53 protein-coding genes (2 of these 53 cut by a window edge) are annotated in these 57,671 nt (G+C 57.2%); 18 read left to right on the top strand and 35 right to left on the bottom strand.

Translation table 11 applies throughout. The features are described 5' to 3' along the window. Together ACUTSU_RS14445 and brnQ are read left to right on the top strand one after the other, a co-directional pair. Positions 1-73 carry the final stretch of a hypothetical protein gene (locus ACUTSU_RS14445; protein WP_445652022.1) on the top strand. The gene continues 233 nt to the left of window position 1, outside the view, so 73 of the gene's 306 nt are visible here — the last part of the coding sequence; its start codon lies off the left edge, out of view; its stop codon occupies positions 71-73. 97 nt (positions 74-170) lie between these two features. Next, on the top strand, positions 171-1,490 hold the full coding sequence (brnQ, locus tag ACUTSU_RS14440) for a branched-chain amino acid transport system II carrier protein (RefSeq protein WP_445654311.1): 1,320 nt from the start codon (positions 171-173) through the stop codon (positions 1,488-1,490). A gap of 97 nt (positions 1,491-1,587) precedes the next feature. On the opposite strand, the gene tkt is transcribed toward brnQ, so the two are convergent. After that, positions 1,588-3,582, bottom strand: a complete 1,995-nt coding sequence (tkt, locus tag ACUTSU_RS14435; RefSeq protein WP_445654310.1) for a transketolase — start codon at positions 3,580-3,582, stop codon at positions 1,588-1,590. Between the two features lie 238 nt (positions 3,583-3,820). On the opposite strand from tkt, the gene ACUTSU_RS14430 reads away from it, so the two are divergent. Continuing rightward, the gene (locus ACUTSU_RS14430) at positions 3,821-4,573 is read left to right on the top strand and encodes a M48 family metallopeptidase (protein ID WP_445651808.1); all 753 of its coding nucleotides are present in this window, start codon (positions 3,821-3,823) and stop codon (positions 4,571-4,573) included. A gap of 77 nt (positions 4,574-4,650) precedes the next feature. Here ACUTSU_RS14430 and ACUTSU_RS14425 read toward each other — a convergent pair whose 3' ends face one another. From ACUTSU_RS14425 to ACUTSU_RS14360, 14 genes are all read right to left on the bottom strand, one after another. After that, entirely contained in the window at positions 4,651-6,291 is a 1,641-nt protein-coding gene (locus tag ACUTSU_RS14425) for a thiamine pyrophosphate-binding protein (protein WP_445654318.1), read from the bottom strand. Between the two features lie 50 nt (positions 6,292-6,341). Continuing rightward, complete coding sequence (locus ACUTSU_RS14420) at positions 6,342-7,811, bottom strand: aldehyde dehydrogenase (protein ID WP_445651807.1); 1,470 nt, start codon at positions 7,809-7,811, stop codon at positions 6,342-6,344. Positions 7,812-7,826: 15 nt separating this feature from the next. Continuing rightward, on the bottom strand, positions 7,827-8,621 hold the full coding sequence (locus ACUTSU_RS14415; RefSeq protein WP_445651806.1) for an aspartate dehydrogenase: 795 nt from the start codon (positions 8,619-8,621) through the stop codon (positions 7,827-7,829). Between the two features lie 17 nt (positions 8,622-8,638). After that, entirely contained in the window at positions 8,639-9,433 is a 795-nt protein-coding gene (locus ACUTSU_RS14410) for an SDR family oxidoreductase (protein ID WP_174354642.1), read from the bottom strand. After that, positions 9,430-10,248, bottom strand: coding sequence for an alpha/beta fold hydrolase (locus ACUTSU_RS14405; protein WP_445651805.1), 819 nt, complete (start codon positions 10,246-10,248; stop codon positions 9,430-9,432). The genes ACUTSU_RS14410 and ACUTSU_RS14405 overlap by 4 nt, the downstream gene beginning before the upstream one ends. After that, complete coding sequence (locus tag ACUTSU_RS14400; protein ID WP_085119009.1) at positions 10,248-10,772, bottom strand: cupin domain-containing protein; 525 nt, start codon at positions 10,770-10,772, stop codon at positions 10,248-10,250. Before ACUTSU_RS14400 ends, ACUTSU_RS14405 begins: the two co-directional genes overlap by 1 nt. 30 nt (positions 10,773-10,802) lie before the next feature. Next, the gene (locus ACUTSU_RS14395) at positions 10,803-12,065 is read right to left on the bottom strand and encodes an MFS transporter (protein ID WP_445651804.1); all 1,263 of its coding nucleotides are present in this window, start codon (positions 12,063-12,065) and stop codon (positions 10,803-10,805) included. A 141-nt stretch (positions 12,066-12,206) separates the two neighbouring features. Then, positions 12,207-13,418: an NAD(P)/FAD-dependent oxidoreductase gene (locus ACUTSU_RS14390; RefSeq protein ID WP_445651803.1), complete on the bottom strand. Its 1,212-nt coding sequence runs from the start codon at positions 13,416-13,418 to the stop codon at positions 12,207-12,209. Continuing rightward, a complete protein-coding gene (locus ACUTSU_RS14385; RefSeq protein WP_445651802.1) occupies positions 13,415-14,356 on the bottom strand; it encodes a VOC family protein in 942 nt (313 codons plus the stop codon). The genes ACUTSU_RS14390 and ACUTSU_RS14385 overlap by 4 nt, the downstream gene beginning before the upstream one ends. A gap of 161 nt (positions 14,357-14,517) precedes the next feature. Then, on the bottom strand, positions 14,518-15,312 hold the full coding sequence (locus ACUTSU_RS14380) for an IclR family transcriptional regulator (RefSeq protein WP_318427363.1): 795 nt from the start codon (positions 15,310-15,312) through the stop codon (positions 14,518-14,520). 215 nt (positions 15,313-15,527) lie between these two features. Next, a complete protein-coding gene (locus ACUTSU_RS14375) occupies positions 15,528-16,283 on the bottom strand; it encodes an SDR family oxidoreductase (protein ID WP_445651801.1) in 756 nt (251 codons plus the stop codon). Beyond that, entirely contained in the window at positions 16,280-17,323 is a 1,044-nt protein-coding gene (locus ACUTSU_RS14370) for a Rieske 2Fe-2S domain-containing protein (protein WP_445651800.1), read from the bottom strand. Before ACUTSU_RS14370 ends, ACUTSU_RS14375 begins: the two co-directional genes overlap by 4 nt. 20 nt (positions 17,324-17,343) lie before the next feature. Beyond that, positions 17,344-17,652, bottom strand: a complete 309-nt coding sequence (locus ACUTSU_RS14365) for a recombinase-like helix-turn-helix domain-containing protein (protein ID WP_261277269.1) — start codon at positions 17,650-17,652, stop codon at positions 17,344-17,346. A gap of 2 nt (positions 17,653-17,654) precedes the next feature. Continuing rightward, a complete protein-coding gene (locus tag ACUTSU_RS14360) occupies positions 17,655-17,972 on the bottom strand; it encodes a non-heme iron oxygenase ferredoxin subunit (RefSeq protein ID WP_012146671.1) in 318 nt (105 codons plus the stop codon). Positions 17,973-18,366: 394 nt separating this feature from the next. Here ACUTSU_RS14360 and ACUTSU_RS14355 point away from each other — a divergent pair, with 394 nt between their 5' ends. After that, complete coding sequence (locus ACUTSU_RS14355; RefSeq protein WP_445651799.1) at positions 18,367-19,614, top strand: MFS transporter; 1,248 nt, start codon at positions 18,367-18,369, stop codon at positions 19,612-19,614. A 50-nt stretch (positions 19,615-19,664) separates the two neighbouring features. Here the strand turns inward: ACUTSU_RS14355 and rluF are convergent, their stop codons facing one another. The 3 genes from rluF to speA form a co-directional block, all read right to left on the bottom strand. Beyond that, positions 19,665-20,525 (bottom strand): 23S rRNA pseudouridine(2604) synthase RluF, encoded by an 861-nt coding sequence (gene rluF, locus ACUTSU_RS14350; protein WP_445651798.1) that lies wholly within the window; start codon positions 20,523-20,525, stop codon positions 19,665-19,667. A gap of 283 nt (positions 20,526-20,808) precedes the next feature. Beyond that, on the bottom strand, positions 20,809-21,729 hold the full coding sequence (speB, locus tag ACUTSU_RS14345; protein ID WP_445651797.1) for an agmatinase: 921 nt from the start codon (positions 21,727-21,729) through the stop codon (positions 20,809-20,811). Positions 21,730-22,059: 330 nt separating this feature from the next. Continuing rightward, positions 22,060-24,036, bottom strand: coding sequence for a biosynthetic arginine decarboxylase (gene speA, locus ACUTSU_RS14340; RefSeq protein ID WP_445651796.1), 1,977 nt, complete (start codon positions 24,034-24,036; stop codon positions 22,060-22,062). Between the two features lie 895 nt (positions 24,037-24,931). Here speA and metK point away from each other — a divergent pair. Further along, entirely contained in the window at positions 24,932-26,086 is a 1,155-nt protein-coding gene (metK, locus tag ACUTSU_RS14335) for a methionine adenosyltransferase (RefSeq protein ID WP_174354629.1), read from the top strand. 127 nt (positions 26,087-26,213) lie between these two features. Here the strand turns inward: metK and ACUTSU_RS14330 are convergent, their stop codons facing one another. The 7 genes from ACUTSU_RS14330 to hrpB form a co-directional block, all read right to left on the bottom strand. Continuing rightward, positions 26,214-26,366 (bottom strand): Hok/Gef family protein, encoded by a 153-nt coding sequence (locus ACUTSU_RS14330; protein WP_445651795.1) that lies wholly within the window; start codon positions 26,364-26,366, stop codon positions 26,214-26,216. Positions 26,367-26,681: 315 nt separating this feature from the next. Further along, positions 26,682-28,670, bottom strand: a complete 1,989-nt coding sequence (gene fhuB / locus ACUTSU_RS14325; RefSeq protein WP_445651794.1) for a Fe(3+)-hydroxamate ABC transporter permease FhuB — start codon at positions 28,668-28,670, stop codon at positions 26,682-26,684. Beyond that, positions 28,667-29,575, bottom strand: coding sequence for a Fe(3+)-hydroxamate ABC transporter substrate-binding protein FhuD (gene fhuD, locus ACUTSU_RS14320; protein ID WP_445651793.1), 909 nt, complete (start codon positions 29,573-29,575; stop codon positions 28,667-28,669). Before fhuD ends, fhuB begins: the two co-directional genes overlap by 4 nt. Next, positions 29,575-30,372, bottom strand: coding sequence for a Fe3+-hydroxamate ABC transporter ATP-binding protein FhuC (fhuC, locus tag ACUTSU_RS14315; RefSeq protein ID WP_445651792.1), 798 nt, complete (start codon positions 30,370-30,372; stop codon positions 29,575-29,577). The genes fhuD and fhuC overlap by 1 nt, the downstream gene beginning before the upstream one ends. A gap of 47 nt (positions 30,373-30,419) precedes the next feature. Then, positions 30,420-32,609 carry a ferrichrome porin FhuA gene (gene fhuA / locus ACUTSU_RS14310; protein WP_445654309.1) on the bottom strand — a complete coding sequence of 730 codons (2,190 nt, stop codon included), beginning with the start codon at positions 32,607-32,609 and terminating at the stop codon, positions 30,420-30,422. 255 nt (positions 32,610-32,864) lie between these two features. After that, on the bottom strand, positions 32,865-35,378 hold the full coding sequence (mrcB, locus tag ACUTSU_RS14305; RefSeq protein WP_445654308.1) for a bifunctional glycosyl transferase/transpeptidase: 2,514 nt from the start codon (positions 35,376-35,378) through the stop codon (positions 32,865-32,867). A 221-nt stretch (positions 35,379-35,599) separates the two neighbouring features. Continuing rightward, a complete protein-coding gene (gene hrpB, locus ACUTSU_RS14300; protein WP_445654307.1) occupies positions 35,600-38,038 on the bottom strand; it encodes an ATP-dependent helicase HrpB in 2,439 nt (812 codons plus the stop codon). Between the two features lie 79 nt (positions 38,039-38,117). On the opposite strand from hrpB, the gene thpR reads away from it, so the two are divergent. The 6 genes from thpR (at position 38,118) to folK (ending at position 43,098) form a co-directional block, all read left to right on the top strand. Further along, the gene (gene thpR, locus ACUTSU_RS14295; protein WP_445654306.1) at positions 38,118-38,660 is read left to right on the top strand and encodes an RNA 2',3'-cyclic phosphodiesterase; all 543 of its coding nucleotides are present in this window, start codon (positions 38,118-38,120) and stop codon (positions 38,658-38,660) included. Continuing rightward, a complete protein-coding gene (sfsA, locus tag ACUTSU_RS14290; RefSeq protein WP_261092541.1) occupies positions 38,657-39,364 on the top strand; it encodes a DNA/RNA nuclease SfsA in 708 nt (235 codons plus the stop codon). The genes thpR and sfsA overlap by 4 nt, the downstream gene beginning before the upstream one ends. Positions 39,365-39,547: 183 nt before the next feature. Then, positions 39,548-40,003, top strand: coding sequence for an RNA polymerase-binding protein DksA (gene dksA, locus ACUTSU_RS14285; RefSeq protein ID WP_012146687.1), 456 nt, complete (start codon positions 39,548-39,550; stop codon positions 40,001-40,003). Positions 40,004-40,074: 71 nt separating this feature from the next. Beyond that, complete coding sequence (gene gluQRS / locus ACUTSU_RS14280) at positions 40,075-40,986, top strand: tRNA glutamyl-Q(34) synthetase GluQRS (RefSeq protein ID WP_445651787.1); 912 nt, start codon at positions 40,075-40,077, stop codon at positions 40,984-40,986. 61 nt (positions 40,987-41,047) lie between these two features. Continuing rightward, the gene (gene pcnB, locus ACUTSU_RS14275; protein ID WP_445651876.1) at positions 41,048-42,598 is read left to right on the top strand and encodes a polynucleotide adenylyltransferase PcnB; all 1,551 of its coding nucleotides are present in this window, start codon (positions 41,048-41,050) and stop codon (positions 42,596-42,598) included. Continuing rightward, the gene (folK, locus tag ACUTSU_RS14270; protein WP_261110744.1) at positions 42,598-43,098 is read left to right on the top strand and encodes a 2-amino-4-hydroxy-6-hydroxymethyldihydropteridine diphosphokinase; all 501 of its coding nucleotides are present in this window, start codon (positions 42,598-42,600) and stop codon (positions 43,096-43,098) included. The genes pcnB and folK overlap by 1 nt, the downstream gene beginning before the upstream one ends. Before the next feature lie 13 nt (positions 43,099-43,111). Here the strand turns inward: folK and qseC are convergent, their stop codons facing one another. Both qseC and qseB read right to left on the bottom strand, forming a co-directional pair. Beyond that, positions 43,112-44,482 carry a quorum sensing histidine kinase QseC gene (gene qseC / locus ACUTSU_RS14265; RefSeq protein ID WP_445654305.1) on the bottom strand — a complete coding sequence of 457 codons (1,371 nt, stop codon included), beginning with the start codon at positions 44,480-44,482 and terminating at the stop codon, positions 43,112-43,114. Further along, on the bottom strand, positions 44,479-45,141 hold the full coding sequence (gene qseB / locus ACUTSU_RS14260) for a quorum sensing response regulator transcription factor QseB (RefSeq protein ID WP_445651785.1): 663 nt from the start codon (positions 45,139-45,141) through the stop codon (positions 44,479-44,481). The genes qseC and qseB overlap by 4 nt, the downstream gene beginning before the upstream one ends. Before the next feature lie 169 nt (positions 45,142-45,310). On the opposite strand from qseB, the gene panB reads away from it, so the two are divergent. The 3 genes from panB (at position 45,311) to panD (ending at position 47,489) form a co-directional block, all read left to right on the top strand. Beyond that, a complete protein-coding gene (panB, locus tag ACUTSU_RS14255; protein ID WP_445651784.1) occupies positions 45,311-46,105 on the top strand; it encodes a 3-methyl-2-oxobutanoate hydroxymethyltransferase in 795 nt (264 codons plus the stop codon). 24 nt (positions 46,106-46,129) lie between these two features. Further along, a complete protein-coding gene (gene panC / locus ACUTSU_RS14250; protein WP_445651783.1) occupies positions 46,130-46,984 on the top strand; it encodes a pantoate--beta-alanine ligase in 855 nt (284 codons plus the stop codon). A 124-nt stretch (positions 46,985-47,108) separates the two neighbouring features. Further along, positions 47,109-47,489: an aspartate 1-decarboxylase gene (gene panD, locus ACUTSU_RS14245; protein ID WP_012146695.1), complete on the top strand. Its 381-nt coding sequence runs from the start codon at positions 47,109-47,111 to the stop codon at positions 47,487-47,489. Positions 47,490-47,528: 39 nt separating this feature from the next. On the opposite strand, the gene ACUTSU_RS14240 is transcribed toward panD, so the two are convergent. From ACUTSU_RS14240 to ACUTSU_RS14230, 3 genes are all read right to left on the bottom strand, one after another. Then, entirely contained in the window at positions 47,529-48,809 is a 1,281-nt protein-coding gene (locus ACUTSU_RS14240) for a polysaccharide deacetylase family protein (RefSeq protein ID WP_445651782.1), read from the bottom strand. 167 nt (positions 48,810-48,976) lie between these two features. Beyond that, on the bottom strand, positions 48,977-49,747 hold the full coding sequence (locus ACUTSU_RS14235) for an ABC transporter permease (RefSeq protein ID WP_012146697.1): 771 nt from the start codon (positions 49,745-49,747) through the stop codon (positions 48,977-48,979). Continuing rightward, positions 49,744-50,667, bottom strand: coding sequence for an ABC transporter ATP-binding protein (locus ACUTSU_RS14230; RefSeq protein WP_012146698.1), 924 nt, complete (start codon positions 50,665-50,667; stop codon positions 49,744-49,746). The genes ACUTSU_RS14235 and ACUTSU_RS14230 overlap by 4 nt, the downstream gene beginning before the upstream one ends. A gap of 236 nt (positions 50,668-50,903) precedes the next feature. Between ACUTSU_RS14230 and can the strand changes: the two genes are divergently transcribed. Continuing rightward, the gene (gene can, locus ACUTSU_RS14225; protein ID WP_261092549.1) at positions 50,904-51,560 is read left to right on the top strand and encodes a carbonate dehydratase; all 657 of its coding nucleotides are present in this window, start codon (positions 50,904-50,906) and stop codon (positions 51,558-51,560) included. 37 nt (positions 51,561-51,597) lie between these two features. Here the strand turns inward: can and hpt are convergent, their stop codons facing one another. The 4 genes from hpt to cueO form a co-directional block, all read right to left on the bottom strand. Beyond that, the gene (gene hpt, locus ACUTSU_RS14220; protein ID WP_012146700.1) at positions 51,598-52,134 is read right to left on the bottom strand and encodes a hypoxanthine phosphoribosyltransferase; all 537 of its coding nucleotides are present in this window, start codon (positions 52,132-52,134) and stop codon (positions 51,598-51,600) included. A 136-nt stretch (positions 52,135-52,270) separates the two neighbouring features. Beyond that, positions 52,271-52,534: a type II toxin-antitoxin system RelE/ParE family toxin gene (locus ACUTSU_RS14215; protein ID WP_445651781.1), complete on the bottom strand. Its 264-nt coding sequence runs from the start codon at positions 52,532-52,534 to the stop codon at positions 52,271-52,273. Next, positions 52,534-52,725: a type II toxin-antitoxin system RelB family antitoxin gene (relB, locus tag ACUTSU_RS14210; protein ID WP_445651875.1), complete on the bottom strand. Its 192-nt coding sequence runs from the start codon at positions 52,723-52,725 to the stop codon at positions 52,534-52,536. Before relB ends, ACUTSU_RS14215 begins: the two co-directional genes overlap by 1 nt. Before the next feature lie 108 nt (positions 52,726-52,833). Next, positions 52,834-54,525: a multicopper oxidase CueO gene (cueO, locus tag ACUTSU_RS14205; protein WP_445654304.1), complete on the bottom strand. Its 1,692-nt coding sequence runs from the start codon at positions 54,523-54,525 to the stop codon at positions 52,834-52,836. A 221-nt stretch (positions 54,526-54,746) separates the two neighbouring features. Here cueO and ACUTSU_RS14200 point away from each other — a divergent pair, with 221 nt between their 5' ends. The 3 genes from ACUTSU_RS14200 (at position 54,747) to speD (ending at position 57,015) form a co-directional block, all read left to right on the top strand. Beyond that, positions 54,747-55,094 (top strand): YacC family pilotin-like protein, encoded by a 348-nt coding sequence (locus ACUTSU_RS14200; protein WP_445651874.1) that lies wholly within the window; start codon positions 54,747-54,749, stop codon positions 55,092-55,094. Positions 55,095-55,204: 110 nt separating this feature from the next. Continuing rightward, complete coding sequence (gene speE / locus ACUTSU_RS14195) at positions 55,205-56,065, top strand: polyamine aminopropyltransferase (RefSeq protein WP_445651779.1); 861 nt, start codon at positions 55,205-55,207, stop codon at positions 56,063-56,065. A gap of 155 nt (positions 56,066-56,220) precedes the next feature. Continuing rightward, positions 56,221-57,015 carry an adenosylmethionine decarboxylase gene (gene speD, locus ACUTSU_RS14190; protein WP_445651778.1) on the top strand — a complete coding sequence of 265 codons (795 nt, stop codon included), beginning with the start codon at positions 56,221-56,223 and terminating at the stop codon, positions 57,013-57,015. 56 nt (positions 57,016-57,071) lie between these two features. Here speD and ACUTSU_RS14185 read toward each other — a convergent pair whose 3' ends face one another. Then, on the bottom strand, positions 57,072-57,671 hold the 3' portion of the coding sequence (locus ACUTSU_RS14185) for a DeoR/GlpR family DNA-binding transcription regulator (RefSeq protein WP_445651777.1). It continues 159 nt past the right edge of the window; only the last 600 of its 759 coding nucleotides appear in the window; its start codon lies off the right edge, out of view — the gene reads right to left on this strand; the stop codon is at positions 57,072-57,074.

Below are 57,671 nucleotides of genomic sequence, written 5' to 3'. Positions count from 1 at the left end.
TCCACACCAGAATAAGCAGCACTGTATTAATCAAGTTTTTATCGCCGAATTATTATATCCTGCCCGGCGATAGTTTTGCGGGCGCCCTCAGCCCCGCACGCCTGCCCTCTGCAGTTCTCCATCCGCAGCCAGGTCGTTTATTTCATGAATACAGGCAGTACCATACCGTTATGACCAAGAATTTATCCCCGAAAGACATTATCGCCCTAGGTTTTATGACCTTCGCCTTATTTGTGGGGGCCGGCAATATCATTTTCCCGCCGATGGTGGGCCTGCAGTCCGGCGAACACCTGTGGCTGGCCGCGCTGGGCTTTATGATCACCGCCGTCGCCCTCCCTGTGATCGCCGTGATTGCGCTGGCGCGTGTCGGCGGCAGCATCAGCCTGTTGACCGGCCCGATCGGCCGCCGGGCTGGCCTGCTACTGGCGACTCTCTGCTATCTAGCTCTCGGGCCGCTGTTCGCCACGCCTCGCACCGCAAACGTCTCTTTCACGTTGGGCATCGCCCCTTTTACCGGTGACGGCGCCCTGCCGCAGTTAATCTACAGCCTGTTGTTCTTCGCTCTGGCTATGATTATCTCGCTGTATCCCGGACGCCTGCTCGATAACGTCGGCCATATTCTGGCACCACTGAAAATCATCGCGCTGGCCGCATTGGGCATCGCCGCGCTGATGTGGCCGGCCGGTGCACCGATCCCGGCCATTGGCCGGTACCAGGACGCCGCGTTTTCCACTGGCTTCGTTCAGGGCTATCTGACCATGGACACGCTGTCGGCACTGATGTTCGGTTCGATTATTGTTACCGCCGCACGTTCGCGTGGTGTCTACGATCGGGGGCTGCTGATGCGCTATACCCTGTGGGCCAGTCTGATTGCTGGCATCGGACTGACGCTGGTTTATATCTGCATGTTCAAACTGGGCGCGGGCAGCGGCAGCCTGGTTTCCAGAGAACAGGATGGCGCGGCGATCCTGCGCGCTTACGTGCAGTACACCTTTGGCGATCTGGGCAGCCTGTTTATGGCCCTGTTGATGTTTATCGCCTGTCTGGTCACCGCAGTAGGCATGACCTGCGCCTGTGCGGATTTCTTCTCCCGCCATGTGCCACTGTCTTACCGTACGCTGGTGGTGATTCTGGCCGTATTCGCTATGCTGGTCTCCAACCTCGGACTGGCGAATTTGATTCGCCTGTCGATCCCGGTGCTGACCGCGATTTACCCTCCCTGCATCGCGCTGGTTCTTCTCAGCTTCAGCCAAAGCCGCTGGCGCAGCGCCGAAGGCGTTTTCATGCCGGTGGTCGCCACCAGCCTGCTGTTTGGCGTGATCGACGGCATAAAAGCCTCCAGCTTCAGCAGCCTGCTGCCGGCCTGGTTTGAACAGCTGCCGCTGGCGGATCAGGGGCTGATATGGCTGCTGCCCACGCTGTTGGTGCTGCTACTGGCAGCGTTCGGCGATCGATTCCGCACCCCGCGCCGTGTCGAAACGATGTCCTGATATAAAAAAACCCGGCATCGTTACAATGCCGGGTTGATAAGTGCAATATATTTAATATTGCCTGAATGGCCGTCACCCTCTCCAGAGGGAGAGCGAACTATTTCAGCAGTGCCTGCGCCTTGGCCACCACGTTCTCCACGGTGAAACCAAACTCCTTGAACAGCTGCTCTGCCGGGGCAGATTCACCAAAGGTGGTCATACCCACGATGGCGCCGTTCAGGCCGACATACTTGTACCAGTAGTCCGCGATACCCGCTTCTACCGCCACACGGGCACTCACCGCTGCCGGCAGCACGGATTCACGGTACGCCGCATCCTGCTTGTCGAACGCGTCGGTGGACGGCATGGAGACCACGCGCACCTTACGGCCGGCCGCAGTCAGCTGGTCTGCCGCTTCCACGGTGATACCCACTTCCGAACCGGTGGCAATCAGGATCACGTCCGGTGTCCCGGCGCAGTCCTTCAGCACATAACCGCCACGGTAGACGTTGGCCAATTGCTCTGCGGTACGCGGCTGCTGGGTCAGGTTCTGACGCGAGAAAATCAGCGTGGTCGGGCCGTCGTTGCGCTCGATGCCGTACTGCCAGGCTACCGCTGATTCCACCTGGTCACACGGACGCCAGGTACTCATGTTCGGGGTCACGCGCAGGCTGGCCATCTGCTCAACCGGCTGGTGCGTCGGGCCGTCTTCGCCCAGACCGATGGAGTCATGGGTGTAAACGAACAGGTTGCGGATTTTCATCAGCGCCGCCATGCGCACCGCGTTACGGGCGTATTCCACGAACATCAGGAAGGTCGCCGAGTACGGCAGGAAGCCGCCGTGCAGCGCGATACCGTTGGTGATGGCGGTCATGCCGAACTCGCGCACGCCGTAGTGGATGTAGTTACCCGCCAGGTCTTCGTTGAGTGGCTTGGAGCCGGACCACATGGTCAGGTTGCTTGGCGCCAGGTCAGCGGAGCCGCCGAGGAATTCCGGCAGCACCTTGCCGAAGGCTTCCAGCGCGTTCTGCGAGGCCTTGCGGCTGGCGATGTTGGCCGGGTTGGCCTGCAACTGCTCGACGAAGGCTTTGGCGTCGGCTTTCCAGTTGGCCGGCAGTTCACCGTTCACACGGCGTTTGAACTCGGCAGCCAGCTCCGGGAAGGCCTTGGCGTAGGCGGCGAACTTGTCGTTCCAGGCCGCTTCTTTGGCCTTGCCGATTTCTTTGGCATCCCACTGGGCATAGATATCCTGCGGGATGTCGAAGGCGGCGTATTTCCAGCCCAGGGCTTCGCGAGTGGCGGCCACTTCGGCGGCGCCCAGCGCTGCACCGTGCACATCGTGGGTACCGGCCTTGTTCGGGGAGCCGAAACCAATCACGGTTTTGCACATCAGCAGGGACGGCTTGTCGGTGACCTTGCGGGCTTCTTCAATGGCGGCCTTGATGGCATCCGGGTTGTGGCCGTCAACGTGACGCACCACGTGCCAGCCGTAGGCTTCAAAGCGCTCGGCGGTGTTGTCGGTGAACCAGCCTTCGACGTGACCGTCGATGGAGATGCCGTTGTCATCGTAGAACGCAGTCAGTTTGCCGAGTTTGAGGGTACCGGCCAGCGAACAGACTTCGTGGGAGATACCTTCCATCATGCAGCCGTCGCCCATAAAGGCGTAGGTGTGGTGGTCGACGATGTCATGACCCGGGCGGTTGAACTGCGCGCCCAGGGTGCGTTCGGCAATGGCGAAACCGACGGCGTTGGCGATGCCCTGACCCAGTGGGCCGGTGGTGGTTTCCACGCCTGGGGTGTAGCCGTATTCCGGGTGGCCTGGGGTTTTGGAATGCAGCTGGCGGAAGTTTTCCAGCTCGCTCATCGGCAGGTCGTAGCCGGTGAGGTGCAACAGGCTGTAAATCAGCATGGAGCCATGGCCGTTGGAGAGGACGAAGCGGTCACGGTCAGCCCAGTGCGGGTTGGTCGGGTTGTGGTTCAGGTAGTCACGCCACAGGACTTCGGCGATGTCCGCCATGCCCATAGGTGCACCCGGGTGGCCGGAATTTGCTTTTTGTACGGCGTCCATGCTGAGTGCGCGGATGGCGTTGGCAAGCTCTTTACGAGAGGACATGTTTTACTCCAGGTCGGATTAAAAAATCAGTCAAGTTTTCTATTTTCTCAGACTCAGCATTAAAACGGCAATCCCTAATGCCAAATGAGAGCGAGTTCACAACTTATTAGCACAATTGGTCGGTTTTTCGGAATAACACTATTTTCCTGATTGCCAGCGTACACTAGTCTCAGGCAGCAAGATTACCCTAAATTAAAATGGCACTCCCCCCTTGTTACTATCACAGGAAGATGGCGTTATGAAAATCCGTACCTCTTTGATTGCATTAAGCATTGCCACCTTGGTAAGCGGCTGTCAAAACCTGAATACCGATACCCTGATACAGTCTGGCGCACAGGCGTTTCAGGCAGCGACGTTGAGCAATAACGACGTAAGAACCCTGAGTGATAAATCCTGCGCAGAGATGGACAGCAAGGCACAAATCGCGCCGGCTGACAGCACCTATACCAAACGTTTGAACAAAATCGCCGCGGCGCTGGGCGATAATATCAACGGCACACCGGCCAACTACAAGGTTTACGTCACCAAGGACGTGAATGCCTGGGCGATGGCCAACGGCTGTATCCGCGTTTACAGCGGCCTGATGGACATGATGACCGACAATGAAGTGGAAGGCGTGTTGGGCCATGAAATGGGCCACGTGGCGCTGGGCCATACGCGTAAAGCCATGCAGGTGGCTTACGGCACCGTGGCGTTGCGTACCGCAGCGGCCTCGACCGGTGGCATCATAGGTTCGCTGTCACAGTCGCAACTGGCGGACATGGGCGAGAAACTGGTGAATGCCCAGTTCTCGCAAAAGCAGGAAAGCGAAGCGGATGACTACTCGTTCGATCTGCTGAAGCAACGCGGTATCGATCCGAACGGCCTGGTCACCAGCTTTGAAAAACTGGCCAAAATGGAAGCCGGCCGTCAAAGCAGCATGTTCGACGACCACCCGGCCTCCGAAGCGCGTGCGCAGCACATTCGCGACCGCATCGCGGCGGGCAAATAACCCTTATTGCCTTACAGAGCAACGGCACCCCAAAGTGGGTTTCCCACTGATTAAGGTGCCGTTCAATCCGTCACGGCTCAGTACAGGGTCTTTTGCGGCGGTCCGGCGAAGGTTAGCGGCCCGATGCTGTTCATGTCCACTTCCACCACCGACGGCCCCGGATAGTTAATCGCCTCCGCCAAGACGCCACTGAACTGCGCCGCCTTGTCGACCTTCCAGGCTTTCAGCCCCATAGCTTCGGCCACCAAGGTGAACGCCGGGGTGTGCAGTTCGTTATAGTACTGACGGCCGGCAAAGTATTTATCCTGAATGCCGCGCATCACACCGTAGCCACCGTCGTTCATAATCAGCAAAGTAATATTGGCCTGCTCCTGTGCCATGGTCGCCAGCTCGCCCAAGCCTAACGCCAACCCGCCATCGCCCACCAGCCCGACCACCTTGCGCTGCGGGTTAACGATCGCGGTACCAATCGCCATCGGCAAGCCCATGCCAATCGCCCCGGCCAGCGAGTGAATGTTACACAGCGGCGAAATCGCGCGGAACAAACGGCTGCCCCAAACGCTGCCGGAGACGGTGATATCACGTACCAGCAGCCCATCCTGCGGCAGCGCGGCGGCAATGGCGTCGTTTAATTTGGCATATTCCCCCGACTGCTCACGCAGCGCGCTTTCCGCCTGCTGCACCGCACTTGCGATTTCGCTATCCCACTCGGCATTGACCTTCTCACCTGGATTCAGGCGGGCAGCCAATGCGTTAAGCAAGGCACCACAGTCGCCATTAATTTGTTCATCTGCCAAATAGTTACGGTTGGCCGCCGCCGGATCAATATCAATCTGCACCAATGGGCGTGGCAGCGGCAGCGTCCAGGTACGGGTTTCATTGCTGCGCAGGCGTGAACCGGCCACCAACGTCAGATCGCACTGCGTCAGGATAGCCTCAATGCTTGGCGAATTATGGAACGCACGCAGGCTGCGCGGATGGTTATCAGGCAGAATGCCTCGCCCGTGGGTGCTGGAGATCACCACCACACCGGCATCCGCCAGTTTGCGCACCGCCTCACCGCAGGCCAGCGCACCGCCACCCAACCATAACAACGGACGTTTGGCCTGTTTCAACCGCTGATATAGCCGTTCAACCGCGTCGTTACTGGCTGGCGGCAGCGGCGCAGGCATCACTGGCTGGCTCAGCACCGCACTGGAAACCAGGCTGCTTTGAATATCGATCGGGATCTCTACCGCCACCGGGCCGCAAGGCACCGTCTGCGCGTCGAGAATGGCCCGCTGGATCACGGCCACCGCCTGTTCCGCAGAGTTAACCCGATACGCGCGTTTGGAGCAAGCGCGCAGGAAACCCAATTGATCGCGGGTTTCATGAATGAACCCGGCGTCGGCATCCAGATAGGCTTTTTCCACCTGACCGGTAATGTGCAGCAGCGGCGTGTTGGCGTTCATCGCCTCGATCATTGCGCCGACCGCATTGCCGGCGCCCGCACCGGTACTGGTCAAGGCCACGCCCAGACCGGAGAAACGGCCGTGGGCATCGGCCATGGTTACGGCCCCGGCCTCACCACGCGCCGGCACAAAGCGAATGTTGCCGCGCTGCCCGACCGCATCGGCAATCGGCAGATTATGAATCGAAATGATGCCGTACATCGCCGACACCTCGTACTGTTCCAGAGTCCGGGCTATCGCCTCGCCAACCGTTATTTTCTCGCTCATCATCAGCCTTCTTATATGTTCGTTGTAGGGGTATGCACCGTCGCTCAAAACTAATCGCTCCAGCGATTCGCCTGATGGCTAAGCGCCAGATACAGACTTTTTTGCTGCATGTAGGCTTTGATGCCGTGCAGGCCCTTTTCGCGGCCCAGACCGCTCTCTTTAAAACCGCCGAAAGGCGTCGAAATAGAGAATGTTTTGTAGGTATTGATCCACACCGTGCCGGTTTCCAATTGCTCCGCCAGCGCCATAGCCCGTGGGAAATCACGGCTCCAGATGCCAGCCGCCAGCCCGTATACCGAATCATTGGCCTGTTCAATCAACTGCCGCTCGTCGTCGAACGGCAGCGCCACCAGCACCGGGCCAAAAATCTCTTCCTGACAGGCGCGGGCGCTATTGCTCAACCCTTCAATAATCGTCGGCAGGTAATAACTGCCACCGGCCAGTTGCGGATCGGCCGGGGCTTCACCGCCAATCACTATCCGCCCTCCTTCCTGCTGCGCCAGCGCCACGTAATCCGCCACGCTTTGGCGGTGCTTTTGGTTAATCAGCGGGCCGAGATGCACACCCGGCGTCAGTGGATTACCCACCCGCAGCCCGGCCGCCAGTTCACTCAGGCGCGCCAGCAGTGGTTGATACAACGAACGGTGCACAAACAGCCGCGAACCGGCGATGCAGGCCTGGCCGGCGGAGCTGAAAATGCCATAACAGATGCCACGCGCCGCCTGTTCCAAATCCGCATCTTCCAGCACGATGGTCGGTGACTTGCCGCCCAGTTCCAGCGAGGTCGGGATCAGCTTTTCGGCGGCAATATGCGCCAAGTGGCGACCGGTATTGGTGCCGCCGGTAAAGGAGATCTTTTTGACCAACGGGTGGCGGGCCAGCGCTTCGCCAATCACCGAGCCTTTACCCGGCAGCACGCTGAGCAGCCCGGCAGGCAGCCCTGCCTGTTCAAACAGCTCCGCCAGCTTTAGCGCCATCAGCGGTGTGGCTTCGGCCGGTTTGAGGATCACCGCGTTGCCCGCCGCCAGCGCCGGGGCCACCTTTTGCATTTCACTGGCAATCGGCGAGTTCCACGGCGTAATCGCCGCGATCACCCCCAGCGGTTGGTACTGGCTCAGCGTCATCACCTCGGCGCTGCGCTGGGTCGGCAGTTCGCCCTCCAGCACCTCGCAGGCGGCAGCAAAGTAGCGGGCCGTCGCCGCCGCACTGGCCACCAGCCCACGAGTTTCCGCCAGCGGTTTACCATTGTCGCGGGTCTGCAACTGCGCCAATTCTTCCTGCTGCGCCATAATCAGATTACTGACGCGGTACAAAATATTGGCACGCTGATGCGGCACCAGCCCACGCCACTCGGGCGTGCGCCAGGCGCGTTCCGCCGCGGCTACCGCATCATTGACGTCTTCAACACTGGCGGCACGCAACTGCGCATTGACGCTGCCATCGGCCGGAAACACTGAGGTCATCTCGTCGCCACGCCCTTCGCACCAGCGCCCAGCTACAAAAATCTTTAACTTTTCCATGCTCGCTCCTGCCGTTCAGGCAATAAAGCCACCGTCGACCAGACGGCGGCAGGCTTGTACCGCGCTCAGCGCCGCCAGGGTTGATGTTTTGGGATTGCTCGCCAGCGGGTTGCCGCTCAGTTCAATCTGAAACTCACCGAAATTGCCGCACACCTGCAGCCGGTGGGTGTTGCGCCGGGTGGCCGGATCGACCAGCAGCCGCACCCGGGTGGCGTCCATCCCCAAGCCGTTGAGCGCGATGGTCGCAGCCACGTTGGCATTGGCCGGGAACAGCCTTGCCGCCTCACGCGCCGAGCCTTCAAAGAACACCTGTGCCTCGCTCACGGCATCAAGATCAATCAATTGCTCTGCCATGCTGCCGCGCCAGCTCGCCGGGCTTTTACAGGCCTGATAGGTGACGCTGTCCAGCCCGCCTTCACGCGCCGACGCCAGTCCATCCATCCCTGCTACCGCTCCGGACAGGACGATCAACTGGCCCTGATACTGGCGGCAGGCCTGCTGTAACCGCTGTTGCAGCGCCGCATCCGCCAGAGCACCGGTGGAGATCACCGCCAATGGCCAGCCACGCGTCACCACGGCTTCACCAAATTCCGCCACCGCCTGCTGGCTGGCACACTCCAGCACCAGGTCCGGTTGCTCCGTACACTGATCCGGATGGGTTAGCGCCTGCACCTGCCCCCCAAAAGTACTGTCGATTGCCGCATGATGAGCCGCACGCGCCAGGATCCAGCCCACGCTCACCCCTTCCGGCAGGCGGGAAAGCACTTCTCTGGCCATTGCGCCGTAGCCAATCATCATGATCTTCTTCATCTGTTCGGCCTCTGCGGTTATAGATGGCGGTTAAAACCACCGGAGACGTCGAGCGCCGCCCCGGTAGTAAAGGATGCCAGGGGGGAAGCCAGGAACAACAGCGCCCGCGCCGGCTCCTGTGGCTTACCGAGGCGTTTCATTGGGATGCCGCGACGTTCGGCAATCGCCGCCGTCCACTGCTCCCAGCTTTGATCTTTATCGCTGCGCTCGTCGAAACGGCGTCGCCACTGGCCGGATTCCACCATGCCCAGCAGGATCGAGTTGACGCGAATGCCCTTGTCCACCAGCTCTTTCGACAGCGTCAGCGTCATGTTGAGCAGTGCGGCGCGCGCCGCCGAGGTGGCGATCATGTGCTCTTCCGGCTGCAAAGCCAGCAGTGAGTTCACGCAGGTAATTGAAGCGATATCCGAACGCTCCAGCGCTGGTAAAAAAGCCTGCACCGGGTTGATCACGCCGAACAGTTTTAGCTCCGCCTCATGCAGCCAGGCCGCACGCGGGGTGTGCTCAAAATGCGCCACAAATCCCTGACCGGCGTTGTTGATCAACAGATCCACCCCGCCGAAGTGCGCCGTGACCTGAGCGGCAAACTGCGTTACCTGCGCCTCGTCCAGCACGTCGCAGCACAACGCCAGGATCTGCGCCTGTGGAAACTCATTACGCAGGCTGGCTTCGGCACCGGCCAGTTTGTCCGGGTTGCGACCGCAAAAGGCCACTTTCGCCCCTTCCGCCAACAGCAGGCGCAGGGTCTCAAAACCGATGCCCGACGAACCGCCGGTGACCACTGCGACCCGTTGCTCAAGCTGAAAATTCATGGTTGGATTGCTCCCGTAAAGTCCTGCAGAAAACGGTTAAATTGCTCCGGTGCATCGAGATAGCTGGCGTGCCCTGCGCCCTCAATCAGCCGCAGAGGCCCGTCCTGCTGTTGCGCCAGTATTGCCGCCGCTTCCGGCGGTGTGATCCGGTCGCAGTCGCCACACCACACCTGTAGCGGGCCACGATAGCGCGCCAGATGGCGGCCGATATCGTCGTTGGCCAGCATCCAGGCGGCACTGAGAAAACCTTCCGGATCCAGCTGCTGCATGCCATTGCGTACCCAGGCGATATCCTGCGGATCCGCGCCATCACGCAGCAACGCAGCCGCCCGCTGTTCGCCGTAGCCCTGCGGCCCCAGCTTTTCAATCATCTGTTTGCGCTGGCCGTAAACCTGCTGACGTTTTTCTTCCGGCGAAGTGGCATAACCCTGAGCCGGATCCGCCAGCACCAGCCCGCATAGCCCGTCGGGATGTTCAGCAGCATAGGCGCTGCCGATCAACGCACCGAGCGAATGGCCGACAATTAGCGGTTGCTCCAGCCCAAGTTCTGCCACCAGCGCCGCCAGCGCAGCTGCGTAAGCGGTGGCGGCCGGCGGGTTCACCATCAGCGGCAGACTGCCACCGTAGCCCGGAGCATCCCAGGCCAGCAGGCGGTGACCGTCGATCAGGTCAGGATCGTTAAACTGCTTGACCCACGAGGCCGAACCGGAGCTGATGCCGTGCAGCAACACCACCGGGCGGCCGTGCCCCGCTTCGCGCCAGCTCAGGGTGAAATCCCCGCAGCGCGCCTGCTGACGTTGCACCAGGCCGTTCATCAGTTGCGTTTCACTTTGGATAAAGGGTGATCTGCCGGGTAGGTCGGCGTTTCCGGTTTGGCGGTACCGAGCATCACGCACATCAACGCCTCTTCCTCACCGTGGTTGAACAACCCACGATAAACACCGGCCGGAACCGAGATCAGATCGCGCTCTTTCAGCTTGGTTTCGTAGTACTCCGTGCCATCCTGGATCATCAGCGTGATGCTGCCCTTGAGCATAAAGAACACCTCTTCCACATCGTCATGCAGATGCAGCGGGCCTTCGCATTTCGACGGCAGCACCATGGTGGAAAAGGTAAAGTTGCCCGCTGGAATGGTATTGGTGTCGTTCACCACCCCGGTGGCACCGGTGCCGATATAACGCATCTGCGCACGGCGGTATTTCGGGTCGTAGTCCGCCTGGAATTTCAACGCATTCCAGTCATATTTACGGCCTTCAAAGCGGGCGATACGTGATTCCACCCAATTCTCTATCGACTGATCCTGCGGCTTGACGGCAGCTTGTTTCTCAACCTGAGACATGTTGGTACTCCTCTGTGAATCAATGGGATATCAATATTTCTTCAGCAACGGCAGCAGAATGATGCAGCCGGTAAAGGCCATCACCACCAGGAACAGCAAGCCGTTATCCATGTTGCCGGTGGCGGCGATCAGCGCCCCCATCAGCACCGGTGCCAGCGCACCGGCAAAATTGCCCAATCCGTTAAAAATACCGCCGGCTGTGGCGCTAACCTTGCTGCTGGTGGCCTTCGCCAGCAGGGCAAAGATGTTCGGCGCACCGGCTCCCCACATAAAGGTGCTGAAAGCCATGGCGGCGATCACGCTGTAGGTCCCCTGCATATGCAGCACCGCGGCCAAGCCCAGCCCGGCACCGCACAGCGAGATAAAGCAGGCCAGCGCACGACGATCCAGTTTGTCCGACAGCCAGGCTCCGAGCACTTCGCCGAGCAGCATGGCGATAAACGGCAGCGATGACAGGTACCCGGCGTGTTCCAGGTGAATGCCTTTGCCCTTGATCAGGTAGCTGGGCAGCCAGCCGTTCATGCCCCACAAGTAGGTCAGGAAAGCGATATTGAACAGGCAGATCATCCAGAAATGCGGGTTACGCAGCAGTTCGCGGCGATGCTGTTTGCGTTCGGTGACCGCCGGGGGGGATACGGTAGCGGCAGCCGGGCGCGACACGTTCAGATGACGCATGCCGAACAGCACCAACAACATCACCGGCAACGTCAGGAAAGCCATAAAGAAGAAGGTGGCCTGCCAGTCAAAGGTGTTGAGGATATACAGCGTGACCGGGAAGCCGAGCGCCGCCCCCAGCGGGGTGCCGAGTAGCCACAGCATGGTGGCACGCGCCTGCAGCCGCTGCGGAAAGGCCTGGCGAATAATGGCGTAGGCCATCGGCAGCAGTGGGCCTTCGGCAATGCCGAGTAAAATGCGCAGCGTCATCATGGTGTGATACGAACGGGCCAGGCCCATCAGCACCATCAATACGCCCCACACCACCATCATGCCGATCAGCACTTTTACCGGGTTCAGCCGGTCACCAATGCCGCTGAGCAGCATCGAAGAAATACCGTACGAGAACAAAAATGCACTCATCAGCAAGCCCAGTCGCGCCGGGTCAAAACTGATGCCCAGCGCCTGCTGGAATTCGCTATCGGAAAACAGGGCCGCGATGCTGATCTTGTCGAAAAAGGCCAACAGTACGCAGGCAAACAGCGCTATCGGCACCGACCAGCGCACCCGCTGCTGCGGATTTTCGGCAACGGCTTCCCCCACCCGTCCAGCGCGGGCGTCAATTTCTTGCGTAGTCATGAAACGCTCCCGATTCCCCCTTCGTGTTTCACGCTACAGCGTTGTTGGCTATGGGCATTCACCCCAGTCACTTACTTGAGTAAGCTCCCGGAATTCATGCCCTTGCCGCCTAGCCGTAACATGAAACTCATTGGGGAGTTATTATTTCAACGCCATCAAAGAAAACTCTGCGTCCGCCAACTGCTGCGGCTCCAACACGCGCCCACTGGCCAGCCAGCGCTTGCCCAGCTTGATGGTGCGTGCATCGTTAAACGCCACCATCTGCACCAACTGCCGGTCGGCATTCAGTGTGAAGAACACCTGTGACTGCGGCGTGCGCCGCACTACGTGATGCACGCCGCCGGTCGGTATGCCGAGGATCTGAATATTGGCGTCGTATTGATCCGACCAAAGCCAGGCCACGTCATCGTAAGGTGAGGCGAAGGCATCCAGCATCGCGCAGGCGGTGCTGATCGCCTGATTCTGCGCATAGGCCCAGGATTGCAGGCACAGCCCCAGAGTCGGGTGGCGCGCTACGTCGCCGGCGGCGAAGATCGCCGGGTGGCTGGTGCGCCCCTGGCCATCAACCACGATACCGGCGTCAACCTTCAGCCCGGCGCTATGCGCCAGTTCCAGATTCAACTCCACGCCGATCCCCACCACCACCAGATCAAATTCCTGAGGCTCGCTGCTGTCGCTGCCGATCCAGGCGCTGCCGTAACGATCTTCCAGTTGGATGTCACCGCAGCCGCAATGCACCGTTACGCCCTGCTGCTGATGCAGTTCGAGCAACGCCTGGGAAACGTCCGCACCGACGCTGCGCATACACAATGCAGGCTGGCGCTCAAACACCGTTACCTCAGCCCCGAGGCGCCGTGCCGAAGCAGCGATCTCCAGGCCGATCCAACCGCCGCCGACGATGGCCAAATTACGACAACCCTGTAACGCCTGGCGCAGTCGGCTTGCATCGTCCCAGGAGCGCAGCGTCATAACGCGCGGATGACTGGCCCAACGGGCGTCCGGCAGACGCGGTCGCCCACCAGTGGCGATCAGCAGTTGCTCAAATTGCAGCTGTCGGCCGTCGCTGAGAGTGACCATTTGTTTTTGTGCATCAATAGTTTCGGCACGCAGTGGGCGGCACCAGTTGATATTCAACCCGGCCACCACCTGCTCACTGAACAGTCGGCTGAGCGGCGCATTGCCGTCCAGTAACGCCGCCTTGGAAAGTGGCGGACGTTCATAAAAGTCATAGGGCTCGTCGCTAACCACCGTCAGCTTGCCGGTGTAGCCGCGGTCACGCAGCGTTTTCGCTGCCCAGCCCCCGGCCTGGCCGCCGCCGATGATCAGGATGCCCGCCGCTTCTGGCTGGCTCATAACGCCTCCGGCTTTTTATGCTGGCGACGTGTATCGTGGTCAATACCGCCTTCCACGGCCCACTCGGTGAACGACACCAGTGAGTGCTCCAGCTCGCGTGGCTGCCAGTTTTCGGTCAGGTAATCGTCGTTGGTGTAGTACTCAAACGCCCCGCCGGTCGGGCTGTTGACGTACCAGAAATAGGCCGAGGAAATCGGGTGGCGGCCAGGGCCGATAAAGGTACTCCAGTTCTCTTTGTTCATGGCGATCCCGCCGCCGATCACCTCGTGGATGTCGCGTACGGTAAAGGCCACGTGATTCAGGCCGCGCGGACGATTAGGCAGTTTCAGCAAGAACAGGTTGTGGTGGCCACCGCGCACCTGAGTACGCAGGAATACCGCACGGTCGATATAGCGGTCCGATACCTGGAACCCCAGCACTTCACGGTAGAAGCGCTCGGTCGCGGCCAGATCCTCGACGAAAAACACCACGTGACCGATATTGATTGGCTGCGCCTGGGCATACACCGGGCTTGGCTGATCGATACGACGCACGTCGCCCCACTGGTTGATCGGCGATACCGGTAAATCAACTTCCCGCTGCTGACTAACGCTAAAACGCACCGTCATACCGTTCGGATCAAGGCACTCAAGTTCTTCCCCGACCTGGCGGAAACCCGGCATCTGCGCCAGCAATGGCTGCAACGCCGCCAATTCGGCTGGGCTGCCAACGCCCCAGGTCATGCGACGCAGGGTCGAACCGCCCTCAAAGGCCGCTGGTAATGCTTCGCTCTGCAACGGATGCAGCACCACGCGCGCCCCGCTCAGGGTAGTGAATTCCCGCGGGGTTTCGCCCCAATGCTGTTGTGCCGTCTGCAGGCCGAAGTCCTGCATGAATTTTTCGCAGGTTGGCAGATCTTCGACGCCAAATTCCAGTTTTTCGATTCCGATTACGCTCATTAATTGTGCCTCACGTTCTCGCTGAATGCGTTTTTCAGGCATGATCGAACCCCGACCCATGATTGCCATGAGTCTTATCCCTGCCTGGGTCATTGGTAGGGGACGGCTCTATTCGTCCCGATTAATGCGGACGCAGCTTGCGGCGCCCCTTTGAAAATCAGTTAACCGACGTTAGCCTGTGGCGGTGCGCCCAGGAAGCCGGAGATTTTCACCGCGGCGTCCCGCACCTCCATGCGTAACCGCTCGCGATCCGCTTTTGGGATCTCATCGGACGGCACCATAATGCTGATCACGGCCTCCACCCGCTGCTCGCGGTTGAAGATCGGGTAGACGATGGAAGAGATGCCGTGGCGGAAAAACGACTCGCCGATCACATAGCCGCGCGCCTTGTCCTGCTGCACCATCTGCCACAGCGTTTCGCGATCCGCCGGGGTGCCTGGGCCATTCCCCGGCAGTTGTTCCTGCGGATACAGCAGTTCGAACTCTTCGCGGGTGGCGCTGGTCAGCAACATACGGCCCAGCGAAGTTTGGTGTACCGGCAGACGGGTGCCGACGCTGACCTGGTTGATTTGCGAACCGGCGGCGCTGACACGGGCGATGTAGATCACATCGCGTCCATCACGAATCGCCAGATGACTGCTGCACTGACTGCGATCGCGCAGCTGTTCTATTACCGGCTGACCGGCCTGCGCCACATCCAGCGAGGCAATATATTCAAAGCCCAGGCGCAACACCTTGATGCCCAGAGAAAAAGTGTTGGTGCGTGGATTGCGCTCCAGAAAACCCAGATGCTCCAGCGTTTGCACCACGCGATAGGCGGTAGCTTTTGGCATATCGACCAGGCGATGTAATTGGGCAAAGGTCATTTCCTTGTGCTGCTCGCCAAACGCCAGCAACAGTTGCAATCCGCGATCCAGTCCTGGGATCAGATATTTACACCCTTGGTCGTCTGCCATGTCCGTTTCCTTATAGGGTCATGCCTTAAATAATTGGAGCTGTATCACAACAAAGCCACGGCTTTGTTGAACGGCGCTTGCGCTGGCCCCAACGGGGCGAGGCTTTGCCGAGTAACGCGACAAGCGAGTAATTCCCGATGAGCTTACATTAAGTAAGTGATTCGGGTGCGCAAACGCAGTCAACACAGATACAGCTTCAAGTATGACAGGCATAATTAGTTAAAGACGAAACCGCCGTTAACCGGCAACAGCTGACCGGTCACGAAGTTCGCCAGCGGTGACAGCAGGTAAAGCACCGTACCGTTGACGTCGTCAGGATGCTGCGCCCCGGCCAATGCCCGGCCCTGCTCGTACAGTTGATGACGCTCGGCAGGCACGTATTCCGTGGCCTCCACTCGTGTCAGGCCCGGTGCGATGGCATTAACGCAAATCCCCTGTGGGCCCAGCTCACGCGCCATCGAGCGGGTCATCGAGATAATCGCCCCTTTGCTGGCCACATAGGCCATTAAGCGCGGGGCGCCCCACAGCGCGGTATCCGAAGCCACGTTAACGATCTTGGCATGCGGGGTTTGTGCCAGCAGCGGAACCGCTGCCTGACTCACCAGCCAGGTGCCGCGCACGTTGACCTGCATCACCCGATCCCACAGATCGATATCGTATTCCATCATGGTTTTGCCACCGACGCCGGTAGCCAACGCCGCGTTGTTCACCAAGCCGTCAACGGCCCCGCCTTCAGCAATGGCATTAAACGCGGCGCTGATCGAGGCAGGATCGGTCAGATCGATCACCTGGCTTTCGACCAAAGCACCTTGCTCGCGCAGGCCGGCGGCGGCGTCCGCCAGTTCATCCGCCAGAATATCGCACATCACTATTTTGGCACCGGCGGCGGCAATAGCGGCGGCGAAACTACGCCCCAGCCCGCGTGCAGCGCCGGTCACCACAATACGTTTCCCCGTCAACAGGCCGTTCACTGCGCCGCCTCCAGTTCACTGAGCCGCGCCAGCTGTTTCTGCGCCTCTTTTTGCATCATCCGGCGCAGGCGAGATAGCCCGACATCATGCTGATACAGATATTCACGGCCACGCGCGTTCGGTGCCATGTTTTCCAGTACGATGCGATCCTGCTCCAGGACGTCCCAGTGCAAGGATTCCAGGCGATTGCGGTACATAAAGCGCCACATATCACGCTGCCAGTCTTTCACCTTACGGATCCGCCAGAAGAACACCCGGCAATGATCCTTGTCTTCCGGTACTACCATGCCGATGATCCAGAAGTGGCCGCCCGGTCCAAAGCGCTTTTTGTACGGAATCGACAGGCGCATCCAGTAAGCTCCGCTGCTGCCGAACTCTACCCAGTCAAAGTTCACGCCGATCTGGCCATTCTTCTTAAAGATGAAACCGCTGTCGGTCGGCTCCAGCGCCATGTCCGCCTTGCGATCCCCTTCCGCCATTGAGTGCGACGAGGAATGCAGGTAGGTACCGTGCATCGGGTCCATTACGTTTTCCAACGCGTACTGGTAATTACACTCCCAACTGGCGGTGCACAGGAAATTGCTGTAGGCGGCTTCGTCCGCCAGCTCCTGCGGGAAGGTCAGTTCGGCCGGTTCTTCATCTGCGGTCACGCCAAAATAGAGGAACACCGCGCCGTAGGCCTCTTTGGCCGGATAAGAACGCAGACATTTTTGCCCCACCAGCGGGCAACGATCGACCGCAGGCACGTCTTTAACCGTACCGTCACCGCCTACTTCAACGCCGTGATACCAGCAGGCGATACGATCGCCCAGGTTCCAGCCCATGGAAAGCCGCGCTCCGCGATGCGGACAACGATCTTCCAGCGCGTGGATCGCACCTTCACCGTCGCGCCACACCACGATCTGCTGTTCCAGACGCGTAATGCCGACCGGATTATTGCCAATTTCCCAACTGGCCAGCACCGGATACCACATGCCGCGCAGCCCCTGATCGAGATAGTCCTGTAAGGCTTGTGCGGAGGATGTTGTGTTTGCTGTCATTGTCTTCTCCCGGGTGTGGATCAGAAACCGTTAACGTGAAGGAATTCGCGGAACGCCGTCTCATTCCACGGCTGGCCGTTACGATCGAACAGGCGACGCTGATTAAGCGCGCTGACGATCTGCCCCAGCTCTTCCGCGCCCTGATCGAAGATCTCTTCCAACGCCGTTACCAGCGCAGTTTCAAAACCGTCCGGCACCCGGGCACGGTTCTGCCAGATGACGTTTTGGAATTGCCCTGGTTGGTGAATTTGACCGTTGCCGCCTTCGCGCGCCGGGATCACCTGTTGGGTGTCCGGCAGCCAGGGATTGAAATCGGTGATGTGCTGCATGATTACTCCTCCGCAATAAAGGTGATTTGGATTTGATTGTCGATCACCCGGGTGGCATAGGTTTGCAGATCGCGGCCGCCTGGCTCACGCAGGCACTGGCCGGTCCGCACGTCGAACAATGCTTCGTGCAACGGACACTCGACCTTACCGTCATCAACAAACCCCTGGCTGAGCAAGGCATAAGCATGTGGGCAAACGTCTTCCAGCGCGTAATAGTTGCCGTCGATCAGATACACCCCGACCTCTTTCCCTTCCACGTTGGCGGAGAAAGGAAAATCTTCTTTCACCTGAGACACTTCACACACTTTCTTCCAGCTCATTGTTTCTGTCCCCTATCTGATTGTTTCATATATGAAACTCAGTTTCTTATTTAATACGCTCACTATAAGTCTGGTGAAACTTTCGTCAAGAGAGCAAAGCGGCAATTGTTAATGGAAAGTTGTTTAAAAATGACAAATGCGGGGAGGATCACGAAAAAATGCACCGATATGAAAAACTGATGAACATTGTGCTTTTCATCACAAATTCATGGCTAAAAACAGGTTGATCTGGCTGACGTAATAAGAGTAAAAGTTCTCTCTCACTGAAAAATCACCCTTTTAAATAACAATAATTTTACATTCAGATGACTTAAACCTGCTTTTCAGCACTGTGAAATCAGCAGGTTAGTTCTCTGCTGCCTGAATTCGTTAACCACCCGCCAAAGGAACGCAGATGGAGCGTATTGTGCAACAACGTCAACGCTGGTTTGGGGTCATGGCCCTGCTGTTTTTGATCGTCATCGCCTATGCCGATCGGGTCAATATCGCGGTGATGCTGGTTAACCCCGACTTCCTGCAACACTTCCAGCTCGAGGATAACCGCGCGCATCAGGGTATGTTGATGACGGTGTTTTTACTCGGCTACGGGCTTTCCGCCATGCTGCTGACGCCGTTCCTGGAAACGCTGATGGGTTATCGCCGTGCGCTAACGCTGAGCATTGTGCTGTGGGCGTTGCTCACCGCCGCCTCGCCGCTGGCGGGGTCGCTGCTGCTGTTATTTGCGGTGCGCGCATTGTTGGGTGTCAGTGAGGGGCCGTTGTTCTCGCTGAAAACCATGTATATCGGCGATCACTTCGCCGCTGATGAACGCGGCAAGCCCAATGCGGTCAGCACTCTGGGCGTTTCGCTGGGACTGGTGATTGGCTTTCCGCTGGTGAGCTTTCTGATGGCACACTTCGGCTGGGCGGTCTCTTTCTATCTGCTTGCACTGATCAACCTACTGCTGGGGCTGGCTTTGGTACGGCTGTTTATCCACCCCGCCGCATTGCCGTCGCGCGCCGTTGATCCAAGACCGATCCTGCAACGCGTCTGGGATACTTTTGCCCTCGCCTGGCGCACCCCGATGCTCGGCTGGATCATGCTTATCGAGATCGCTACCCTCAGCTACCTGTGGGGATCCAGCTCCTGGCTACCGGCCTACCTGACCGACGAGAAAGGTTTTTCCATCAAACAGATGGGGTGGATGGCCTCCTTGCCGTTTATCGTCAGCATTGCCTCTAAATATCTCGGCGGCGTACTGCTCGATCGCATCCGCCCTTATCAGGCTCCACTGATTTTCGCCTTTGGCGGTGCAGCGACGGCGCTGTGCATCTATGGCGTGATGCATAGCGAACAGATCGGCTGGATAGTCTTTTTCCTGCTGGCGGCCAATGCCTGTTGGGGCGCTCAGGGAGCCGCGATCCCGACACTGTTGCAACATTATGCGCAGCCACAGGCAGTCGGCAGCGCCTATGGGCTGATTAACGGCATCGGAAATATGTTCTCGGCGTTTGTACCTATGATTATGGGCATGGTGATGGCCAGCCAGGGCAAGGTGTCTGCGGGATTTACGGTGCTGATCCTGTCACAGGGGGTGACATTATTGGCAGGTGGCGTGTTGTTCAGCAAATTGCTGGTGACGCGTGAGGCAAAGCGGGCGTAAAAGGGTCGGGGCAGATAATGCGCCCCGACTCATATTCATGTTACTGCGGCTCAACGCCCTTTCTTTTTACGGCCAGGCTGAGCGAAGCGCTTACGTGCAGGAGCAGCTCCGCCAGACTTTTCGGCACTTTTCGACGTTCTGCCAGGCTTTTTCACCGCCGGTTTGGCTTTTTTCGCCGGCTTGGCTTCTGAGGAAGAGCCTTCGATCGATTTAAACAGCTCGACCAACTCATCATCGGTTAAGTCGCGCCATTCACCCGGTGGTAACCCAGTCATGCTCACATTCATAATGCGAGTACGTTCCAGCTTGGTCACCTCATAACCGAAATGCTCGCACATGCGGCGGATCTGGCGGTTAAGCCCCTGCACCAGCACGATGCGAAACACAAAGGGTGCTTCTTTCTTCACCTTGCACTTTTTGGTCACCGTACCCAGCATCGGCACGCCGGCCCCTAGGCCACGAATGAAGTCGTCGGTTACCGGTTTGTTGACCGTGACCAGATACTCTTTCTCGTGATCGTTGCCCGCCCGCAGGATCTTGTTCACCAGATCGCCGTGGTTGGTAAGGAAGATCAGGCCCTGCGAATCTTTATCCAGTCGCCCGATCGGGAAGATACGGGTGCTGTGATTCACGAAATCGACAATATTGTCTTTCTCGCCTTCTTCCGTAGTGCTGACAATACCGACTGGCTTGTTCAACGCAATAAAGATCAGATTGTCTTCATTGCGCGGCTCAATCAGCTGACCGTTGACCTTGACGACGTCGCCTGGAAACACCTGATCGCCAAGCGTCACGCGCTTGCCATTGATAAAAACATTGCCTTGTTCGATGTAACGATCGGCATCGCGGCGCGAGCAGATACCGCTCTCGCTTATATATTTGTTGAGACGTGTGGAAGGTTTGGTCAGCATATTTTCTCCATACCCGTCGTCTTTCAAGCCACAGCGTTGTTACCTGCTTACAAGACCCATCCCTGGGCCTTGCCCCTTCGGGGCCGCTGATCGCGCGTTCAAATCTGTTCCCGACAGATTTGTCACCCACCCCAGTCACTTACAAAAGTAAGCTCCTGGGGATGAGCGAGCTGGGTGCCTAGCTGTGACTTGAAATCCATAGGGTATATAGATACCGGTTATGTGTATTTTTCTATGGTACCGTGCTTACAGCCCATAACCGCCTGTTAATACTATTAGGAACTTATTTGGTTTTTTTGGCTGCCTGCAGATACAGCATCTCCAGGCCCAGGGTCGCCGCGGCCAGCGCGGTGATCTCAGACTGGTCATAGGCCGGGGCCACTTCCACCACGTCCATGCCGACGATGTTCAGCGACTGCATGCCACGTACCAGTTTCAGCGCACGATCGGAGGTCAGGCCGCCGATCACCGGCGTGCCGGTGCCCGGGGCGAACGCCGGATCCAGACAGTCGATATCGAAGGTCAGGTAGACCGGCATATCGCCGACGATCTGCTTGATCTGGGTCAGCAGATCGTCCGCGCTGCGATCGTTAACCTGCGCAGCATCCAATACAGTGAAGCCGTTGTCGTGATCGTATTCGGTACGAATACCGATCTGCACCGAGTGCTTTGGATCGATCAGGCCTTCGTTCGGCGCATGGAAGAACATGGTGCCGTGGTCGTATTGGCTGCCGTTAGCGTAGGTGTCGGTATGGGCATCGAAGTGCACCAGCGCCATTTTGCCGAAATGTTTGGCGTGCGCGCGCAGCAGCGGCAAGGTAACAAAGTGGTCACCGCCGAATGAGAGCATGCGCTTGCCGGCCGCCAGCAGTTTTTCCGCGTGCGCCTGCAGGTTGTCGCTCATGCTCTGAGCGTCGCCAAAGTTGAACACAATATCACCGCAGTCGACCACGTTCAGATGATCGCGCAGGTCAAAGTTCCACGGCCAGCGGTTGCCTTCCCAGGCCAGGTTGGTAGAAACCTGACGGATCGCCGCAGGGCCATGACGGCCACCGGCGCGGCCGGAGGTTGCCATGTCAAATGGAATGCCGGTGATGACCCACTCTGCATCGCTGTCGTAAGGCATAAAGTTCAGCGGAAAGCGCAGGAAACCAAAGGCGTTGGACACTAAAGAATTATCGGGCTGATGGCCTAAGGTACTCATAGTAAACCCTCATATTTCAACGTTTCGCCTGTTGAAAAATCACACAGGCGTTGGCAAAAAAAAATCCCTCCCGCGTCGTTAGCCCGACGAGAAAGGGATCCATTCGAAATCTGTTTCAGTACTGCTGATGCAGCAGATTATCGCCGCATTTCGTTCGCGCTTCAAGAGCGCGCATCATCATATCGGCTGCTCGTCGTTAGCCAGTATATACCCTGAATCCTACCGTCGTGTGACCGTTGCCCATACGGGTGCCTGACACTGTGATTTGGCATCAAGGTATAAAAAAGGCCGGACATCCGTTGGATGCCCGGCCTTTCAGAAGCGCTCTACTTATTCATCTTCTAAATAAGTATAACCGTATAAACCGGCCTCAAACTCTTCCAGGAACTGCGCCTGCAGTCCGCTGTCCAGATCGGTTTCTTTCACCTGATCGCGGAATTTGGCCAGCAGCGCGGTAGGATCGAGCTGCACGTATTCCAGCATGTCAGCAACGGTATCGCCTTCATCGGACAACTCAGTTTCTACCGAGCCGTCAGGGAAGACAAACACGTCAACCGAGGCGGTATCACCGAACAGGTTGTGCATGTTGCCCAGAATTTCCTGATAGGCACCGACCATAAAGAAGCCCAGCGCCGGCGGGTTTTCCGGATCGTACGGTGGCATTGGCATGGTGGTCGCCACGCCGTCACCGTCGATGTAGTGATCGATGGTGCCGTCAGAATCACAGGTGATGTCCAGCAGCACTGCGCGGCCTTCCGGCGGCTTGTCCAACCCTTCCAGCGGCAGCACCGGGAACAGCTGATCGATACCCCAGGCGTCCGGCATTGACTGGAACAGCGAGAAGTTGACGTAGAACTTGTCCGCCATACGCTCTTGCAATTCGTCGATGATAGGACGGTGGGCGCGATTGCTTGGATCCAACTGCTGCTGGATTTTATTGCAGATGTTCAGGTACAGCTGCTCGGCCCAGGCGCGTTTGGTCAGATCCAGCATGCCGTGAGCGTACTGAGTGTGAACGTCATGCAGGTCCATCTGGCTGTCGTGCAGCCATTCGCGCAGCGAGCGACGGTTTTCCGGCTCGTTCAATTCCTGCCAGGTTTCCCACATGCTTTCCAACGCGCGCGGCGCGTCTTCTGCCGGCGGCAATGGCTCACTGAATTCATTGCGCTCAACGCCGATCACGTTAGAGACCAGAACCGTATGGTGCGCGGTAACCGCACGGCCGGATTCGGTGATCACCGTTGGGTGCGGCAAACCGTGTTCATTACAGGCGTCGCCGATACCCCAGATCACGTTATTGGCGTATTCGTTCAGGCCATAGTTCACCGAGCAGTCAGACTGCGAACGGGTGCCTTCATAATCCACGCCCAGACCGCCGCCCACGTCGAAGCACTGGATGTTAACGCCCAGTTTGTGCAGTTCAACGTAGAAACGCGCAGACTCGCGCACGCCGGTAGCGATATCGCGGATATTGGCCAATTGCGACCCCAGGTGGAAGTGCAGCAGTTGCAGGCTGTCGAGACGACCCGCTTCGCGCAGGGTTTCCACCAGCTTCAGCACCTGAATGGCTGCCAGACCGAACTTGGATTTTTCGCCACCGCTCGACTGCCATTTACCGGAACCTTGTGACGCCAGACGCGCACGCACGCCTAAACGCGGTACCACGTTCAGACGTTCGGCTTCTTCCAGCACCATGTTGATCTCGGACATCTTCTCGATCACCAGGTACACCTTGTGCCCCAGTTTTTCGCCGATCAGCGCCAGACGGATGTATTCGCGGTCTTTATAACCATTACAGACGATCACCGAACGGGTCATGCCGGCATGTGCCAGCACCGCCATCAACTCGGCTTTGGAGCCGGCTTCCAGCCCCAGCGGTTCGCCGGAATTGACCAGCGATTCAATCACGCGGCGATGTTGGTTTACTTTGATTGGGTAAACCAGGAAATAACCGCCTTCATAACCGAAAGATTCACGCGCGCGTTTGAACGCGGCATTGATCGAACGCAGGCGATGCTGCAGGATCTGCGGGAAACAGAACAGCGCCGGTAAACGCAAGCCATCTTTTTGGCGTTGTTTTACCAAATTGGCCAGGTCGACACGTGCCTGCGGGACGTCCGGATCCGGGCACACGCTGATGTGGCCCAGTTCATTGACGTCATAATAGTTGTTGCCCCAGTAGGCGACGTTATAAGTGCGCAGCATCTTGCTGGCATCACGGTCATTCATAGCAACCTCCTGTATGGAGCGCAAAGATATAGATTCGCCCGTTGCTGACGGACGGTGAATCAATAGATCATCAGACATTACTCGCCTCACATCCCGTACTGACGATACAGTCAGCCACTATCGCAGCTACAACCCGCGAGAACAACCCAACAAACCGCCCTTGCGACAGCGAATAAAACTGCCGTTCGCGGTCAACGATCGGTTTATTACTCATATAATTGTAAGACACCCTGTTCAAACCTCGTGAATCGGGTCAAGAAACATCCCACAGGAAGGCTGCAGGCTACCCTTGTTCAGTTCTTCAGACGACCGTTAACCGGCCCGAGAATCCTGAGTAGCGCCCAGGTGTTTATCACACCTGAAAGGTGGTGTAGTGACAAGGCGGGAGATAGCAGAAGAATAGGCGCCAGAACGGGACTGCTGCTCTGAGCCGACAATCGGTAGACAACGGATCATTAATCCAACCACCTCCACGCACGCCGCCCACAATGAACGACCGAGCCTCTATTAATAGTGTAAGAACGTGACCGTTCTATGAAGCGGCGACGCCAAAAGCGGCGTCTGCGGCTGACCATCCGGCCACTAACGGGAGCGTCACAGAAATTTACAACTTCTTGCCCCACGCTGTGCATCAAATGAGCCGCGCGCGCAGTTTATACCGATAACACGGGGAAAATGCAAAATGAAAATTTGCCGGAAACTGTTTCAAGCGATGAAAATGGCGTCTCCGGCTTTGCGCAAAAGAGCGAAATGGCAAAAAAATACTGGCAATCCGGCCAAGGCCTGACCTAAAATAGACGTCCAGATGTTAATCCATCTATACTGATTAACGAAGAAACTGCTTAACGGCTTTGCCTGAGGGGCGTTGCAGGATGCATCTCGCGCCATCAGCGGAAGACCCTTCGCTTTGATGCCCGGAGCTCCAGCGCTGTGCAGTAATTTCTAACCCGTCTTATGCAAGGTAACGAACACAATGGCTAAACATCTTTTCACGTCTGAATCCGTCTCTGAAGGACATCCTGACAAAATCGCCGACCAGATCTCCGATGCCGTTCTCGACGCCATCCTGGAACAGGATCCTAAAGCACGCGTAGCCTGCGAAACCTACGTGAAAACCGGCATGGTACTGGTCGGCGGTGAAATCACCACCAGCGCCTGGGTTGATATCGAAGAAATCACCCGTAAAACCGTGCGTGAAATTGGTTATGTTCATTCAGATATGGGTTTCGACGCCAACTCTTGTGCCGTACTGAGCGCCATCGGTAAGCAATCTCCGGATATCAATCAGGGTGTTGACCGTACCGATCCGCTGGAACAGGGTGCCGGCGATCAGGGCCTGATGTTTGGCTATGCCACCAACGAAACCGAAGTGCTGATGCCTGCACCGGTGACCTACGCACACCGTCTGGTGCAGCGCCAGGCCGAAGTGCGCAAGAACGGCACTCTGCCGTGGTTGCGTCCGGATGCAAAAAGCCAGGTCACCTTCCAGTACGACGACGGTAAAATCGTTGGTATCGACGCGGTAGTGCTGTCCACTCAACATTCCGAAGATATTTCTCTCAAAGACCTGCAAGAAGCAGTGATGGAAGAAATCATCAAACCGGTTCTGCCTACCGAATGGTTGAGCGCCGCCACCAAATACCACATCAACCCAACCGGCCGTTTCGTTATCGGTGGCCCAATGGGCGACTGCGGTCTGACCGGACGTAAAATCATCGTTGATACCTACGGCGGCATGGCTCGTCACGGTGGCGGTGCCTTCTCCGGTAAGGATCCATCCAAGGTTGACCGTTCAGCAGCCTACGCTGCGCGCTACGTAGCAAAAAACATCGTTGCTGCCGGCCTGGCTGACCGCTGTGAGATCCAGGTTTCCTACGCTATCGGCGTAGCAGAACCGACCTCCATCATGGTGGAAACCTTCGGTACCGAGAAGATCCCGACCGAACAACTGACTCTGCTGGTGCGCGAGTTCTTCGATCTGCGCCCATACGGCCTGATCCAGATGATGGATCTGCTGCAACCGATCTACCGCGAAACCGCTGCCTATGGCCACTTCGGTCGTGAGCACTTCCCTTGGGAAGCTACCGACAAGGCAGCCCTGCTGCGCGATGCCGCCGGCCTGAAATAAACCCGGGTATCGGAAGTGAAAACGGCGAGCCTGGTGCTCGCCGTTTTTGTTTTTATGGGATGGGTGCTCATGGATCAACGCACAAACAACCAATAGGCGGGAGCAACGCCCCCGCCGTTGGGTTGCCTTACCCTTTGGATTCGTAAGCCAGAATGGCTGCAACTTCCGTGTCGCCCAGCTTGATGCGCAATTCGCACAGCGAACCGCGGGTTAGCCACATAAGCGCAATCAGCGTCATGCAGATAATCATCAGCCTTGGAACTATCCGTCCCTGCTGCATTTTTGACCTCCTTTTCCTTGCCTCTCGGCAGGTAAGAAGCTAACCTAACGTTCTCTGGCGTTAGAGTTGGCCTCGGGTTGATGTATATCGACACGGGGCTTTTCTCTTTCTATCCCTTGCGTATGCTCAGGACGAAAGATCCAGAGCACCCGCCCGCAGTATATTCACCCATCCCCTGATTTCGGCGTCCCTTTCTGCACCAAATTCCGTTTCTGCGCAGCGTTGCGCAAAGCGCTGCAACAGTCTGTAAATACAAAAAAACAAGGCCCAGCAATGCTGAGCCTTTGAGGGCAAAAACGGGAGTCGCCAGGTCGTTTACGAGGTTTGTTTGCGCAACAGGTAAACGAAATACGGCGCGCCGATAAAGGTCGCCAGCAGCCCGGCGGGAATTTGGTACGGGAACATCACCATGCGTCCGCACCAGTCGGCAAACACCATCAACAGCCCCCCCAGCAGCGCGGCAATCACCATCTGCGGTAACGCACGGCGGAAACCCAACATCCGTGCCATATGCGGTGCCATCAGGCCGATAAAGCTCAGCGGCCCCACGGTCAACGTTGCCATGGCGGTCAGCGTGGCGGCCAGCAGCAGAATGCTCAGGCGCACTGGCGTCAGGGCAATGCCCACCGAACGGGCAGTAGCACTGCCGAGCGGCAGGATGCTGAGCCAACGACGACACAACGGCGCCAACGCAATCAGCGCAACCGCAATGACCGCCGTTCGCACCGCCTGCTCCGGCGTCACCGAATAGGTGGAACCGGAAATCCAGGTCAGCAGGCCCCCCGTGCGCGGATCGCCACTGGCCAACAGCAGGAAAATGGTGGTGGTAAACGCCGTGCTGAGCGCGATACCGGCCAGCAACATACGCTCGGTGGAGAACCCTCCGCGCCCGGCGGCAATCATGATCACCAACAGGGTCCCGGCGGCCCCCAGGCTCCCGGCTGGCAGCAACCAGACAAAGGCATCACCCGGTACCACCAGCAGCATCATCACCACGCCGAAGGCGGCCCCCGAGCTAATGCCCAGGACTTCCGGGCTGGCCATCGGGTTACCGGTCAGTTTTTGGATTAGGGTCCCCGCCACCGCCAGCATCATGCCCGCGGCCAGTGCCGACAACACCCGAGGCCAGCGCCACGGCAGCAATGACTCCAGCTGGGCACCTTGGCTCCAGTGCCAACCGGCGGCGTTTTGGCCAAGCATCAGCGCAACGGCAATACCGGCCAACAGCACCGTTCCTGCCAGCGTCACCCAAACCAGCAGATGGCCACGTTCGGCCGGTACCTTATCGCCCAGATTCATCGGCGGCGGTGTCGAAGCACTGCGCAGACGCGGTAGCAACCACAACAACAGTGGTGCGCCAAACAGCGCGGTAGCTGCACCGGTCGGGACTTCTCGCCATACCTGCGTCAGCCAGATCATCACCTGATCGGTTAACCATAACAGCAGAGCACCCAGTAGCGGGGCCAACATCATGCGGTGTGCCAACCGACGCGCCCCCAGCATTTTCGCCATCAGCGGAGCAAACAGGCCGATAAAACCAATCACCCCAACGGCATTCACCAACATGGCACTGAAAATAATTGCCACTGCCAGCGCGCAGAAACGCGCCATCGACAGCCCGAGCCCAAGATTGCGTGCCACACCATCGTCCAGGCCCAGCAGCGTCAGTGGGCGCAGCAGCAGCACCGCCAACAGCCCGGCCGCCAGCAGACGCGGCAGAATAAACTGTACGTTGCTCCAGTCTTGTTGATTTAGCGCTCCGGTACTCCACAGGAACACCCCTTGCAACTGATCGTAATTGAACAACGCCAGCAGACTGTTGACCGCACCACAGTACAACCCCAACACCAGCCCGGCCAGGATCAGCGTCACCGGCGACATGCGTTTGCCCCAGGCCACGCCGAACACCAGCCCACCGACTACTACCGCCCCCACCATGGCGGCCAATTGGCGAGTCAGCTCGCCGCCCGGCAACATCCACAGCGTAGCAACAGTCAACCCAAGCTGGGCACCGGCGGACACCCCGAGCGTCGCCGGTTCTGCCAGCGGATTGCGTAAAACCTGCTGGAACAGCACGCCAACCAATCCCAGCCCGGCACCGGCCAGCAGGGAGACCGACAGCCGCGGCAACAGGCTATAGTGGAACAGCATTTGCTGGACATCATCGATATTCGGCGTAGTCAACGCCTGCCCCCACCCTGCCCATGGCAGCTGTTGCAGCAGGTTGTAGAGAGTCAGGCCGCCCGCCGCCGTCAACAGCAGCAGTACCAGGGTCAGCGGGAATGCACGGATGCGCGCGCTCATGAATAACTCTCCTGCGCCTGCTCCAGCAGATGACAAAATCGCATCGAAGACAGCGTCGCCCCGTAGAACCACACCGCCGGTACCTGGCGCAGTTGATTCTGCCGCACGAAGGGTAATGCCTGCCAAAGCGGGGTGGAACTGACTTTCTTCAACATTTCCTGATTACCGTGGTCGAGATAAATCGCCCGCGCACTTTTCACCATCGCCAGACGTTCAATCCCTACCACTGCCGTGCCCCAAAAGTTGGTTTCCCCTTCCCAGGCATTGATTATTCCAAGCTGACTCATCACTTCCTGGAACAGGCTTTTCTGGCCAATGACCAGCGCATGGCGAGTGTCGATCAGTGAAAACATCAGCAATGGCTGTGTCGTATATGAATGCAGGCGCTGACGTGCATCCTGAATAAAGCGGTCAAACTCGGCCAAATGCTGCACCGCCCGGGTTTCCAGCCCCAGACGCTGCGCCAGAGCTTGCAGTGACTGTTTGGCTACCGTCAGCGGCTTGCCGCTGCCGTCGTTGAAGCTAAAGCTCATAGAGGGAGCGATAGGCTCCAGCTTTTGCGGTGTGGGGCCATAGCCTTTCGACAGCAATATCAGCGATGGCTGAAGCTGCTGTAACAGTTCGAGGTTAGGTTCAGTGCGCTGGCCGACATCAATCACCGAGGCCGGCAACTTTGGCTCTTCCACCCACAGGTTGTAGTTATGGATATCAGCGACGGCCAAGGGTGTGACCCCCAGAGCCAACAGCAGCTCAATCGGCAGCCATTCCAGCGCCACAATGCGAGCAAGGTCAGGCGGCGTGGCTGCAGCTTGCCCCGGTAAAGAAAACAGCAAGGGTGACAGTGCCATGGCCGTCAACAGACGACGGCGAACGGCATCGTGGTGAAAATCGGAGGAATCAGGCATCAGTAGACAAAGCTCACCGGCGCACCGCCGCTTGGATGTGGCAGCGTTCCCATAGGAATACCGTAAATTTGTTCCAGCACCTCGCCCTGCATCAGATCCAGCGGGCTACCCTGTGCAATCATCTCACCGCCGCGTAAGGCCACCAGATGGTCGCAGTAGCGCGCCGCCATATTGATATCGTGCAGCACCGCAATCACCGTCAGGCCACGTTGATGGCTCAGTTGCTGGATCAGCGCCAGCACCTCAACCTGATGAGCGATATCCAGGGCCGAGGTGGGTTCATCCAACAGCAGACAGCGGCTGTCCTGCGCCACCATCATCGCCAGCCAGGCGCGTTGACGCTCCCCACCGGACAAACTGTCCACCAGACGGTTGGCGAAGGGCTTCAGGCCCACCAGCGCAATCGCCTCTTCCACCTGCTGACGATCGTTAGCGCCAAAACGGCCCAACGCGCCATGCCATGGATAGCGGCCAATTGCCACCAGTTCACGCACCGTCATGCCTTCTGCAGCGGGCAGTTGCTGGGGCAGATAGGCGACCTGACGCGCAAAGGCCTTGCTGTCCCACTGGCCCAATGGCTGCTGGTTGAGCAACGCACTGCCGGTGGTGGGGCTTTGATGGCGGCCAAGGATTTTTAGCAGCGTGGACTTGCCGGAGCCGTTATGGCCGATCAGCCCACAGACTTTCCCCACGGGAAAGGTCAGCGACAAGGGTTGCAGCAGCACGCGGCCGGGAACGGCAAAGCTGGCGCTGTTCAGTGTAAAAGTGGCGTCGTGCTTGGGGTGTTTATCCTGCATAGGTCCTACTTTGTCCGGGGCGACATCACGCCGCCCCGGTGATCCGGTTAGAAGCGGAAGGTTGCGGTGGCGACCACCTGACGTTCTGCGCCCCAATAGCAGCCATAGGTAGCGAAGCAGCTGGAGACGTATTCCTTATCAAACAGGTTGTTCACGTTGATGCCAATCGAGGAACCCGGCAGATTGAAACGCGCCAGGTCGTATTTTATCGCGGCATCAACCACCGTATAGTCTTTCACTTTAAAGGTATTAGCTTCATCACCATAGCTGGAACCGACATAGCGGACACCAGACCCCAGAGTCAGGCCACTGATGGCGGTTTCATGGAAGGTGTAATCCGCCCACAGTGAAGCCATATGTTTTGGAATCGCAGCCGGGGTATTGCCCTGAAGCGTAGTGTCTTTGGAATACTCGGCATCCGTGTAGGTATAAGAACCCAGCAGGTTAACGTTGGCCGACAGCGCAGCTTTGGCTTCCAGCTCGACACCACGAGAGCGAATCTCACCGCCCTGCACGCTGGCAAATGGATGATCTGGATTAGGGTCAGCCACCTTGTTGTTGGTTTTGGTCAGCTGATAGATCGCCATACTGGCAGTAATAGGGCGATCCTTCGGTGCATACTTCACGCCGGCTTCATACTGTTTGCCCTTGGAGGCGGCGAAGGTGTTACCACTGAAGTCCGTACCTGAAGTCGGCTCAAAGGATTCACTGTAGCTGACATAAGGCGCAATACCGTTTTCAAAGACATAGTTCAAACCCGCGCGGCCGGTGAACTCGTTGTCCTTCTGTTTTGATACCAAATTCTGGTTCAAACGGTTGGTGCTGTTGGTATCGCTCCAGTCATAGCGCCCCCCCATGGTCAGCACCCATTGATTCCACTCGGCCTGATCCTGTACGTAAAGCCCGGTTTGCTCCTGACGATTGACCTGACTCGCACCACCGGTAATGGTGTAACTTTGGTTGCCGTACTGGGGTGCCACAACATTCAGCGGGGAAGCGGTGCCGTACTGATAGACGACGTCGTTACGCATGCGCATGTAGTCTACCCCCATCAGCAAGGTATGATTAACCAGGCCAGTGGCGAATTTTGCCTGGGCCTGGGTGTCCACCGCAAAGCTCGACAAATGCTCTTTCGAGTTCATCACTCCACGCGTCAGCTCTGCCGGGTTAGTCGTGCTGATGCCCTGGCCATAAATGGAACGGTAATCAAGGTCCATTTTTGAGTAACGCAGATTTTGGCGCACCGTCCACACGTCGTCAAAACCATGCTCGAAGGCATAACCGACCATCTGTTGCTTGCGCGAGATGTTGTTATAACCCGGCTCACCGTCGTTGAAACTGGTTGGCAACTTGCCGTTGATGCCATTTTGCACCGTGCCCTCTTTCGGCAGCCAGCCATAGAAGCCCAGGTCAGGATCATCCTGGAAGCTGCTGAGGAAAGTCAGAGAAGTGCGATCGTCCGGCCGCCAACTGAAAGAAGGTGCGATAGCATAGCGCTTGCTCTTTTCACCCACCTGCTGCTGATCTTCATCACGCGCCAGACCTGTCAAACGGTAAGAGTAAACACCGTCATCATCCACTGCGCCGCCAAAGTCGAAACCGGTCTGGAACAGGTTGTCGGTACCCATTTTAAACTGAACTTCACGAAGGGTTTCAGTCGTTGGGCGTTTGCTGACCAGAGCGACGACGCCACCCGGATTGCTCTTGCCATAGAGTACCGAAGAAGGGCCACGCAGTACTTCGGCACGCTCAAGGAAGTAAGGATCGACCTGGTAAATGGAGTAGTTGTCGTCCTGCAGTTTCAGGCCGTCGAGGTACATATTGGTACCTACCGAACTGAATCCGCGAATATTTACGGCATCGTAGGCGGTGGAGGCACCACGGTTGCCCACCATCACACCCGGCGAATAAGCCAGCGCACCTTTCACCGTCTCCGGCTGGCGCATATCCATCTCTTCACGCGTCACCACAGAAATTGACTGCGGGGTCTTTTCAATCGGCGTATCTGTTTTACTACCGGTGGCGCTGTGTTTGGCCACATAAGTGCCGACCGGCCCCCAGGCACTTTCCTGCTGTGGTTGGCTACTGCCCACAACGGTAAGGGTCTCTTCCCTGGTGTCTGCGGAAAATGCCGGCATTGCCAGCGTACCAAGTGCAGCAGCGATAGTTATCGCTAACCCACTGACATGAGTTCGGCCCTGCTTGGCCGCGGAAGATGGAAGAGGCTTGGTCGGCATAGGTGGTTTCTCTGGTAAATTATTTGATGACGAATGTAAACGATAATAATTATTATAAGCGCCGCATTTTATGCAGAAGCCAAATTAAACTGCAAGTCGAATTCAGCCGGTAAATTGGTGTGCGATTAACCGCTTAGCCCCATTAACTGAATGGAAATGAATTGCACAGAGAAATAAAAAAAGCCCGCAATAGAAAGTTACGGGCTTAATAACAAAGAAAAACTTTTCGCCTAAGCGCTTTACATGATTGACCGCTTACTGGCCAAACATGTCCTTGATCCAACCGGCAACACCGTCAGCATCTTTTTGCTCACCCGCAGCCTGTTGCTGCTGTTGCTGTTGCTGTTGCTGTTGCTGCTGAGCCGCCTGACTTGCCTGACACAGCCCTTGCGGATTGTCGGTCCACACCGGGATGGTGCGCCCGCCACCGCCACAGACAAAGTTACCGCCTGAATCGATGCCCATCTGGTTGATACCTTCCGGTGGCTGCAGCATCAGCGGCAGCGGCGTCTGGTTTTCCAGATAGCGGCGATACAGGGTCAGCGCACCGTTGGCACCGGTCAATTTGGCCGGGCCGTTGTTATCACGGCCCACCCAGGCGATAGCCACTTCTTTGCCATCAATACCGGCAAACCAGCTGTCGCGCAGATCGTTGGTGGTACCGGTTTTCGCCGCCAGATTGTAATTGGGGAATTTCACTGACAATGAGCGGGAAGTCCCGCGCGCGACACCCTGTTGCATGGCGTACAAAGTCAGATAAGCCGCCTGCGCCGGCACCACCCGTTCCGCCTGCGGGAAGCTCTGGTACAGCACTGAACCGTCTTCGGCGATCACCGAGCGCACCGCTGACAGTGGGGCACGATTACCGCCACCGGCGATGGTCTGGTATTCCTGCGCCACTTCCATCGGCGTCAGGCCAATAGCACCGAGCAGCATGGAAGGTACCGGATTGATTTCCGCTTTCGGAATGCCCAGACGTTGCAGTGTGGCACTGATTTGATCCAGCCCAACCGCCATGCCCAAATTCACCGTCGGAACGTTGAGCGAGAAGGCCAACCCATCCACCAGCATCACCTGCCCACGGAATTTGCGGTCATAGTTGTTTGGCTGCCAGACGGTGCCGTTCGACAATTTCAGCGTCAATGGCTGATCCGCCAGCCAGGTGTTGAGGCGGTATTTGTCCGGCTCGGAAAGTGCAGCCAGGTAAGTCGGTGGCTTGGCCAGTGAACCGACCAAACGACGTGCCTGCATCGCACGGTTAAACCCGGCGAACTGCGGGTTGGCACCGCCGACCATCGCGCGGACTTCACCGCTGAAACGATCGACAATCACCATCGCCGCTTCCAGATCCTGAACGTGACGAGCCGCCCTCAATGCCGGAATACCGTCTTCAACCGCTTTTTCCGCCGCATCCTGTGAAACCGGATCCAGCGTGGTGAAGATTTTCACACCGGAGAGATCGTTAACCTTGTCGCCCAGCTTGGCTTGCAGTTCCTGACGCACCATCTGCATAAACGCCGGCTGTGGTGTGATCACACCACCTTTCGGCTGCACGCCCAACGGCCGGGCGCTGAGCATGTTATACAGTTCCGCATCGATAACGCCCTGGTTCTGCAACAGTTTCAGTACCAGGTTACGACGCTCCAATGCCAGTTTCGGGTTACGCCAAGGGTTATACAGCGACGCCCCTTTGACCATGCCCACCAGCAGCGCCTGCTGATCCAGGCTCAGTTCATCCACCGGGCGGCCGAAGTAATACAAGCTGGCCAGCGGGAAACCGCGGATCTGGTCGTTGCCACTCTGACCGAGGTAAACCTCGTTCAGATACAGCTCAAGGATACGATCCTTGCTGTAACGGTAATCCACCAGCAACGCCATATAGGCTTCGTTGGCCTTACGCCACAGCGAACGCTCGTTGGTCAGGAACAGGTTTTTTACCAGCTGCTGCGTCAAGGTACTGCCGCCCTGCACCGCACGCCCGGCGGTCAGGTTAGCCAGCACGGCACGGCCGATGGAGTACGGGCTGATGCCGTCATGTTCATAGAAGTGACGGTCTTCTGTGGCGATCAACGTATCCACCAGCAGATCCGGGAAACCGGCGCGCGGGACAAACAGACGTTGTTCACCGTTCGGTGACTGCAACATGGTGATCAGGCGCGGATCGAGGCGGAAGAACCCGAAACTGCGCTGGTTTTCCATGTTCTCGATTTTCGCCAGACGGTTGTTCTGGAAATCCAGGCGGGCGTGGATCTGCCCCTCTTTACCGTCCGGAAAATCAAAGGGACGACGCAGCATCTCAATGCTGTTGGCCTGTACGGTAAATTCCCCCGGACGAGTCATACGGCTGACCTGTCGGTATTGCATGCCCTCCAGCAGATCGACCATTTCCTTTTTGCTGTACGGCATACCCGGTTCCAGGTTGACCATGCGGCCATACACCGCCGCCGGTAACTGCCAGACCTTGCCGTCAATGCGGCTGCGGATCTGCGAATCCAAATAAACGCCGTAGATTGCCAACAGCACGGCAACCACCAGAATCAGTTTGATCAGCAAGCCGAGCCAACGGCGTTTTTTACGCGGCGGAGTCGCTTTTACCTTACGCGGCATGCGTTCTTCCTCGTCTTCATAATCATCATCTTCATCCTGGTACTCGTCTTCCTCGTAATCATCGTAATCGTCATCTCGACGACGGCGCGGCGGCTTGCGCGACGCGGTGCGTTTTGGTTGTTTCCCTTTGCGCCCGATGGGCTCGCGGTCATCCCCAGCCATTGCTGTTAATCTCCAGACTTGGCGGCACTGCCGGCCATTATAAGTCGCTTAATCTGTCGTGGCGTGAGGCCGCTGAACAGAAGAAACATCTGAATTCGTCCCCTAAATAATTGGCGTTGCATCAAGGCGGCAAGAGAGCTTATCCCGATGAGCTTACTCTGGTAAGTGATTCGGGTAAGTGAGTGCAGCCAACACAGATGCGGCGTCAAGTATAACGGGGATTACTGATACTTTTTCGTGCGCCGCGTCGGTGCGGTATTTGCCGGGTCGTCCGGCCACACGTGCTTCGGGTAACGCCCTTTCATCTCTTTTTGCACTTCCCGGTAAGCGCCCTGCCAGAACGCCGCCAGATCGCCGGTGATTTGCAACGGCCGGTGCGCTGGTGAGAGTAACTCAAGCACCACCGGGATGCGACCTTCGGCCAGCATCGGGCTACGTTGTTCACCAAACACTTCCTGTAAACGCACCGCCAGCGCCGGGGGTTTGCCGGCATCATAGCGGATCGGCAGTCTGCTGCCGGTCGGCACAGTGTAATGAGTGGGTAACGCATTATCCAGTCGCTGCTTTTGCTGCCAATTCAGTAACCGCGACAGTGCCTCGGCGATATTCACCTGTTTCAGCCCGCGCATGTCGCGTACGCCACTCAGTGACGGCAGCAGCCACTGCTCCAGTGATGCCAACAACGACTCATCGTCAACCGGCGGCCAGTCAGCCTCCGGCAGCCAGTTCTGTGCGCACTGCAGGCGCAGGCGCAACTGTTCGGCGGCGGTGTCCCAGTTGAGCACCTCTACCCCCTGGACACGCACCCAATTGAGCAAGGCCAGTTGCAACTCTTCGGCAGCCGGCTTAGCCAACGGCTGCGCACGCAGCGTCAGGCGACCAATCTGCTGGCGTTTCCAGGCGCGCAGCGTGCCTTTTTCCTCATCCCAATCCACGGCATTTTGCTGGGAAACCATCGCTGGCAACTGTGCCGCCAGCGCCTCGATATCCACCGGCAGCGCCAGCAGGATACGAGCATCAGGGCTGTTATGCCCCTGGAGCAGACTGGGTACGATCAGCCATGGCGCACGCGATAATGCCTCGTCCTGATTCATCGCCGCGCCCATGCCGTTGGCCAGCAGGTAACGGCCATCCTGACCGCGCCGTTGAGCGATGCGGTCAGTGAAGGCTAACGCCAGCAGGCGCGGCGCCAACTCGACATCAACCTGCCCGGCCTTCACCGGCAAACGTCGAGCAAGTTGGGTGGCACGACGTTGCCAGTTCGGCTGTGGGCGACTGAGCCAGTAGCCGATATCCATTTGTCCACTACGCGGTGGCTCTTCCAGTAACGCCGCCAGCGTGGCGGCGGTTGCCAGCCCATCGGCTCCGAGATCCGCGCCGTGGGTCAGCATCGCCGCCAGCCGTGGCTCACAGCCCAGTTTGGCCATCTGCCGACCGCGCGAGGTGAGTTTATCGCCGTCATCGATGGCTCCCAGCCGCTGCAACAGCCTGCGGGCTGCCGCCAGCGCCGTTTCCGGTGGCCTGTCGAGCCAGGTCAGTTGCCCGACGTCATGACAGCCCCATTGCAGCAACTCCAGCCAAAAACCGGCCAGATCGCTTTGCAGAATTTCCGGCTCGGCGTGCTCTGCAGCCCGTTCTGCCTGCTCTTTGGCAAACAGATGCCAGCAGATACCCGGCTCCAGACGCCCGGCACGGCCGGCACGCTGTATCATTGACGCCTGACTGATACGCTGTGTGATCAGCCGCGTAAGACCGTTACGCACGTCATAACGCGCCAGTCGCTCCAGGCCGCTGTCGACCACCAGCCGGATACCTTCGATGGTCAGGCTGGTTTCGGCGATGTTGGTCGCCAGCACCACTTTACGTCGCCCGGCGGGGGCCGGTTGGATCGCTTTTTGCTGCTGTGCCAACGGCAAGGCACCGTATAGCGGGCATAGCTCGGTATCGGCCGCCACCTCACCGTTCAACCGCTCCAGCACCCGGTTGATTTCCGCTACGCCCGGCAGAAACAGCAACAGCGATCCCGTCTGTTCCGACAGCAGGCGTTTTACCGCCGCAGCCACGCCGTCCTCCAGCCGCTGATGGCTGGCCAACGGCTGATACTGGCGTTCAACCGGGAAACTGCGGCCTTCAGATACCACCACAGGGGCCTGCGGCAGCAACTGCGACAGCCGGGCGTTATCCAGCGTCGCCGACATGATCAACAGCTTTAGATCGTCACGCAGCCCCTGCTGTACGTCCAACAGCAGCGCCAATGCCAGATCGGCCTGCAGGCTACGTTCATGGAATTCGTCGAGGATCACCAGCGAGACGTCCTGCAGTTCGGCATCCTGCTGCAGCATGCGGGTAAGAATACCTTCGGTAACCACCTCTAACCGAGTATTGGGCCCGCTTTTGCTTTCGGCGCGCATGCGGTAACCCACCGTCTGGCCTGGCTCTTCTCCCAGTTGCTGAGCCAACCTGTAAGCCACGTTTTTCGCCGCCAATCGCCGCGGTTCGAGCATGATAATTCGCCCTGGCAACCCGGCCCTGGCCAGGAGCTGCAATGGCAGCCAGGTGGATTTACCGGCACCGGTCGGCGCATGCAGCAAGACCTGCGGGGCGGATTGCAGCGCAGTGAGTAATTGATCAAGAACCGCGCTGACGGGCAGTGAAGACACAGAACTCTCCGTAGTGGTTAACATTGGACGGCGCACATTGTAGCATTAGACTCCGCCTTTCATTACTTGCCGGGAACCTATGTCCAGCTCGCGCCGCCTGTTTTTCGCCCTGACCTTGCCTGATGCGCTGCAGCAACAGGTGATCCGCTGGCGCGCCGAAGCCTTCGCGCCGGAAGTCGGCCGGCCGGTCGTGGCAGCCAATTTGCATCTGACGCTGGCCTTTCTTGGCGACGTTTCGGCGCAAAAAGAATCCGCGTTGAAAAAGCTGGCGGCCCGTATCAGCCAGCCCGGTTTCAGCATGGTGCTCGATGACCTCGGCCACTGGCCGCGTCCCGGGGTGGTTTGGCTCGGCACCCGCCGTGCGCCGCGCGGCCTGTTGCAGTTGGCGGAGCTGTTGCGATCGCAAGCGGCCCGCAGCGGCTGCTATCAAAGCTCGATGCCGTTTCATCCGCATATCACCCTGCTACGCAGTGCCATGCAGCCGGTCGCCGTGCCGCCCGCTACGCCGGGCTGGAACTTCAGCGCTAACGAATTCGCCCTGTACCAGTCAGTGTTTGAAAACGGCCGCACGCGTTATCAGATACTTGAGCAATGGTCTTTAGCCCATCAGGAAATGCCATGATTTTTTCGCCACCGTTGCGCCACGCCACGCTGATTAAACGTTACAAACGCTTTCTGGCGGACGTCGTCACCCCGGAAGGGGAAACCTTCACCCTGCACTGCGCCAATACCGGTGCGATGACTGGCTGCGCCACGCCTGGCGATACCGTCTGGTATTCCACGTCGGATAACCCCAAACGTAAATATGCCCACAGCTGGGAGCTGACGCATACCCAACAGGGGGACTGGATCTGCGTGAACACCCTGCGTGCCAACACCTTGGTACGTGAGGCGATCGAACAGAATCTAATCAATGAATTATCCGGTTACAGTAAAATCAGCAGCGAAGTAAAATATGGCGGTGAGAACAGCCGTATCGATTTGTTATTACAGGCAGAAGATCGCGCTAACTGCTATATTGAAGTTAAGTCAGTCACATTACTGCAACAACAACGTGGTTACTTCCCTGATGCGGTAACGCTCAGAGGACAGAAGCACTTACGTGAGTTGCTAAGCGTGGTTGAAAGCGGGCAACGGGCGGTATTGTTCTTTGCTGTGTTACATAGCGGTATTGAGCAGGTCGCACCGGCACATCATATAGATGAGCGTTATGCGACACTGTTGGCACAGGTTCGGCAGTTGGGTGTAGAAGTGGTTTGCTATGGGGCTAAATTATCACCTGACGGTATATATCTCTGCGATAAGTTACCGTTTTTTATCGATTAGCACTGACCGGGCACCGATTATTCGACAGCCGGTTAACGCGTCGCCAAATACGCCTTCCTTCACACCAATGTCAAGCAGGCGACAGGAATAATTGCCAACCTACTTCCCATCTGTTATTTATAGCGGCCTGTTTTTCCCCCACATTGGGGATTCGATAGTGCGTGTGTATGTAGGAGAAGCAACATGCAAGAAGGGCAAACCCGTAAAACCTCGTCCTTGAGCATTCTCGCCATCGCTGGGGTGGAGCCGTACCAAGAGAAGCCGGGCGAAGAGTACATGAACGACGCCCAGTTGTCGCATTTCAAGCGCATTCTTGAAGCATGGCGCAACCAGCTCAGGGATGAAGTGGATCGTACTGTATCTCATATGCAGGAAGAGGCAGCTAACTTCCCTGATCCGGCCGACCGTGCCACTCAGGAAGAAGAGTTCAGTCTTGAACTGCGTAACCGCGACCGCGAGCGCAAACTGATTAAAAAGATCGAGAAAACGCTGAAGAAAGTAGAAGACGAAGATTTCGGCTACTGCGAATCCTGTGGCGTGGAGATCGGCATTCGTCGCCTTGAAGCGCGTCCGACTGCTGATTTGTGCATCGACTGCAAGACTCTGGCCGAAATCCGCGAAAAGCAGATGGCAGGCTAATACAGTTGTTACCGCTGCGGCGTGCGTTCTGCGTGCGCCGCACAGAGAAAAGGGAAAGTTTCCCCTCTGATATGCAAGAAAGACAATATGTGGGGCGCTTTGCCCCATCGCCTTCCGGAGATCTGCATTTCGGCTCGCTGATTGCCGCTCTGGGAAGTTACCTCCAGGCTCGTGCCCAACGCGGGCAGTGGCTGGTTCGCATTGAAGATATCGATCCCCCGCGCGAAGTCGCCGGTGCGGCCGCTCGTATCTTATCCGCTCTGGAACATTATGGTCTCCTCTGGGACGGCCAGGTCATCTATCAATCCCAACGTCATGAAGCTTACCGCGCTACTTTGGATCTACTGCATCAGCAGGGACTCAGCTATTGCTGCAACTGCACCCGCAGCCGCATCCAGCAGCTAGGCGGTCTGTATGACGGCCACTGTCGTCATTTGAATCTTGGCCCGCAGAGCGCCGCCATTCGCTTGCGTCAGTCCGCCCCGGTTTACGCCTTCAATGACCGCCTGCAGGGCGAGTTGCAGGCCGACCCGGCACTGGCTCGAGAAGACTTTATCATCCGCCGGCGCGATGGGCTGTTCGCCTATAATCTGGCGGTGGTGGTGGACGACCATTTTCAGGGCATTACCGAAATCGTGCGGGGTGCCGACCTGATCGAACCCACGGTGCGCCAGATAGCGCTGTACCACCAGTTGCAGGCGCCGGTGCCCGCCTATGTGCATCTGCCGCTGGCGCTGGGCGTTAACGGCAGCAAACTGTCGAAGCAAAACCATGCGCCTGCCCTCCCCGACGGCGATCCACGGCCGACACTGGTAGCCGCGCTGAAATTTCTGCGCCAACCGCTACCGGAAAGCTGGCAAGATCTTGACCTGTCATTATTATTGAGCTGGGCAGTCGCTCACTGGAAGCTGGACGATGTGCCGCGCCGGGATGCCATTTCCCTGGACGAAAACACATCGGCATTCTCAAAAGAGCCATGGTGAGCTATGATTAGCCGCTATTTTTTGTTAGCGCCATTTTTATCAGACACTATCGAGGTGTACCATTTTTACCCGAGTAGCCAATTTCTGCCGTAAGGTGCTAATCCGCGATGACAAGCAGCCGCGCGATGATGCGCCGGTCAGCGATAAAAACGTAGTCCGCGAAGAAAGCGTGGTGGCTCAGCAGCCGGCCGCGCCGCAGCGACGTTCCGTCGATCGCGGCAGAGAAAGCCCTGCCCGCCGGCCGGCACCGCGTAAACGCCCACCTTTTCCTACCGCCGAGGGAACCGGCTCAATGACCGTGATCCCCCGCGACCAACACTCCATCTCACGTAAAGACATCAGTGAGAATGCGCTGAAGGTGCTGTATCGTCTGAACAAATCCGGCTTCGAAGCCTATTTGGTCGGTGGCGGCGTACGCGACCTGCTGCTGGGCAAAAAACCGAAAGATTTCGACATCACCACCAACGCGACGCCGGAACAAGTGCGCAAGCTGTTCCGCAACTGCCGTCTGGTTGGCCGCCGCTTCCGCCTGGCCCACGTGATGTTCGGGCCGGAAATCATTGAGGTTGCCACCTTCCGTGGTCACCACGAGCAGCAAACGCCGGAATCTGACAAAAATTCTTCCCAGCAGGCCCAAAACGGCATGCTGCTGCGCGACAACATCTTCGGCTCGATCGAAGAAGATGCCCAGCGCCGCGACTTCACCATCAACAGCCTGTACTACGGCGTAGCGGACTTCACCCTGCGTGATTACGTCGATGGCCTGCGCGATCTCAAACAGGGCGTGATCCGCCTGATTGGCGATCCGGAAACCCGCTACCGTGAAGACCCGGTGCGCATGCTGCGCGCGGTGCGTTTCGCCGCCAAGCTGGAGATGCGTATCAGCGAAGAAACTGCCGAGCCGATACCGCGTTTGGCGTCCTTGCTGCATGAGATCCCGCCAGCGCGTCTGTTTGAGGAATCACTCAAGCTGCTGCAGGCAGGCTACGGTTATCCGACCTATCTGAAGCTCTGTGAATACCAGCTGTTCCAACCGCTGTTCCCGCAGATTGCACGTCACTTCACGCCGAGCCAGGACACGCCAATGGAGCGTATTCTGGCGCAGGTGCTGAAGAACACCGATTACCGTCTGCAAAACAACATGCGCGTCAATCCGGCGTTCCTGTTTGCTGCTATGCTTTGGTATCCGCTGCTGGAACATGCGCAGAAACTGGCGCAGGAAAGTGGGCTGGCGTATTACGACGCCTTCGCGCTGGCGATGAATGATGTGTTGGACGAGCAGTGTCGTTCGCTGGCCATCCCGAAACGCATCACCACACTGGTTCGCGATATCTGGCAGTTGCAGCTGCGTCTGTCCCGTCGTCAGGGCAAGCGCGCGCACAAGCTGATGGAACATCCGAAATTCCGCGCCGCTTACGATTTGCTGGCGCTGCGTGCCGAAGTAGAAGAAAACCAGGAGATGCTGCGTCTGACCGAATGGTGGGGCGAGTTCCAGGAAGCTACACCGGCACGACAGAAAACCATGTTGAGTACTTTGGGTGACGACCCGGCACCGCGCCGTGCGCGTCAGCGGCGCCCTCGCCGCCGGACGCCGCGTAAAGAAGGAGAATAATGATCCGCGTTTATATCGCGTTGGGCAGCAACCTGGCGCACCCGCTACAGCAGGTGAAAGCCGCACTGGAAGCGCTGGAGCATCTCCCGCGCACCCGGTTGATCGTTTGTTCTTCGTTTTACCGCACCAAGCCGCTGGGGCCGCAAAACCAGCCGGACTTTCTCAATGCGGTGGTGGCCCTGGATACCTTGCTGCCCGCCGAACAGTTACTCGATCACACCCAGGCGATAGAACGCAATCAGGGCCGCGTGCGCAAAGATGAGCGCTGGGGCCCACGCACCCTCGATCTGGACATCATGCTGTATGGCGAACAGGTGATTCATACCGATCGCCTGACGGTGCCGCACTACGGTCTGAAAGAGCGTGAGTTCATGCTCTATCCCTTGGCAGAAATCGCCCCTGAGTTAATCTTCCCGGACGGTGAGTCGCTGGCCAGCTGCCTGAAGCGCGTACCCAAAAACGGCATGGAGCTCTGGCACCAACCCAGGCCAAAAGCCTGAGTCGGCGCAGGACCTACAAAGTGCCCGACAGCGCTACCTGAGCAACAAAGCCCCCTTCAGGTCGATTGGCGAAGCTAACCCGCAGTCCGTGCAAAGTGGCGATGCGTTGCACAATTGACAACCCCAAGCCACTACCAGTCTGTTCCTGACCCGGTGGACGATAAAAACGCTCCCCCAACCGCTCCAGATGTTCCGTCGTCACTCCCGGACCATTATCCTCGATCGTCAGCAGGCGTTCTGTCAGCCTCACCGTGACAGTACCGCCCGCCGGGGTGTAACGCACCGCATTATCCACCAGATTGCGCACCAGCAGCGACAGCAGCAACGCTTGCCCCTGTATCAGCGCCGGAGTGCCCTGCTGTTCGTAACGCAACGTGACACCGGCCGCATGTGCATGACGCTCCTGCTCGGCCAACGTCATCGGCACCAGTTGGCCCCAGTCGGCAGCTTCCAGCTCGGCGAGGTCTGACAGGGAGTCCAGCCGCGACAGCGTCAGCAGTTGATCCACCAGTCGGGTGGCGCGATCGATACCCACCGTCAGATTACCCAGCGCATGCTCGCGCATCTGCTCGTCATCACCGGCCAGTTGTACCACTTCCGTTTGCACCCGCAACGCCGCCAACGGGCTGCGCAGTTCGTGGGCGGCGTCAGAAGTAAAACGTCGCTCACGTACCAATAGCGCATTGATTCGGCTAAACAGAGCATTAAGCGCATCGACCAGTGGCCGGACTTCGGTCGGTACCTGGCCGGCATCCAGCGGCGTGGCATCGTCCGGTGCGCGCTTACGCAGCCCGGCAGCGACGGTGCGTAATGGCCGTAGCTCGCGCCCGACCATCAGCGCAATCAGCAGCATCAGCATCGGCAGCGTCACCAGCCAGGGCACCAGTTGCCCGGTCACCATACCCAATGCCATATCGTGGCGATAATCCCACTCCTGCCCCACCACAATGCGATAACGTCCATCTGGACTGGTCAGCCACAGCAGCCGCCAACTGTCGTCATCGCCCTTGCGTTCTCCGTCGGTGAAACCGTCACGGTCGCCGTCAAAACGGAAATCCGCACCGTTCTCCCCGTCGTTGAGCAGCATCTTGCCGTTGCGGTCGAAAATGGCGAATGCCAGCGCATCATCATCCTGCTCGCCACGCTTGCCGTGGCGCACCAGTTTTTTGGTTTTCGGCAGGCTGCGCACGCTCTCGTCTGCCAATAGATCGCCCAGGTTGGCGGTTGCCAGCCGTTTGGCGAACAGCATCTGCTGGGTATCGAAGACTTCATTGATGGTATTACGGCTCATCTTCCACGCCACCAGGCTGGCAGCGCACCAGGTCAATAACGCCAGCAGGCTGAAAATCAGGATCAATCTCAACCGCAGACTCAGATGTTTCACGCGTTGTCCCCCAGCGTATAACCCACGCCGTGAATGGTACGGATAAAACCGTTACCCAGCTTGCGCCGCAGATGATGGATATGCACCTCCACCGCGTTGCTGCTGACTTCGTCGTCCCAGTTGTACAGTTTTTCCTGGATCAGTGGTCGCGCCAATACCCGTCCCCTGTTATGCAAAAACAGCTCCAGCACCGCCAATTCACGCGGGGTCAGCGTGACCTGCTCACCGTTGCAGCTCACGCTACGGGTGGCGGTATCGAACACCACATTGCCATGGACCAGTTGCGGCATCAGTTGGCCGTGACGACGGCGGATCAATGCCTGCAGGCGCGCGGCAACCTCCGCCAGGGCAAAAGGTTTGCACAGGTAATCATCGGCACCGCTTTGCAGGCCGCTGACCCGTTGCTCCAGTGCATCACGCGCGGTCAGGATCAGCACCGGCACGTCATGGCCAGCCTGCCGCCACTGACGCAACAGATCCAGGCCATCGAGGCCCGGCAGGCTCAGGTCGAGGATCACCGCATCGTAAGGCGCGCTTTCCAGCGCATTTTTGCCGACCAGTCCATCGGTAAACCAGTCCAGATTAAAGCCGAGTTTGGTCAGCCCGGCCTTGATCCCGTCGCCGATTAACTTGTCATCTTCTATCAGCAGAATTCGCATGTGCGTCCTTTTTTAGTCATTGCCGCCCATTACACCACAAGGTTCTTAAGAACCGCTTAAGCATTATGATCTGCGCTACCCACCCCGTTAGGGTTACAGTAGAATGACTGCACTTTTTTGTAGCCAGGGCCCTGCGTACGCCGCGCGGCTCTATTCAGGAGACGTAGTGATGAAACCCACCACCGTGACCCATTTGCGCCAGTGGAAGCAGGAACAGCGCAAGTTTGCTTCCCTCACTGCCTACGATGCCAGCTTTGCCAAACTGTTTGAAGAGCAAGGCGTTAAAGTGCTGCTGGTGGGCGATTCACTGGGCATGACGCTGCAGGGCCACGACTCCACCCTACCGGTCACCGTCGCCGATATCGCCTATCATACCCGTGCCGTACGCCGGGGTGCTCCGACTTGTCTGTTGTTGGCCGACCTGCCCTTTATGAGCTATGCCACCCCACAGTTGGCCTGCGCCAATGCTGCCGAGCTGATGCAGGCCGGTGCCAATATGGTGAAACTGGAAGGCGGCAGTTGGCTGTGTGAAACGGTGAAAACTCTCACCGAACGCGCAGTGCCGGTCTGCGGCCATCTCGGTCTGACGCCGCAGTCAGTCAACGTATTCGGTGGCTACAAGGTGCAAGGCCGCGATGAACTTGCCGCCAAGCAACTGCTGGAAGATGCAAAAAATCTGGAGCTGGCCGGCATCCAACTACTGGTGCTGGAGTGCGTCCCAACCGAACTGGCACGCAAGGTCACTGAAGCCATGACCATTCCGGTGATCGGCATTGGTGCCGGTAACGTCACTGATGGGCAGATCCTGGTGATGCACGACGCCTTCGGTATTACCGGTGGCCACACGCCAAAATTCGCTAAAAACTTCCTGGCACAGAGCGGCGATATCCGCTCGGCGGTGCAACAATATATTCAGGACGTAGAGCAAGGCATTTACCCCGCTGAAGAGCACTCTTTCAACTAAAGTGTCCGCGTTAGGAGTTATGGAATGGTAATTATCGAAACCCTGCCGCTGTTGCGTCAGCAGATCCGCCGCTGGCGTCAGGATGGGAAACGCATCGCGCTGGTGCCGACCATGGGTAACCTGCACGAAGGTCATATGCAGCTTATTGATGAAGCCCGCGCGCGTGCCGATGTCGTGGTCGTCAGTATTTTCGTCAATCCGATGCAATTCGAACGCCCTGAAGATCTTGCCAGTTACCCACGCACCCTGCAGGAAGACAGCGAAAAACTAACCCGCCGCGGTGTCGAACTGGTGTTCGCACCCGCGCCGGCTGATGTCTATCCGCAGGGGCTGGAACAGCAAACCTATGTCGACGTACCGGGTATTTCCACCATGCTGGAAGGCGCCAGCCGTCCGGGCCACTACCGCGGCGTCGCCACCATTGTCAGCAAGCTGTTCAATCTGGTGCAGCCGGATCTGGCCTGTTTTGGCGAGAAGGACTATCAGCAACTGGCGCTGATCCGCAAGATGGTGGCGGATATGGGCTACGACATCGACATTGTTGGCGTACCGACAGTACGCGCCAAAGATGGTCTGGCGCTCAGTTCGCGCAACGGTTACCTGACCGCCGAAGAGCGGAAAATCGCGCCGCAGCTCAGCAAAATCATGAACGCGCTGGCCGAACAGCTCAGCAATGGTGAACGCCACGTTGACGAACTGCTGGAACAAACCGCAAAGCACCTGCGCAGCGCCGGTTTCACCCCAGACGAGTTGTTTATCCGTGACGCCGACAGCCTGCAACCGCTGGGCGTTGAAAGCCAACGTGCAGTGGTGTTAATGGCCGCCTGGTTGGGTAAAGCGCGGTTGATCGACAACCAGCAGGTTGACCTGACGCTGTAGGTCGTTTTTCGTGCAATCGTCACCATTACAACCAGCCCGACAGTAGACAATTTCGGGCTTATCGGTGACGATACATCTCGGTATGGATGTTTAACCCAATCGCCTCTCTATATTAGGTAAAGCTATGATACGTACTATGCTGCAAGGCAAGCTGCATCGGGTGAAAGTGACTCAGGCCGACTTGCACTATGAAGGCTCCTGCGCCATCGATCAGGACTTTCTGGAAGCCGCAGGCATTCTGGAATATGAAGCTATCGATATTTATAACGTTGATAACGGCCAGCGTTTCTCAACCTATGCCATCGCCGCCGAACGCGGTTCGCGCATTATTTCGGTCAATGGTGCGGCAGCACGCTGCGCCTGCGTGGGCGACAAACTGATCATCTGCTCTTACGTACAGATGAGCGATGCAGATGCCCGCCAGCACCGCCCAAAAGTTGGTTACTTCGAGGGTGACAACCACCTGCAGCGCAAGGCGAAAGCCGTGCCGGTTCAGGTCGCGTAAAAGTAAAAACGGGCGCTGTCGGCGCCCGTTCCTTTCTGATTATTGCACCACCAGCGTTCCTGGCTTGTTGGCTATTCTGTCCGCCATGGTCTGAATCGAGTCGGTGCGCAGAATATACAGCCGTTTCAGCGTATAGGGGTTATCCCCCGGTTTCACTTTGCCCTGCACCGTGGTCACCGCCAGATGAAAACCGGCGTCTTTCGCAGCCTGTATCGCCCGCTGATTGTAGCCGCCAAATGGGTAGGAGACATACAGCACATACGGATTAAATTGCGACAGCGCGCGGCGTGAGTGCTCAAAATCGAATTCAATATTGTGTAGCGAACGGCTCAGCAGGATCGGTTGACGATTACCGTCGGTACGATGCAGGAAATGGGTATGCGACTGCACGTCGAACACGTCCTGAATCTGCTTCAACTCGGAAATGCTCATAAACTGCAGCGAGTCTGGGTTCCACTTCTGTGGATGGCGCTTGATGCGTGAAGAAATAATAAACGCCGTGGCGCGCAAGCCGTAGTTCTTCAATACCGGGTAAGCATAGCGATAGACCGACTTCAGGCCGTCATCAAATGTCAGCACCACCGCCCTGCCCGGCAGATTGATCTGGTTTTTCAGGTAGGCTTCCAACTGATACAGGGAAATGGTGTCGTAGCCCGCCTGCTTCAGATAGGTCATCTGGTTACTGAACGCCACGTCAGAGGTGGTCGTCGAGGTATGGCGGAAGCGCTTGTTCTCTTCATTTTTCAGCAAATGATGATAGGTCAGTATCGGTATACCGGTGTCAATCTCGCAGTCCAGCTCGCTGATATAACCCAGGCGATCGCCAATGTTGACCTCATACCAGGTGTTGTTGAGCCGATCTTTCAGCTTGCCGATGATTGGGTAGCGCAGGTTCTGTTCCAGTATGCCAAACACATCGCTGGTGTTATCCGCATCGGTATAGACGTTGATCGCCTTCTGCGTGATCAGGTTCTGGTTAGTCAGCGGTTTATTCAACTCCCCCAGAGAGTCTTTCACCTTGCGTGATTTTTTAAGCTCTCGCACGTCGTCTTTATCAATAAAACCCGTGCCATGGCCGAATTTGAACTCGTAATATTCCGCATCCGCCGGGAACACCTGGATCAGTTGCCCCTGCTTCACTTCACCGACAGGAATAACATGCTCGCCAATCAGCGAATAAACTTCACTGTCGCGTTGCGCTTCCATATATTCGGATTTAACGGCACTGTCTTCCGACAACAAATTTGCCAGGCTTGCCGGGGCGACCAGTGACATCAGGATGCCGATCAGCCCAGCCGCTACCTTGTGTTGAGAGCGCATGATTATGTTCGCGTAATAACAAAATGGAGAAAATGTGGAGCGCCAGCATAGCACGATTTGAATGGCGGGGATAAAGGGGTTATTTGAGCAATTCTATAGATTTACAGGCGGCTTGCTTCAGGTCAAGAAAAGCGTCCCCGTACGCGATGCCCGGGGACGCGGGTCAATCAGGTACGCAGACCGCGACCGCGCTCAATCAGGTACCAGGACAGCAGGTAGAACACCGCAATGAACGCCACCAGCACCGTCATGGTCAGCGTCAACGGCACGTCGCTGATGCCCAGGAAGCCATAGCGGAATCCGCTGATCATGTAGACAATCGGGTTCAGTTTGGACACCGCCTGCCAGAACGGCGGCAGCAGCGTCAGTGAGTAAAACACCCCGCCCAGGTAGGTCAGCGGCGTCAGCACGAAGGTCGGGATCAGGCTGATATCATCAAAGGTCGTGGCAAACACCGCGTTGATCAGCCCCGCCAGCGAGAACAAAATCGCCGTCAGCAGCAGCGTGGCGACAATCACCCACCAGGCATGTACCTGCAAAGGCACGAAGAACAGCGAAATCACGGTCACCAGCACGCCGACGCAAATACCGCGCGCTACGCCACCACCGACGTAACCGGCAATCACCACGTGCGTCGGTACCGGCGCCACCAGCAACTCTTCGATATTGCGCTGGAATTTGGCGCTGAAGAACGATGACGCGACGTTGGCGTATGAGTTGGTGATCACCGCCATCATAATCAGGCCGGGAACAATAAACTGCATGTAATCAAAACCGTGCATCTCACCGATGCGTGAACCAATCAGGTTGCCGAAGATGATGAAATACAGCGTCATGGTGATCACCGGCGGCACCAGCGTCTGGATCCAGATGCGGGCAAAACGGTTGATCTCTTTGGCCCAGATGCTCTGCAAGGCCACCCAATACAAACGCATCATGCTTTTTCTCCATTACCGTTAACCAGGGTGACAAACAGCTCTTCCAGCCGGTTAGCCTTGTTACGCATGCTCAGTACCTGAACGCCCTGCGCACTGAGCTGGGCAAACAGGCCATTCAGACCCTGTTCGCGCATCACTTCCACTTCCAGCGTTGAGGTATCCGTCAGGCGATGGCGGTAACCGTCCAGCTTCGGCAACGGGCTTTTCGCCGCCAGATCGAGGATGAAGGTTTCAGACTTCAGCTTGGCCAACAGGCCTTTCATCGAGGTGTTCTCCACCAGCTCACCGTTCTGGATAATGCCGATATTGCGGCACAGCATTTCTGCCTCTTCCAGATAGTGAGTGGTAAGAATAATGGTGGTGCCCTGAGCATTAAGCTCTTTCAGGAAGCCCCACATCGAGCGGCGCAACTCGATATCTACCCCAGCGGTCGGTTCGTCGAGGATCAGCAATTTTGGCTGATGCATCAATGCACGAGCGATCATCAGTCGGCGCTTCATCCCACCAGATAACATGCGGGCGCGTTCGTCGCGCTTGCCCCACAGATCCAACTGGGTCAGGTATTTTTCCGCCCGCACCAATGCCTCACGACGGGTAACGCCATAGTAGCCGGCCTGATTGACCACAATCTGCATCACGGTTTCGAACGGGTTAAAGTTGAATTCCTGCGGCACCAGCCCGAGTTGGCGCTTGGCGTTGACGATGTCTTTATCGATGTCGTAGCCGAACACCCGCACGCTGCCGGACGTCTTATTGACCAGCGAACTGATAATGCCGATGGTAGTGGATTTTCCAGCGCCGTTCGGCCCCAGCAAGGCGTAGAAATCCCCTGCCTCGACGTTCAGATCGATCCCGCGCAATGCCTTGACGCCACCGGCGTAAGTCTTGGTCAACTGCGCTATTTCCAGTGCATAATTCATAAGCTAAAAAGTACCTTGTGACGATGAGTATGCTGCTGCGTCTTGTAATGAAGGTGATGTTATCATCAGCAGCGTTTTCACTGAGGCAAATCCGTGCGGAAAATCCAGGTTCCATCCCGCCTTACTGTATAAAAAGTGGCTGAATATCCTCTCGCATAACTGTTCCGATATCCAAATTGTGACGCTTGTCTTATATTACCCCAACGCAATCTGCTCGTTACAGGCCTATAACTTCCATGAACGAAATCGAAAAGCTTATCGCTAATAACCATACCTGGTCAGCTAATATCAGCAAGGAAGACCCGGACTTTTTTGAACGTTTAGCCCAGGCGCAAAAGCCTCGCTTTTTATGGATAGGTTGTTCAGACAGCCGCGTTCCCGCGGAAAGACTGACCGGGCTGGAGCCGGGTGAACTCTTTGTTCACCGTAACGTGGCCAACCTGGTAATTCACACCGATTTAAACTGCCTGTCGGTGGTGCAGTACGCCGTCGATGTACTGGAAGTTGAGCATATCATTATCTGCGGCCACCTGGGCTGCGGTGGTGTAGAAGCCGCGGTTGAGAATCCGGAACTGGGGCTGATCAACAACTGGCTGCTGCACATCCGTGACCTGTGGTACAAGCACAGCTCACTGCTGGGCGAACTGGAGCCGGAAAAACGCCTCGACGTACTCTGTGAAATCAACGTGATTGAGCAGGTCTACAACCTGGGCCATTCCACAATCATGCAATCAGCATGGAAACGCGGCCAAAAAGTGATGATTCACGGTTGGGTGTACGGCATTCAGGACGGGCGCTTGCGCGATCTTGAAGTGGTCGCCACCAGCCGCGAGAGCCTGGAGATGGGCTATCGCAAGGCGATGGCCACCTTGCAGCAGGATAAGGGGATTTAATCCTGTCAGAGGCGCGGTTTACCGCGCCTACCGCATATTACTCGTCCAGCAGTACCACTTTACCCACGTACGGCAAATGGCGATAACGCTGAGCATAGTCGATGCCGTAACCCACCACAAACTCGTCCGGGATCGGGAAGCCCACGTACTCAACCGGCACTTCGACTTCACGTCGTTCAGGCTTATCCAGCAGGGTACAAATCGCCAGCGATTTCGGCCCGCGCAACGCCAGAATTTCGCGCACTTTATTCAGCGTATTGCCTGAGTCAATGATGTCTTCGACGATCAGGACGTCTTTGCCACGGATGTCTTCATCCAAATCCTTGAGAATTTTTACGTCACGGGTGGTGGACATACCGCTGCCGTAGCTGGAGGCGGTCATAAAGTCGACCTCATGCGGCACCTCAATGGTGCGACATAGATCGGCCATGAACATAAAGGAGCCGCGCAGCAGCCCGACCAGCACCATATCACTGCCGCTATCGCGGTAATCTTCGGTAATCTGGCGGCCAAGTTCGGCGATACGGGTCTTAACTTCCTGCTCGGAAATCATTACTTCTACAGTGTGTTTCATAGGTTTCAGGTCAGTTGCCGGAAGAAGGGCGCAGAGTTTAGCATAGCCTGCAGCCGCTGGCGACGCGAGTCCGCCGCCTGGTTATTCTACCGGAACTGCGTATCGACTAAGTTTAGGGTATAGCTCGAGGGTATTCCTAACGGGCATGAAGCACACTTAGTACCTCGATATACTCCGCCAATACGCGATAAATCACGATGTAATTTGGGTGTACCACTATTTCACGAGTTCCTGCTACGCGGCCAGATCGAAACAAATAAGGATGTTCAGTTACTGGAATTACCGACTCTTCTATACGCTGCATCAGCGACTCAGCGGCAACTGGATTTTGTTCCGCGATAAAAGCGAGCAGGGTATATAACCCCGTTTTTGCCTCGTCAGTCCATTTGACGGTCAGCATCAGGCTGATTTTCTTTTGGCTTTAGCTTCTTCGATAATGTTGCGGGCCCCTGCCATGACTTCATCATGAGGAATCAAAGGCGCACGACTATTGATTGCTGCCTCAACCTGGCTGCGAAACCAACGGTCATAGCTGTCAGCCTGCTCTTGAGTTTCAAACTCTGAGACAATAGGGTCCAATTTTGTCGGCATAATGCCCCCCTCCTTAGCTGAAATTTTAAACAGCATAGCCACTTCCTATGGCCAAACCAAGCGCTGGCGACGCGAGTGCGCCGCCAGTTTTTTCCAGCGTGGGTTGAATCAGTCGGTTACGGTAAAGCCCAGCATCATGCCGGTATCTTCATGTTCCAACAGGTGGCAGTGGGCCATATAGGCATGATCGCTATTGGCCGGGTGATCAAAGCGTACCAATACTTCACTGCGCCAACCTTCGACCCGCACGGTGTCTTTCCAGCCGCTGCGGTGAGCTGCCGGAGGTTTGCCGTTTTCCGACAGGATGCGGAACTGGGTGCCGTGAATATGGAACGGATGCAGCATCATGTCGCCCTCACCCGAAATGGTCCATTTTTCGTATTTGCCGCGCTTGGCTTCAAACATCGGCTTGGTCATGTCGAAGGCCTTGCCGTTGATCATGTTGCCGTGACTGAAGTCGAACGGTTTGGCACCATGATCCATCCCTTTCATATTGCCGTGGTCCATCCCCTTCATACTACCATGGTCCATCCCCTTCATACTGCCATGGTCCATCCCCTTCATACTGCCATGGTCCATCCCCTTCATACTGCCATGGTCCATGCCTTTCATGCCGGCCATATCACCATTGTCTTTAGGCATGCTGCCGTGATCCATGCTCATGCCGGCCATGGCCTGATGACCGTAACGATCCATCAATGCCTGCATACCCAGCTTATCCAACTGCGGGTTCATCATCAGTTGCAACCAGCGTTCCTGGATCCCGCTTACCGCCGGTATTGCAGGCAATTTGACCAGGCTGTCCGGCATGCTCTTGATACCCTGCGCCAGCGAAGGCTGAATATGTAATACCGGCAGCGGCTGGTCGAACGGGGCCAGCGTCATGCCCATCTGTTTAACCGGCAGCGTAACAATATCGAAGGGTTTACCGTCGGAGGCATCCACCAGCACTTCAAAGCGTTCGCCCATCAGCATCGGCAGTTCGGTCAGCTTGACCGGCTCGGCCAAAAAACCACCGTCGCTGGCAATCACGTAGAGCGGACGATTATCGCTGGTTGCCAGATTCAGTGAACGCGCGTTACAACCGTTGAGGAAACGCAAACGCAGCCAACCGCGCGGTGCCACATGCCGTGGGTACTGGGCGCCGTTGGTGAACATACGGTCACCAAACCAGCCTACTGCGGCACTCATTACGTCCAGTTGGTATTCAATCTGTGCATCTTTACCCAGCCGCTTGTCCTGCAGGATCACCGGAATATCATCCTGCCCCCAGGTTTTCGGTAGCGGCAACTTACTGCTCTCATCGTCTTCCAGCAGTACCAACCCCGCCAGGCCCATCATCACTTGCTGACCGGTCTTGCCGTGAGTGTGCGGATGGAACCAGCAGGTGGCGGCGGGCTGTTCAACTGTGAATTGCACCCTGCGCGTGGTGCCTGGCTGAATTAGTGCCTGCGGGCCGCCATCAACGTCACCGGGGATTTCCAGGCCGTGCCAGTGAACGGTACTGGCCTCCGGCAAGCCATTGCGAATATCCACCGTCACCGGCTTGCCGCGCTGCAATCGCACCGCAGGCCCCAATAACGCACCATTAACTCCCCAGGTTTGGGTAGCCCTACCCGGCAGCCAGTTCATTTCTCCAGTTTGCAGCGCTAGCGCAATGTTCCCTTGAGCGTCCGGCATCAGCAGCGGCGGGATCGGCAACGCTGGCAGCTCAGCGGCCCACAGGCCCCGGCTCCACATGGGTAAAGCACTTGCCGCGCCCAGCGCAGCGGTCAGTTTGATAAAATCACGGCGTAACATCGCTGACTCCCTTTTTCAGTGTTCGACACTTAATGCGGCACAAGCTGCACCGCAACTTGAAAGAGTATGGGTATAGATTGATCTGTTCACAGCCTAAACCCTCCCCTTAGCGGAAGGTCAAGCCTTTGCTGCCGGTTATGTTACCTACAGGTAATAAAATTTGGTGCCTTTATAGGCAAGTGTGATAACGTCTGTGGACAATAAAAAGGTCTATTTTCATGATGAAAAAAACAACGTTACTGGTGCTGTTGCTCACCATGCTGGGGTTCTCCAACGCCAGTCTGGCGCTGAATGAGTCTGAAGCGGAAGATCTGGCCGATCTGACGGCGGTCTTTATTTATTTGAAAAACGACTGCGGCTACAACGACTTGCCCAATGCCCAAATCAAGCGCGCCATCGTTTATTTTGCTCAGCAAAACCGTTGGGATCTGACCAACTATAATAGTTTTAATATGAATGCGCTGGGTGAAGACAGCTATCGCGATCTCAGTGGGATCGCCATCCCTACCCCCAATAAATGCAAATCCCTGGCACGCGACTCGCTGAGCCTGCTGGCATACGCCAACTAATCCTCCCGCCTTGCGCTACCTCTGTTTGAAATTCAGCCGTGCATCACCAGGCAGAGTTAGCTATGATGTTGCGCCAATTTTTCATGGCTGTTATTACGGAGTCCCCGCACATGACCCAGAAAGAAATTTGGTATGAAACGCTGCATGCCAACTTCGGCCAGTACTTCTCGGTAGAGAACGTACTGTATCGTGAGAAGACCGAGCATCAGGATTTGGTGATTTTTGAAAACCCGGTTCTGGGGCGCGTGATGGCGCTCGACGGCGTGGTACAAACCACCGAGCGCGATGAGTTTATCTATCACGAAATGATGACCCACATCCCGCTGCTGGCTCACGGCCAGGCGAAGAAGGTGCTGATCATCGGTGGTGGCGACGGCGCCATGCTGCGCGAAGTCAGACGCCATCAGGGCGTAGAGCAGATCACCATGGTTGAAATCGACGCCGGTGTGGTCGAGTTCTGCCGCCAATATCTGCCCAACCACAATGCCGGTGCTTACGACGACCCACGCTTCAAGCTGGTGATCGACGACGGCGTCAACTTTGTTAATCAGACCGATGAAAAATTCGATGTGATTATCTCTGACTGTACCGATCCCATCGGCCCCGGCGAAAGCCTGTTCACCTCAGCATTCTACGAAGGCTGCGCACGCTGCCTGAACGAGGGCGGCATTTTTGTTGCGCAGAACGGCGTGTGCTTCCTGCAGCAAGACGAAGCGGTCAATAGCCACACCAGGCTGAGCCAGTACTTCAATGACGTCAGCTTCTATCAGGCGGCAATTCCGACCTATTACGGTGGCATCATGACCTTCGCCTGGGCGAGTCAGGATCCGACTCTGCGTCAGCTTGATCTGACAACGCTGCAACATCGCTTTCATCAAAGCGGCTTAAACTGTCGTTATTACAACCCGGCAATTCACGCGGGCAGCTTTGCTCTGCCGCAGTATTTGCTCAACGCACTATGCCCAAAATAATTGGAGTTGCATCAAGGCGGCCAGTGAGCGAACCCCGGGGAGCTTACTCCTGTAAGTGATTCGGGTGAACGAGCACAGCCAACGCAGAGGCAGCTTCAAGTATGCCGGGAATGAACGTTTCACGTTAAGCGAGAAGATAAAGGAGGTGAACCAAATTGCAAAAGCTAAAACTGCACGGCTTTAACAACCTGACCAAGAGCCTGAGTTTTTGTATTTACGATATTTGTTACGCCAAAACTGCGGATGACCGCGCTGGCTATATCGCCTACATTGACGAACAATACAACGCCAATCGCCTGACCGAGATCCTGAGCGAGACCTGCTCGATCATTGGCGCCAATATTCTGAATATCGCCCGCCAGGACTATGAGCCTCAGGGAGCCAGCGTCACCATTCTGGTCAGTGAAGAACCGATGGATCCGAACGATGTCGATACCTCGGAGCACCCAGGTCCACTGTCAAAAACGGTGGTTGCGCACCTGGACAAGAGCCACATCTGCGTTCACACCTATCCGGAGAGCCATCCGGAAGGCGGTTTGTGCACTTTCCGCGCCGATATCGAAGTATCGACCTGCGGCGTAATCTCACCGCTGAAAGCGCTGAATTACCTGATCCATCAGTTGGAATCCGACATCGTTACCATGGACTACCGCGTGCGCGGTTTTACCCGCGACGTGAATGGCGTGAAGCATTACATCGATCATGAGATCAATTCGATCCAGAACTTTATGTCTGATGATATGAAGGCGCTGTACCACATGATGGACGTGAATGTTTATCAGGAGAACATCTTCCATACCAAGATGTTGCTGAAGGATTTCGATCTGAAGCACTACCTGTTTAATGCCAAACCGGATGCGCTGAGTGCCGCCGAACGTAAAAAGATTACCGATCTGCTGTGGAAAGAGATGCAGGAAATCTATTACGGACGGAACATCCCACACCTGTAATCGCTGGCGGGCGCTTTATGCAGCGCCCCTGGAGATTCAATACATTGCGCTGAGCGTTATACCAAATGCAGGCCACCGGGTAGATCGGTCAGTTGACGTTGAACGGTGGCAGGCAACGCCTTATCGGTAACGATATCCGTCAGGTTGCCAAGTGGGGTCACACAGAATAACGAGTAAGCCTCGTACTTGCTGCTGTCTGCCAGCAACACCCGCTGGCGTGCATTGGCCATCAGATCCTGCTTCAGACCCACCTTCTCTTCGGTTGGGGTAGTAATGCCTTTCTCAATACTCCACGAGTTACAGCTGACAAACGCAATATCCGGGTAGATCCCACGCAACAGTCTACGCCCGTGATCGCCGACACAGGACTGGCTGCTGTCATCAATCCGGCCACCGATGATGGTCACTTCGATCTGTTTAAAACCAGAGAGGAACAGGGCGATATGCAGATCGGCGGTGATCACCCGCAGCGGGAGGTGAGTCAAGTGCCGCGCCAGTTCCAGCATGGTGGTGCCTGCATCCAGCACTACCGCATCTCCAGCTTTAACCATCGTTGCAGCATACTGGGCGATCGCCCGCTTCTCCTGCGGATTACGCAGCTGCTTTTCATTGGTGGTGGGCTGTGCGGGGATAAAGCGGTTGAGGGCCACACCGCC

The organism is Serratia sp. NA_13 (assembly GCF_052691735.1).
The sequence above is the reverse complement of the archived record's forward strand: the minus strand, read 5'-3'. Positions and strand labels throughout refer to the sequence as shown.

Coding starts and splice junctions, on each gene's coding strand:
- brnQ (WP_445654311.1), top strand. CDS start 171: ATGACCAAGAATTTATCCCCGAAAGACATTATCGCCCTAGGTTTTATG.
- tkt (WP_445654310.1), bottom strand. CDS start 3,582: ATGTCCTCTCGTAAAGAGCTTGCCAACGCCATCCGCGCACTCAGCATG.
- ACUTSU_RS14430 (WP_445651808.1), top strand. CDS start 3,821: ATGAAAATCCGTACCTCTTTGATTGCATTAAGCATTGCCACCTTGGTA.
- ACUTSU_RS14425 (WP_445654318.1), bottom strand. CDS start 6,291: ATGAGCGAGAAAATAACGGTTGGCGAGGCGATAGCCCGGACTCTGGAA.
- ACUTSU_RS14420 (WP_445651807.1), bottom strand. CDS start 7,811: ATGGAAAAGTTAAAGATTTTTGTAGCTGGGCGCTGGTGCGAAGGGCGT.
- ACUTSU_RS14415 (WP_445651806.1), bottom strand. CDS start 8,621: ATGAAGAAGATCATGATGATTGGCTACGGCGCAATGGCCAGAGAAGTG.
- ACUTSU_RS14410 (WP_174354642.1), bottom strand. CDS start 9,433: ATGAATTTTCAGCTTGAGCAACGGGTCGCAGTGGTCACCGGCGGTTCG.
- ACUTSU_RS14405 (WP_445651805.1), bottom strand. CDS start 10,248: ATGAACGGCCTGGTGCAACGTCAGCAGGCGCGCTGCGGGGATTTCACC.
- ACUTSU_RS14400 (WP_085119009.1), bottom strand. CDS start 10,772: ATGTCTCAGGTTGAGAAACAAGCTGCCGTCAAGCCGCAGGATCAGTCG.
- ACUTSU_RS14395 (WP_445651804.1), bottom strand. CDS start 12,065: ATGACTACGCAAGAAATTGACGCCCGCGCTGGACGGGTGGGGGAAGCC.
- ACUTSU_RS14390 (WP_445651803.1), bottom strand. CDS start 13,418: ATGAGCCAGCCAGAAGCGGCGGGCATCCTGATCATCGGCGGCGGCCAG.
- ACUTSU_RS14385 (WP_445651802.1), bottom strand. CDS start 14,356: ATGAGCGTAATCGGAATCGAAAAACTGGAATTTGGCGTCGAAGATCTG.
- ACUTSU_RS14380 (WP_318427363.1), bottom strand. CDS start 15,312: ATGGCAGACGACCAAGGGTGTAAATATCTGATCCCAGGACTGGATCGC.
- ACUTSU_RS14370 (WP_445651800.1), bottom strand. CDS start 17,323: ATGACAGCAAACACAACATCCTCCGCACAAGCCTTACAGGACTATCTC.
- ACUTSU_RS14365 (WP_261277269.1), bottom strand. CDS start 17,652: ATGCAGCACATCACCGATTTCAATCCCTGGCTGCCGGACACCCAACAG.
- ACUTSU_RS14360 (WP_012146671.1), bottom strand. CDS start 17,972: ATGAGCTGGAAGAAAGTGTGTGAAGTGTCTCAGGTGAAAGAAGATTTT.
- ACUTSU_RS14355 (WP_445651799.1), top strand. CDS start 18,367: ATGGAGCGTATTGTGCAACAACGTCAACGCTGGTTTGGGGTCATGGCC.
- rluF (WP_445651798.1), bottom strand. CDS start 20,525: ATGCTGACCAAACCTTCCACACGTCTCAACAAATATATAAGCGAGAGC.
- speB (WP_445651797.1), bottom strand. CDS start 21,729: ATGAGTACCTTAGGCCATCAGCCCGATAATTCTTTAGTGTCCAACGCC.
- speA (WP_445651796.1), bottom strand. CDS start 24,036: ATGTCTGATGATCTATTGATTCACCGTCCGTCAGCAACGGGCGAATCT.
- metK (WP_174354629.1), top strand. CDS start 24,932: ATGGCTAAACATCTTTTCACGTCTGAATCCGTCTCTGAAGGACATCCT.
- ACUTSU_RS14330 (WP_445651795.1), bottom strand. CDS start 26,366: ATGCAGCAGGGACGGATAGTTCCAAGGCTGATGATTATCTGCATGACG.
- fhuB (WP_445651794.1), bottom strand. CDS start 28,670: ATGAGCGCGCGCATCCGTGCATTCCCGCTGACCCTGGTACTGCTGCTG.
- fhuD (WP_445651793.1), bottom strand. CDS start 29,575: ATGCCTGATTCCTCCGATTTTCACCACGATGCCGTTCGCCGTCGTCTG.
- fhuC (WP_445651792.1), bottom strand. CDS start 30,372: ATGCAGGATAAACACCCCAAGCACGACGCCACTTTTACACTGAACAGC.
- fhuA (WP_445654309.1), bottom strand. CDS start 32,609: ATGCCGACCAAGCCTCTTCCATCTTCCGCGGCCAAGCAGGGCCGAACT.
- mrcB (WP_445654308.1), bottom strand. CDS start 35,378: ATGGCTGGGGATGACCGCGAGCCCATCGGGCGCAAAGGGAAACAACCA.
- thpR (WP_445654306.1), top strand. CDS start 38,118: ATGTCCAGCTCGCGCCGCCTGTTTTTCGCCCTGACCTTGCCTGATGCG.
- sfsA (WP_261092541.1), top strand. CDS start 38,657: ATGATTTTTTCGCCACCGTTGCGCCACGCCACGCTGATTAAACGTTAC.
- dksA (WP_012146687.1), top strand. CDS start 39,548: ATGCAAGAAGGGCAAACCCGTAAAACCTCGTCCTTGAGCATTCTCGCC.
- gluQRS (WP_445651787.1), top strand. CDS start 40,075: ATGCAAGAAAGACAATATGTGGGGCGCTTTGCCCCATCGCCTTCCGGA.
- folK (WP_261110744.1), top strand. CDS start 42,598: ATGATCCGCGTTTATATCGCGTTGGGCAGCAACCTGGCGCACCCGCTA.
- qseB (WP_445651785.1), bottom strand. CDS start 45,141: ATGCGAATTCTGCTGATAGAAGATGACAAGTTAATCGGCGACGGGATC.
- panB (WP_445651784.1), top strand. CDS start 45,311: ATGAAACCCACCACCGTGACCCATTTGCGCCAGTGGAAGCAGGAACAG.
- panC (WP_445651783.1), top strand. CDS start 46,130: ATGGTAATTATCGAAACCCTGCCGCTGTTGCGTCAGCAGATCCGCCGC.
- panD (WP_012146695.1), top strand. CDS start 47,109: ATGATACGTACTATGCTGCAAGGCAAGCTGCATCGGGTGAAAGTGACT.
- ACUTSU_RS14240 (WP_445651782.1), bottom strand. CDS start 48,809: ATGCGCTCTCAACACAAGGTAGCGGCTGGGCTGATCGGCATCCTGATG.
- ACUTSU_RS14235 (WP_012146697.1), bottom strand. CDS start 49,747: ATGATGCGTTTGTATTGGGTGGCCTTGCAGAGCATCTGGGCCAAAGAG.
- ACUTSU_RS14230 (WP_012146698.1), bottom strand. CDS start 50,667: ATGAATTATGCACTGGAAATAGCGCAGTTGACCAAGACTTACGCCGGT.
- can (WP_261092549.1), top strand. CDS start 50,904: ATGAACGAAATCGAAAAGCTTATCGCTAATAACCATACCTGGTCAGCT.
- hpt (WP_012146700.1), bottom strand. CDS start 52,134: ATGAAACACACTGTAGAAGTAATGATTTCCGAGCAGGAAGTTAAGACC.
- ACUTSU_RS14215 (WP_445651781.1), bottom strand. CDS start 52,534: ATGCTGACCGTCAAATGGACTGACGAGGCAAAAACGGGGTTATATACC.
- relB (WP_445651875.1), bottom strand. CDS start 52,725: ATGCCGACAAAATTGGACCCTATTGTCTCAGAGTTTGAAACTCAAGAG.
- cueO (WP_445654304.1), bottom strand. CDS start 54,525: ATGTTACGCCGTGATTTTATCAAACTGACCGCTGCGCTGGGCGCGGCA.
- ACUTSU_RS14200 (WP_445651874.1), top strand. CDS start 54,747: ATGAAAAAAACAACGTTACTGGTGCTGTTGCTCACCATGCTGGGGTTC.
- speE (WP_445651779.1), top strand. CDS start 55,205: ATGACCCAGAAAGAAATTTGGTATGAAACGCTGCATGCCAACTTCGGC.